This is a genomic window from Streptomyces sp. NPDC094034 (assembly GCF_040303865.1).
GTDB lineage: Bacteria > Actinomycetota > Actinomycetes > Streptomycetales > Streptomycetaceae > Streptomyces.
Map to the genome: position 1 here is coordinate 170,809 of NZ_JBEOUD010000003.1, position 57,671 is coordinate 228,479.

41 protein-coding genes (2 of these 41 only partly in view) are annotated in these 57,671 nt (G+C 70.1%); 9 read left to right on the forward strand and 32 right to left on the reverse strand.

Annotated features, from left to right (window positions below; all coding sequences use genetic code 11):
• Positions 1 to 2,378, forward strand: the 3' portion of a protein-coding gene (locus tag ABTZ59_RS04990) for a DNA gyrase/topoisomerase IV subunit A (protein WP_351390698.1). Its footprint begins 73 nt before the window's first position; 2,378 of the gene's 2,451 nt are visible here — the last part of the coding sequence; its start codon lies beyond the left edge, outside the window; it ends in the stop codon at positions 2,376 to 2,378.
• Between the two features lie 57 nt (positions 2,379 to 2,435).
• Here the strand turns inward: ABTZ59_RS04990 and ABTZ59_RS04995 are convergent, their stop codons facing one another.
• Positions 2,436 to 3,653, reverse strand: a complete 1,218-nt coding sequence (locus tag ABTZ59_RS04995; protein ID WP_351390701.1) for a CobW family GTP-binding protein — start codon at positions 3,651 to 3,653, stop codon at positions 2,436 to 2,438.
• Between the two features lie 36 nt (positions 3,654 to 3,689).
• Positions 3,690 to 4,928 carry a citrate synthase gene (locus ABTZ59_RS05000; protein WP_351390704.1) on the reverse strand — a complete coding sequence of 413 codons (1,239 nt, stop codon included), beginning with the start codon at positions 4,926 to 4,928 and terminating at the stop codon, positions 3,690 to 3,692.
• A gap of 86 nt (positions 4,929 to 5,014) precedes the next feature.
• Here ABTZ59_RS05000 and ABTZ59_RS05005 point away from each other — a divergent pair, with 86 nt between their 5' ends.
• On the forward strand, positions 5,015 to 6,238 hold the full coding sequence (locus ABTZ59_RS05005) for a citrate synthase (RefSeq protein WP_351390707.1): 1,224 nt from the start codon (positions 5,015 to 5,017) through the stop codon (positions 6,236 to 6,238).
• Between the two features lie 106 nt (positions 6,239 to 6,344).
• Here ABTZ59_RS05005 and ABTZ59_RS05010 read toward each other — a convergent pair whose 3' ends face one another.
• The 6 genes from ABTZ59_RS05010 to ABTZ59_RS05035 form a co-directional block, all read right to left on the reverse strand.
• Positions 6,345 to 7,949, reverse strand: coding sequence for a glycoside hydrolase family 13 protein (locus tag ABTZ59_RS05010; protein ID WP_351390710.1), 1,605 nt, complete (start codon positions 7,947 to 7,949; stop codon positions 6,345 to 6,347).
• A 39-nt stretch (positions 7,950 to 7,988) separates the two neighbouring features.
• On the reverse strand, positions 7,989 to 8,924 hold the full coding sequence (locus ABTZ59_RS05015; RefSeq protein ID WP_351390715.1) for a carbohydrate ABC transporter permease: 936 nt from the start codon (positions 8,922 to 8,924) through the stop codon (positions 7,989 to 7,991).
• Between the two features lie 16 nt (positions 8,925 to 8,940).
• Positions 8,941 to 9,897: a carbohydrate ABC transporter permease gene (locus ABTZ59_RS05020; RefSeq protein ID WP_351390718.1), complete on the reverse strand. Its 957-nt coding sequence runs from the start codon at positions 9,895 to 9,897 to the stop codon at positions 8,941 to 8,943.
• Positions 9,898 to 9,904: 7 nt separating this feature from the next.
• A complete protein-coding gene (locus tag ABTZ59_RS05025) occupies positions 9,905 to 11,254 on the reverse strand; it encodes an ABC transporter substrate-binding protein (protein ID WP_351390722.1) in 1,350 nt (449 codons plus the stop codon).
• 227 nt (positions 11,255 to 11,481) lie between these two features.
• The gene (locus ABTZ59_RS05030; RefSeq protein ID WP_351390725.1) at positions 11,482 to 12,492 is read right to left on the reverse strand and encodes a LacI family DNA-binding transcriptional regulator; all 1,011 of its coding nucleotides are present in this window, start codon (positions 12,490 to 12,492) and stop codon (positions 11,482 to 11,484) included.
• A gap of 139 nt (positions 12,493 to 12,631) precedes the next feature.
• Entirely contained in the window at positions 12,632 to 16,921 is a 4,290-nt protein-coding gene (locus tag ABTZ59_RS05035) for a galactose-binding domain-containing protein (protein WP_351390728.1), read from the reverse strand.
• A 320-nt stretch (positions 16,922 to 17,241) separates the two neighbouring features.
• Here ABTZ59_RS05035 and ABTZ59_RS05040 point away from each other — a divergent pair, with 320 nt between their 5' ends.
• Together ABTZ59_RS05040 and ABTZ59_RS05045 are read left to right on the forward strand one after the other, a co-directional pair.
• The gene (locus ABTZ59_RS05040; protein WP_351390730.1) at positions 17,242 to 18,951 is read left to right on the forward strand and encodes a sensor histidine kinase; all 1,710 of its coding nucleotides are present in this window, start codon (positions 17,242 to 17,244) and stop codon (positions 18,949 to 18,951) included.
• Entirely contained in the window at positions 18,948 to 19,625 is a 678-nt protein-coding gene (locus ABTZ59_RS05045; protein ID WP_351390733.1) for a DUF7342 family protein, read from the forward strand. Before ABTZ59_RS05040 ends, ABTZ59_RS05045 begins: the two co-directional genes overlap by 4 nt.
• A gap of 123 nt (positions 19,626 to 19,748) precedes the next feature.
• Here the strand turns inward: ABTZ59_RS05045 and ABTZ59_RS05050 are convergent, their stop codons facing one another.
• From ABTZ59_RS05050 to ABTZ59_RS05065, 4 genes are all read right to left on the reverse strand, one after another.
• The gene (locus ABTZ59_RS05050; RefSeq protein ID WP_503002076.1) at positions 19,749 to 20,417 is read right to left on the reverse strand and encodes a response regulator transcription factor; all 669 of its coding nucleotides are present in this window, start codon (positions 20,415 to 20,417) and stop codon (positions 19,749 to 19,751) included.
• Positions 20,414 to 21,598: a sensor histidine kinase gene (locus tag ABTZ59_RS05055; protein ID WP_351390736.1), complete on the reverse strand. Its 1,185-nt coding sequence runs from the start codon at positions 21,596 to 21,598 to the stop codon at positions 20,414 to 20,416. Before ABTZ59_RS05055 ends, ABTZ59_RS05050 begins: the two co-directional genes overlap by 4 nt.
• Positions 21,595 to 22,104: a DUF1453 domain-containing protein gene (locus tag ABTZ59_RS05060; protein WP_351390739.1), complete on the reverse strand. Its 510-nt coding sequence runs from the start codon at positions 22,102 to 22,104 to the stop codon at positions 21,595 to 21,597. Before ABTZ59_RS05060 ends, ABTZ59_RS05055 begins: the two co-directional genes overlap by 4 nt.
• 148 nt (positions 22,105 to 22,252) lie before the next feature.
• A complete protein-coding gene (locus ABTZ59_RS05065) occupies positions 22,253 to 24,379 on the reverse strand; it encodes a DNA gyrase/topoisomerase IV subunit B (RefSeq protein ID WP_351390744.1) in 2,127 nt (708 codons plus the stop codon).
• A 454-nt stretch (positions 24,380 to 24,833) separates the two neighbouring features.
• On the opposite strand from ABTZ59_RS05065, the gene ABTZ59_RS05070 reads away from it, so the two are divergent.
• Complete coding sequence (locus ABTZ59_RS05070; RefSeq protein WP_114662714.1) at positions 24,834 to 25,064, forward strand: DUF7455 domain-containing protein; 231 nt, start codon at positions 24,834 to 24,836, stop codon at positions 25,062 to 25,064.
• Positions 25,065 to 25,238: 174 nt separating this feature from the next.
• Here the strand turns inward: ABTZ59_RS05070 and ABTZ59_RS05075 are convergent, their stop codons facing one another.
• The 7 genes from ABTZ59_RS05075 to ABTZ59_RS05105 form a co-directional block, all read right to left on the reverse strand.
• Positions 25,239 to 26,087, reverse strand: coding sequence for a S1 family serine peptidase (locus ABTZ59_RS05075; RefSeq protein ID WP_351390748.1), 849 nt, complete (start codon positions 26,085 to 26,087; stop codon positions 25,239 to 25,241).
• Positions 26,088 to 26,236: 149 nt separating this feature from the next.
• Positions 26,237 to 27,787: an RNA polymerase sigma factor gene (locus tag ABTZ59_RS05080; RefSeq protein ID WP_351390754.1), complete on the reverse strand. Its 1,551-nt coding sequence runs from the start codon at positions 27,785 to 27,787 to the stop codon at positions 26,237 to 26,239.
• Positions 27,788 to 28,127: 340 nt separating this feature from the next.
• Positions 28,128 to 29,015: a FadR/GntR family transcriptional regulator gene (locus ABTZ59_RS05085; RefSeq protein WP_078490466.1), complete on the reverse strand. Its 888-nt coding sequence runs from the start codon at positions 29,013 to 29,015 to the stop codon at positions 28,128 to 28,130.
• Between the two features lie 160 nt (positions 29,016 to 29,175).
• The gene (locus ABTZ59_RS05090) at positions 29,176 to 31,020 is read right to left on the reverse strand and encodes an ABC transporter ATP-binding protein (RefSeq protein ID WP_351390759.1); all 1,845 of its coding nucleotides are present in this window, start codon (positions 31,018 to 31,020) and stop codon (positions 29,176 to 29,178) included.
• 128 nt (positions 31,021 to 31,148) lie between these two features.
• Complete coding sequence (locus tag ABTZ59_RS05095; protein ID WP_249953052.1) at positions 31,149 to 31,913, reverse strand: NUDIX hydrolase; 765 nt, start codon at positions 31,911 to 31,913, stop codon at positions 31,149 to 31,151.
• Between the two features lie 130 nt (positions 31,914 to 32,043).
• Complete coding sequence (locus ABTZ59_RS05100; RefSeq protein WP_351390762.1) at positions 32,044 to 34,104, reverse strand: glycogen debranching N-terminal domain-containing protein; 2,061 nt, start codon at positions 34,102 to 34,104, stop codon at positions 32,044 to 32,046.
• Between the two features lie 115 nt (positions 34,105 to 34,219).
• A complete protein-coding gene (locus tag ABTZ59_RS05105) occupies positions 34,220 to 35,512 on the reverse strand; it encodes a DUF4192 domain-containing protein (protein ID WP_351390765.1) in 1,293 nt (430 codons plus the stop codon).
• Between the two features lie 110 nt (positions 35,513 to 35,622).
• Here ABTZ59_RS05105 and ABTZ59_RS05110 point away from each other — a divergent pair, with 110 nt between their 5' ends.
• Both ABTZ59_RS05110 and ABTZ59_RS05115 read left to right on the forward strand, forming a co-directional pair.
• Positions 35,623 to 37,794 (forward strand): RecQ family ATP-dependent DNA helicase, encoded by a 2,172-nt coding sequence (locus tag ABTZ59_RS05110; RefSeq protein WP_351390768.1) that lies wholly within the window; start codon positions 35,623 to 35,625, stop codon positions 37,792 to 37,794.
• A gap of 216 nt (positions 37,795 to 38,010) precedes the next feature.
• Positions 38,011 to 38,640 (forward strand): hypothetical protein, encoded by a 630-nt coding sequence (locus tag ABTZ59_RS05115; RefSeq protein ID WP_351390771.1) that lies wholly within the window; start codon positions 38,011 to 38,013, stop codon positions 38,638 to 38,640.
• 95 nt (positions 38,641 to 38,735) lie between these two features.
• Here the strand turns inward: ABTZ59_RS05115 and ABTZ59_RS05120 are convergent, their stop codons facing one another.
• The 6 genes from ABTZ59_RS05120 to ABTZ59_RS05145 form a co-directional block, all read right to left on the reverse strand.
• Positions 38,736 to 39,374 carry a hypothetical protein gene (locus ABTZ59_RS05120; RefSeq protein ID WP_351390773.1) on the reverse strand — a complete coding sequence of 213 codons (639 nt, stop codon included), beginning with the start codon at positions 39,372 to 39,374 and terminating at the stop codon, positions 38,736 to 38,738.
• Between the two features lie 137 nt (positions 39,375 to 39,511).
• Positions 39,512 to 40,222 carry a ribonuclease HII gene (rnhB, locus tag ABTZ59_RS05125; RefSeq protein WP_351390776.1) on the reverse strand — a complete coding sequence of 237 codons (711 nt, stop codon included), beginning with the start codon at positions 40,220 to 40,222 and terminating at the stop codon, positions 39,512 to 39,514.
• A 173-nt stretch (positions 40,223 to 40,395) separates the two neighbouring features.
• Positions 40,396 to 42,096, reverse strand: coding sequence for a DUF4153 domain-containing protein (locus tag ABTZ59_RS05130; protein WP_351390780.1), 1,701 nt, complete (start codon positions 42,094 to 42,096; stop codon positions 40,396 to 40,398).
• A 213-nt stretch (positions 42,097 to 42,309) separates the two neighbouring features.
• Complete coding sequence (locus tag ABTZ59_RS05135) at positions 42,310 to 43,329, reverse strand: ADP-ribosylglycohydrolase family protein (protein WP_503002085.1); 1,020 nt, start codon at positions 43,327 to 43,329, stop codon at positions 42,310 to 42,312.
• A 12-nt stretch (positions 43,330 to 43,341) separates the two neighbouring features.
• Entirely contained in the window at positions 43,342 to 44,001 is a 660-nt protein-coding gene (locus ABTZ59_RS05140; RefSeq protein ID WP_351390785.1) for a histidine phosphatase family protein, read from the reverse strand.
• A gap of 102 nt (positions 44,002 to 44,103) precedes the next feature.
• On the reverse strand, positions 44,104 to 44,709 hold the full coding sequence (locus tag ABTZ59_RS05145) for a YdbC family protein (RefSeq protein ID WP_351390975.1): 606 nt from the start codon (positions 44,707 to 44,709) through the stop codon (positions 44,104 to 44,106).
• Between the two features lie 214 nt (positions 44,710 to 44,923).
• Between ABTZ59_RS05145 and ABTZ59_RS05150 the strand changes: the two genes are divergently transcribed.
• Positions 44,924 to 45,448, forward strand: coding sequence for a TerD family protein (locus ABTZ59_RS05150; protein ID WP_351390788.1), 525 nt, complete (start codon positions 44,924 to 44,926; stop codon positions 45,446 to 45,448).
• A 175-nt stretch (positions 45,449 to 45,623) separates the two neighbouring features.
• On the opposite strand, the gene ABTZ59_RS05155 is transcribed toward ABTZ59_RS05150, so the two are convergent.
• Complete coding sequence (locus tag ABTZ59_RS05155) at positions 45,624 to 48,533, reverse strand: vitamin B12-dependent ribonucleotide reductase (protein ID WP_351390791.1); 2,910 nt, start codon at positions 48,531 to 48,533, stop codon at positions 45,624 to 45,626.
• Positions 48,534 to 48,677: 144 nt separating this feature from the next.
• Positions 48,678 to 49,187 carry a transcriptional regulator NrdR gene (gene nrdR, locus ABTZ59_RS05160; RefSeq protein WP_351390795.1) on the reverse strand — a complete coding sequence of 170 codons (510 nt, stop codon included), beginning with the start codon at positions 49,185 to 49,187 and terminating at the stop codon, positions 48,678 to 48,680.
• A gap of 502 nt (positions 49,188 to 49,689) precedes the next feature.
• On the opposite strand from nrdR, the gene lexA reads away from it, so the two are divergent.
• Positions 49,690 to 50,475, forward strand: coding sequence for a transcriptional repressor LexA (lexA, locus tag ABTZ59_RS05165; RefSeq protein ID WP_030350125.1), 786 nt, complete (start codon positions 49,690 to 49,692; stop codon positions 50,473 to 50,475).
• 145 nt (positions 50,476 to 50,620) lie between these two features.
• Here the strand turns inward: lexA and ABTZ59_RS05170 are convergent, their stop codons facing one another.
• From ABTZ59_RS05170 to ABTZ59_RS05190, 5 genes are all read right to left on the reverse strand, one after another.
• Positions 50,621 to 52,591: an ATP-dependent DNA helicase gene (locus ABTZ59_RS05170; RefSeq protein ID WP_351390800.1), complete on the reverse strand. Its 1,971-nt coding sequence runs from the start codon at positions 52,589 to 52,591 to the stop codon at positions 50,621 to 50,623.
• Positions 52,592 to 52,629: 38 nt separating this feature from the next.
• Entirely contained in the window at positions 52,630 to 54,543 is a 1,914-nt protein-coding gene (locus ABTZ59_RS05175) for an IucA/IucC family protein (RefSeq protein WP_503002089.1), read from the reverse strand.
• 86 nt (positions 54,544 to 54,629) lie between these two features.
• Entirely contained in the window at positions 54,630 to 55,367 is a 738-nt protein-coding gene (locus ABTZ59_RS05180; RefSeq protein WP_351390803.1) for a GNAT family N-acetyltransferase, read from the reverse strand.
• 41 nt (positions 55,368 to 55,408) lie between these two features.
• Entirely contained in the window at positions 55,409 to 57,322 is a 1,914-nt protein-coding gene (locus tag ABTZ59_RS05185) for an IucA/IucC family protein (RefSeq protein ID WP_351390806.1), read from the reverse strand.
• A 38-nt stretch (positions 57,323 to 57,360) separates the two neighbouring features.
• Positions 57,361 to 57,671, reverse strand: partial view of a diaminobutyrate--2-oxoglutarate transaminase family protein gene (locus ABTZ59_RS05190; protein WP_351390809.1) — the end only. It continues 1,048 nt past the right edge of the window; only the last 311 of its 1,359 coding nucleotides appear in the window; its start codon lies beyond the right edge, outside the window; it ends in the stop codon at positions 57,361 to 57,363.

Here is a 57,671-nt window from a genome sequence, read left to right on the forward strand (position 1 = left end):
ATGAAATGCAGGGCTCCTTCCTTGAGTACGCCTATTCGGTGATCTACTCCCGGGCCCTGCCGGACGCCCGCGACGGTATGAAGCCCGTACACCGCCGCATCGTGTACCAGATGAACGAGATGGGCCTGCGCCCCGACCGCGGCTATGTGAAGTGCGCGCGCGTCGTGGGTGAGGTGATGGGCAAGCTCCATCCGCACGGAGACGCGTCGATCTATGACGCCATGGTCCGCATGGCACAGCCGTTCTCCATGCGGCTGCCGCTGGTGGACGGCCATGGCAACTTCGGTTCGCTCGGCAACGACGACCCGCCGGCCGCCATGCGTTACACCGAGTGCCGGATGGCCGACGCCACGTCACTGATGACGGAGTCGATCGACGAGGACACCGTCGATTTCGAGTCGAATTACGACGGCCAGGAGCAGGAACCGGTCACGCTTCCGGCCGCGTATCCGAATCTGCTGGTCAATGGCGCCTCCGGGATCGCGGTCGGGATGGCGACGAACATGCCGCCGCACAACCTGGGGGAGGTCGTGGCGGCCGCACGCCATCTGATCAGGCACCCGGGCGCCGACCTGGACACGCTGATGCGTTTCGTGCCGGGTCCCGATCTGCCCACCGGTGGCCGGATCGTCGGGCTGGCCGGCATCAAGGACGCCTACGAGAAGGGCCGGGGGACGTTCAAGATCCGGTCCACCGCGACGGTCGAGGATGTCTCCGCGCGCCGCAAGGGCCTGGTCGTCACGGAACTGCCGTTCGCGGTCGGTCCCGAGAAGGTGATCGCGAAGATCAAGGATCTGGTCTCGGCCAAGAAGCTCCAGGGCATCGCGGACGTCAAGGACCTCACGGACCGGGCGCACGGACTGCGTCTGGTCATCGAGGTCAAGAACGGTTTCGTGCCCGAGGCGGTGCTTGAGCAGCTCTACAGGCTCACGCCCATGGAGGAGACCTTCGGGATCAACAATGTGGCGCTGGTCGACGGCCAGCCGCTGACGCTGGGCCTGAAGGAACTGCTTGAGGTCTATCTGGACCACCGCTTCACGGTGGTGCGCAGGCGCAGCGAGTTCCGGCGGACGAAGCGGCGCGACCGGCTTCACCTGGTCGAGGGACTGCTCGTCGCGCTCATCGACATCGACGAGGTCATCCGGCTCATCCGGTCCAGCGACAATTCCGCGCAGGCCAAGGAGCGGCTGATCGAGCGCTTCTCGCTCAGCGACATCCAGACGCAGTACATCCTGGACACGCCGCTGCGCCGGCTCACCCGGTTCGACCGGATCGAGTTGGAGAGCGAGCGCGACCGGCTCAACGGCGAGATCGACGAGCTGACCGGAATCCTGGAGTCGGACGCCGAGCTGCGCAAGCTGGTCTCGTCCGAACTGGCCGCGGTGTCCAAGAAGTTCGGCACCCCGCGGCGCACGGTGCTGCTGGAGTCGGCGAGTTCGTCCGTCGCGTCGGTGCCGCTGGAGGTCGCGGACGACCCGTGCCGGGTGCTGCTCTCGTCCACCGGTCTGCTGGCCCGTACGGTCAATGGCGAGCCGTTGGAGGGCGGTGACGGCAAGCGCGTCAAGCACGATGTGATCGTCTCGGCCGTGCCCGCGACGGCGCGCGGCGACATCGGCGCGGTGACCTCCACCGGACGGCTGCTGCGGATCGCGGTGATCGACCTGCCCCAGCTGCCGGACACGGCCTCGGCGCCGAGTCTGTCCGGCGGGGCGCCCGTCTCGGAGTTCCTCTCACTGGAGGGTGACGAGGAGGTGGTCTGTCTGACCACGCTGGACGAGTCGTCCCCGGGGCTCGCGCTGGGCACGCTCCAGGGTGTGGTCAAGCGGGTGGTGCCCGACTATCCGTCCAACAAGGACGAGTTGGAGGTCATCAGCCTCAAGGAGGGCGACCGGATCGTCGGCGGCGCGGAGCTGCGGACCGGCGAGGAGGATCTGGTGTTCATCACCTCCGACGCCCAACTGCTGCGCTATCCGGCCTCGCAGGTACGGCCGCAGGGCCGGCCCGCGGGCGGTATGGCGGGCGTCAAGCTCGCCGAGGGCGCCTCGGTGATCTCCTTCACCGCGGTGGATCCGGCGGTGGACGGCGTGGTCTTCACGCTCACCGGCTCACACGGCACGCTGGACGATTCGGCGCGTACGGCCAAGCTCACCCCGTTCGACCAGTACCCGCGCAAGGGGCGGGCCACGGGCGGTGTGCGCTGTCACCGCTTCCTGAAGGGCGAGGACATGCTGGTTCTGGCCTGGGCGGGGGCGAGTCCGGCTCGGGCGGCCACGAAGACCGGGACTCCGGTGGAGCTGCCGGCGCCCGATCCGCGCCGGGACGGTTCGGGCACGCCGTTCACGAAGGCGGTCGAGACACTGGCCGGCCCCGCGCACTGACGGGCGGTCCGTTCACGGCACGTCCGGGTACGGGTATGGGTACGGGTCCGACTACGGCTACGAGTAGGGGTACGGGTCCAGATCCGGGTCCGGGTCCGGGCTTTCGGGCTCAGACCCGGTCCCGGACCCGGACCCGGGCTCGGCTTCAGACTCGGTCAGGTCGGGTACGTAGCGCAGGACGCCCCACATGCCGCTCCGGTCGACGGCGGAGGCGTCCCGCGGTTCCGTCTCCTGGCAGGCGTCCAGCTCCTTGAGCAGGGCCTCCCGGTCGATTCCCGAGCCGATCAGCACCAGTTGGGTGAGGCGTTCCTCGCCGCGGCCCCAGGGCGCCGGGTGGAAGCGCAGCGACCGGCCGACCGCGTGCAGGGCGTAGCGGTTGGCCGGGTCGGCCGACCCGAAGTCGACGAATCCCTTGATCCGGTAGAGCCCCGGGGGCCGGGAGTCGAGGAAGGCCATCAGCCGCCGCGGGTTCATGGGTGCCCCGGCGGTGAAGGACACGCTCTCGTAGGCCGCGTGGAGATGCCCGTCGTGGGACGGGTGATCGTCATGGGAGCCGTGCGTGTCCTCGCCGTGCGTGTCCTCGCCGTGCGTGTCGTCGCCGTGCGTGTCGTCGCCGTGCGTGTCCTCGTACAGGTCCTCGAAGGAGAGCTGACGCGCCTTCTCCTCCTCGTCGGGCCGGACCGCCGGGTCGAAGAGCAGTTCCGGGTCGATCCGCCCGTACGAGGCGGAGACCACCGGCGTCCCCGGCCCCAGTCGCTCCAGGGTGGCGAGGACGCGCCGCTGTTCCGTCTCCGCCACCCGGTCGGTCTTGTTGAGCACCACGAGATCGGCGATGGAGACATGCCGGTCGATCTCGGGATGGCGCGCCCGGGTGGCGTCGAACTCGGCGGCGTCGACGACCTGGACCAGTCCCCCGTACACGGCGTGCGGATGGTCGCCGGTGAGGATCATCCGGACGAGTTCCTGCGGTTCCGCCAGCCCGCTGGCCTCGATGACGACGATGTCGATCCGGGCGGACGGCCGGGTCAGCCGCTCCAGATAGCCGTCGAGTTCGCTCGCGTCCACGGCGCAGCACAGACAGCCGTTGCCGAGCGAGACCGTCGAGCCGACCTGTCCCGCGACCGTCATGGCGTCGATCTCGACGGCGCCGAAGTCATTGACGACCACCGCGATCCTGTTGCCGGCGCGGCGGCGCAGCAGATGGTTGAGCAAGGTCGTCTTGCCCGATCCCAGAAAGCCGGTGAGAACGACCACCGGGATCTGCTTCCTGCTCACGCGCGCGCCTCCGTGCCGGGTCGGGTTCCGTCCCGCTCAGCCGGCCGGCACCGGCTGGGGCGGGGGCGGTCCCACATAGCGGGCCGCCGGGCGAATGATCTTGGAGTCCGCCGCCTGCTCCAGGATATTGGCGCTCCAGCCGACCACCCGCGCGGCGGCGAAGGTCGGCGTGAACATCGCACGCGGCAGGCCGCACAGCTCCATGACCACACCCGCGTAGAACTCCACATTGGTGTGCAGCTCTCGGCCGGGCTTGAGTTCGGCGAGGATCGCCTCGACCCGTGACTCGACCTGGACGGCGAAGTCGGCCGACGGGCCGCCGAAGCTCTCGGCGATCTCGCGCAGCATGCGGGAGCGGGGGTCCTCGGTGCGGTAGACGGGGTGGCCGAAGCCCATGATCCGGCCCCCGGCGCCGACGCGTTCCCTGATCCAGGTGTCGATACGGTCCACGGTCCCGATGGCGTCGAGGGTGTCGAGTGCCCGGCTCGGCGCTCCGCCGTGCAGCGGCCCCGAGAGCGCCCCCACGGCGCCCACCAGAGCGGCGGCCAGATCGGCCCCTGTGGAGGCGATGACCCGGGCGGTGAAGGTGGAGGCGTTGAAACCGTGGTCGATGGTGGAGATCAGATAGCGCTCGATCGCCCGCGCCCGATCGGGGTTCGGTTCCGAACCGGTCAGCATGTAGAGGTAGTTGGCGGCGTGGGGCAGATCATCGCGTGGTTCGACCGGTTCCAGGCCCTGGCCGAGCCGGTAGAGGGCCGTCAGCATCGTCGGTACGGCGGCACAGGCCACGAGGGCGTCCGCACGGCGCGCGTCGGCGTCGATGTCGTACAGCGGGCGCATCCCGGCGCGTGCGCCGAAGAGCGAGAGGGCGGTGCGCAGCCCGGCGAGCGGTCCTGACCGGGCGGAGGCCCGGGCGATGACGGGCAGTGCCGCTTCGATGTCCTCGGGCAGCCGACGCAGACGGGCGGTCCGCTCGGTGAACTCCGCACGCCCGGCGGCGTCCGGCAGTTCGCCGTGGGACATCAGGTACCAGACGTCCTCGAAGCCCCGCTTGCGCGCCAGCTCGACGGCGGAGTACTGGCGGTAGTGGTAGAAGCCCTCGGCTCCTCTGACATCCCCGAGCGCGGTGTCGGTGACGACGACGCCGGCGAGTCCGCGCGGTACGGCGGCGGGTGCCGGAGCTTGGGCCGGGGTGAGGGCAGGCGTGGTGGCGGGGGTGGTGGTTCCCGTGGTCCCGGTGGTCCCGGTGGTCCCGGTGGTCCCGGTGGTCGGCATGGTTCCTCCTTGGGCTTGATTCGACTGTCCATGCTTTACTCAATCAGTGTCAATATTGATTGAATCAACACATGTACGGTGAGGACATGGACGACGAGGAACAGCGGCTGACCACCCGGGAAGCGGCCGAGCGGCTCGGGGTGAAGCCGGAGACGGTCTACGCGTATGTCAGTCGGGGCCAGCTCTCCAGCCGCCGTGACCCGGCGGGACGCGGCAGCACCTTCGACGCCAGAGAGGTCGACGCGCTCGTCCGCAAGGGCAGACGCGAGCCGTCGGCGGGCAGCGACGCCTTCCAGATCCGTACCGGCATCACGCTCATCGACACGGACCGCTACTACTTCCGGGGGGTGGACGCGACGGAGCTGGCGCGGCGCTTCCACTACGAGGAGATCGCCGACTGGCTCTGGACGGACACGATGCGGACGGGGGTACGGTTCACCGCCCCCGCCGAGGCCCTTGCCGCCGCCCGGCGCGCGGTCGGGGCCCTGCCCGCGCACAGCGGCCCGACGGACCGCCTGCGCGTGGCCGCCATCGCGGCCTCGATCGCCGATCCGCTGCGCTTCGACCTCTCGCGGGACGCGGTGCTGGCCACCGCCCGTACGCTCATCCCCACGCTCGTGGACGCGCTTCCCCCGGTCGGCCCGCCCCGGGACGGTGACGGTCTGCTGGCCCGTCGGCTGTGGTCGCGGCTGACCGCGCGCGAGCCGGGTGAAGCGGGTGTACGCGCCCTGGACATGGCGCTTTCGCTGCTCATCGACCATGATCTGGCGGCTTCCACGCTCGCCGTCCGGGTCGCCGCGTCCGCCCGCGCGCATCCGTATGCCGTGGTGTCGGCGGGTCTCGGCGCGCTGGAGGGACCGCTGCACGGCGCGGCCAGCGGCCTCGCCCACCGGATGCTGACCGACGTGCTGGAGCGGGGCAGCGCGGCGGCCGTGGTGGCGGACCATCTACGGGTCGGCCGCCGGGTGCCGGGGCTGGGCCACCGCCTCTATCCGGGGCGGGATCCGCGCGCCGAGGCGCTGTTCACCGTCGTGGCCGAACTGCCGGGCGCGGGCCCCGTGCTGGCGGCGGCGCGCGAGGTGGAGGCGACCACCGCCCGTCATGTCATTCCGCACGCCAATGTCGATCTGGCGCTGGCGGCGCTGTCGGTGAGCGCCGGGATGCCGGCCGAGGCGGGCGAGACGGTCTTCGCGGTGGCCCGTACGGCGGGGTGGATCGCGCACGCCATCGAGGAGTACGGCGAACGGCCGCTGCGGATGCGGCCGAGCGGCCGGTACGACGGCCCCCGTCCGCCCCGGGACCTGACCTGAGCGGGGCGGATCCGGGCCGGGCGGACGAGGGCCGTACGGCATGGCCGTCGCGGTTGCCCGGACGGGCAGGTCCGCGGTCCCGTCGCGGACCTGCCCGTCCGGTGGCTCAGCTCCGCAGCCAGGCCGCCGTGTCCCGCGGGAGGCGCCCGCCGTCCAGCGGGCCGCTGGTGAGCAGGACACGTGTGTGGGCGGGGAGTTCCGCCGGTTCCTCCGCGAGGTTGACGACACAGACCAGACCGTCGGTGCGGGCGAAGGACAGCACCCCGGCGTCGGCCTCCAGCCAGCTCATCGGCCCGTCCCCGAAGCCCGGTTCCGTACGGCGCAGCCGCAGAGCCTCGCGGTAGAGGGTGAGCATCGACGCCGGATCGGCCCCCTGGAGATCCGCGGCGTACGAGCCCCATGACTCCGGCTGCGGCAGCCATGGTTCGGTCTCCGAGCCGAACCCCGCGTAGGGCGCGTCCGCCGTCCAGGGCAGCGGTACCCGGCAGCCGTCGCGCCCCGGGTCCGTGCCGCCGGAGCGGAAGTGCATCGGGTCCTGGATCCGGTCGCGCGGGATCTCCACCTCGGGCAGCCCCAGTTCCTCGCCCTGGTAGAGATAGACGGCGCCGGGGAGCGCCAGCGAGAGCAGCGCGGCGGCGCGCGCCCTGCGGGTGCCGAGTTCGGTGTCCGTCGGGGTGCCGAAGGCCTTGGCCGCGAAGTCGAAGCCGCTGGACTCCCGTCCGTACCGGGTGACCGTGCGGGTCACATCGTGGTTGCAGAGCACCCAGGTGGCCGGGGCGCCGACGGGCGCGTGCTCGGCGACGGTCTCGTCGATCGCGGTCCGCAGCAGGTCCGCGTCCCAGGGGCAGGCCAGGAAGTTGAAGTTGAACGCCGTGTGCAGTTCGTCCGGGCGCAGATAGCGCACGAACCGCTCGGTGTCGGGCAGCCAGACCTCGCCGACGAAGACGGCGTCGTACTCATCGGCGATGGAGCGCCAGGAGCGGTAGATGTCGTGCAGTTCGTCGAGGTCGACATAGGGATGCGGGTCGCGGCCCGCGGTGAAGTCAGGCAGCGCCGGGTCCTTGGCGAGCAGCGCGGCCGAGTCGATCCGTACGCCGGCGACGCCCCGGTCGAACCAGAAGCGCAGCACGTCCTCGTGCTCCCGGCGCACCGCGGGATGGGCCCAGTTGAGGTCGGGCTGCTCGGAGGCGAAGAGATGCAGATACCACTCGCCGTCGTCCAGCCGGGTCCAGGGGGTGCCGCCGAATTCGGAGATCCAGTCGTTGGGCGGGATCTCACCGTTCGCGCCGCGCCCGGGTCTGAAGTGGAACAGCTCGCGCTCGGGGCTGCCGGAGCCGGCGGCCAGCGCGGCCTTGAACCAGGCGTGCTGGTCGGAGACATGGTTGGGGACGACGTCGATGATCGTACGGATCCCCAGTTCCCGGGCCTCGGCGATGAGCTTCTCGGCCTCGGCGAGGGTGCCGAAGGCGGGGTCGATGGAGCGGTAGTCCGCGACGTCGTAGCCACCGTCGGCGAGCGGGGAGAGGTACCAGGGGGTGAACCAGATGGCGTCCACCCCGAGTCGCACGAGATACGGCAGCCTCGCCCGTACGCCCGCGAGATCTCCGGTGCCGTCCGCGTCACCGTCGGCGAAGCTGCGTACGTAGATCTGGTAAATGGCGGCGTCGCGCCACCAATTCGTGTCGGCGGGCACCAGAGGGCTGCCTTCCATACGACTTCCTTTCACGATGTTGGGCCCTGGGGGTCCTGGTCAGCCCTTGGTGCTGCCGGTGCTGATACCGGCGATGATGTGGCGCTGGAACACCAGGAACATCAGGACCATCGGGATACTGGCGATCACCATGGCGGCGATGAGTACCGACAGCGGGATGTTCTGCGACAGCTGGACCAGCGCGACGCTGATGGGTTGTTTGTCGGTGTCCGAGAAGACCATCAGCGGCCAGAGGAAGTCCTGCCACACGGCGACCAGCGCGAAGATGGAGACCACGCCGAGCACCGGCCGTGACATGGGCAGCAGGATCGACCAGAGGGTACGGAGCTTTCCCGCACCGTCGATCTCCGCCGCCTCCAGCACGTCGCGCGGGATCTGGTCGAAGAAGCGCTTCAGCAGATAGAGGTTGAACGCGTTGGCCACAGCCGGCAGCCAGATCCCCAGCGGGTCGTTGAGCAGGCTGGTGTGGATCAGCGGCAGATCGGCGATGGTCAGGTACTTCGGTACGAGCAGCGCCTGGGCGGGGACCATCAGGGTGGCGAGGATGCCGCCCAGGATCACCTTCCCGAACGCCGGCTTCAGCTTGGACAGGGCGTAGGCCGCCGCCGTACAGAAGACGATCTGGAGGATCCAGGCTCCGGCGGCCTGGACCACGGTGTTCCACAGATGCGTGGGGAGCTGCATCATGTCCCAGGCATCGGTGTACGCGCTGAGATGCCAGGCGTCGGGGATCAGCGTCGGCGGCGTGCGCACCAGTTCGTCCGGCGACTTCATGGCCCCGGAGGCCATCCAGTACACCGGGAACAGGAAGGCCAGGACGAACGCGAGGACGACCCCGCAGAAGACGATCCAGTAGAGCGTCCTGCCGCGGGTGCTCGCGAGCGCGAGGGGCGAGACGAGGGTGCGTACGGCCGGGGTGCGTACAGCGGGGGTGCGTACAGCGGGGGTGCGTACGGCCGAGGTACGTCGGATCATGCGCCGCGCTCCTCTCTCAGTCGTCGGTGCGGGTGAGCCGCAGATAGAGGGCGGAGAAGAGGCTGAGCACGATCAGCAGCATCACGCTCAGGGCGCAGGCCCCGCCGAAGTCGTTGTAGAGAAAGGCGTACTTGTAGATGAGATAGAGGATCGTGACGGTGGAGTTCTCCGGCCCGCCGCCGGTGATCACAAAGGGCTCCGTGAACACCTGCATCGTCGCGATGATCTGGAGCAGCATCAGCATCAGGATGATGAAGCGGGTCTGCGGGACGGTCACATGGCGCACGCGCTGCCAGATGTTGGCGCCGTCCAGCTCGGCCGCCTCGTACAGCTCCCCCGGGATCCCCTGGAGCGCGGCGAGATAGATCAGGACCGTGCCGCCCATGTTCGCCCAGGTCGCGACGATGACGAGGGAGAGGAGCGCGGTGTCCGCGCCGTTGGTCCAGTTCGAGGTGGGCAGATGGAGAAAGCGCAGCGCCTCGTTGGCGAGACCCGCGCCCGGATCGTAGAACCACTTCCACAGCAGGGCGCTGACCACCGGCGGGATCATCACCGGGAGATAGACGACCACGCGGAAGAACGCCTTGGCGTGGCGCAGTTCATTGAGGACGAGCGCCATCACGAACGGGACCGCGAACCCGATCAGCAGGGCGAGCAGGGTGAAGGTGAGGGTGTTGCGCCAGGCCGCCCCGAACTCGGGGTCGTCGAAGACATGGGTGAAGTTGGCGGTCCCCACCCATTCCGGAGCCGACCCGGGGGTGTACTTCTGGAAGGCGATGATCACCGCGCGGATCGCCGGGTACCAGGAGAACAGCGCGAAGCAGACGAGGCCGCCGATCAGGAACGCGTAGGCGCGCGCCTGATGGGACAGCTTGCGGCGGAGGTGTCCCGCGGCGGCGCGGCCCGCCGGGCGCGGCCCCGGAGCGGCGGGCGGCGCGGCGGCGGACCGGTGGGGGGCCTGGGCAGTCTTCATCGACGCGTCAGCCTCGCGCCAGGATTCCGTCGATCTTGGACTGCGCGTCCTTGAGGAGACCGTCGATGTCGGCGTCCTTCTTGGTGAGGACCGAGGAGACCGCTCCGTCGAGGACCGAGTAGATCTGCTGGGCCTTCGGGGGCTCCAGCTTCGCGGTGAGCTGCTGGCTGCCGTCCAGGAACGCCTGGTAGTTCTCGACCGGGACGTTGGCGTACTGCTTCTTCAGCTCCTGGTCCTTGGCGTCCGTGGCGCCGCTCCACAGCCGGGGCTCGGGGAGTCCGACCGGGGCCTTCAGATCGGCCGCGCGCTTCCAGTTGTTGAGCCCGGTGCCGGGGGCGTTCGTCTGGAACTCCAGCCACTTCAGGCCGGCCCTGATCTGCTCGGGGGAGGCCTTCTTGTTGAACATGTAGCCGTCGCCGCCGATGAGCGTGCCCTTGCCGCCGGGCATCGGGGCGAGCGCGAGGTCCTCGTACTTGCCGCCCTTCTCCTTGACCAGGATCGGCACGTTGTCCGGCGCGGAGATGTACATACCGAGCTTGCCTGAGCCCATCATCTGCTGGACGTCGTTGAGGATCAGGAGCTGCTTGGTCCCCATGGAGTTGTCGGTCCAGCGCATGTCCTTGAGGTTCTGCAGGACGGCCTTGCCCTCGGGGGTGTCGACGCTCCCCTTCTTGCCGTCCGTCGTGACGACGTCGCCGCCCTGCGAGTAGATCTCGGCGGTGAAGTGCCAGCCGCCCTGGTTCTGCGCGCTGTAGTCGGCGTATCCCACATAGCCCTCGCCGAGCTCCGCGATCTTCTTGGCGGCGGCGCGGACCTCTTCCCAGCTGGCCGGCGGCTTGTTGGGGTCGAGACCGGCCTGCTGGAAGAGCTTCTTGTTGTAGAGGAGGCCCATCGAGTAGTTCGTGCGCGGGACGCCGTAGACCTTGCCGTCGACGGTGTAGACATCACGCAGCGACTGCTGGATGTCGCTGTACCCCTTCATCTCCTTGACGTACGAGGTGATGTCCGCCGCCTGGTTGATGTCCACGACGTGCTTGGCGTCCGTGAAGTACGTGTAGAAGACGTCCTCCATCTGACCGCCCGCGAGCTTCGCGTCGAAGGTCTTCGGGTCCTGGCAGGGGAAGGCGTCGCGCCCGACGACGTCGATGTCCGGGTTCGCCTTCTCGAACGTCTTGATGTCGTCCTCGAAGTTCTGCCGGTCGATCTTGGCGCTCTTCGGCGGCATGCAGTTCACGGTGATGCTCGTCTTGCCACTGGCGGTGTCCTCGCCGTCCGAGCCGCACGCGGCCAGACCAGTGAGGGCGAGCGCGGAGGCTATGGCTGCGGTGCAGGTGCGGCGGAACCCGGAACGTCTCATCGGTGGGACCCCTCTTGGGCAGGCGCGTGGGAAACCCACAGCTGCTCGCTGTGTGGCGGCGCTCACTCAACCACCAACTACGGATGTCCGCAATATGTCGCCCCGATTTCGCAAATACTTGACAGTTGGTGCGCATGTCCGGTCATCTGTATGCGGAAGGGCCCGGCAACACGGCGGGCCCCGCACGCCGTTCGCGTGCGGGGCCCGGATCCAGGCGTGTTCGCCGGTCAGCCGCGCGGGGCCTGCGCCGTGGAACCGCGTACCACCAGTTCCGGCTCGAACAGGAGCTCACCCGGCGGCACCGCGCCGCCCTGGATCTGGGCGCTCAGCATTTCCACGGCCGCCCGCCCCATGGCCTCGATGGGCTGCCGGACGGTGGTCAGCGGAGGCTCGGTGCAGTTCATGAAAGCGGAGTCGTCGAAGCCGACGACGGACACCTCGCGCGGTACGTCGAGACCGCGCCTGCGGGCGGCCCGTACCGCGCCCAGCGCCAGCGGGTCACTCGCGCAGATGATGCCCGTGACACCGCGGTCCAGCAGCCGCGACGCCGCCGCGTGCCCGCCCTCCAGCGAGAACATGGCCCGCTCGACGCACTCGTCGGGCAGCTTCACCCGGGCGGCCTTCGCCGCCGCCAGCGCCGCGGCGAGCTTGCGCCGGGAGGGCACATGGTCGGCCGGACCGAGTACGAGACCGATGCGCTCGTGGCCGAGCGAGGCGAGATGGCGATAGGCCTGCTCGACCGCCACCGCGTCGTCGCAGGAGATACAGGGGAAGTCGAGGTTCTCGATGGGCGCGTTGATCAGGACGACCGGGATCTTGCGCTCGGCGAGCAGCCGGTAGTGGTCGTGCGGGGCGTCGGCCTGCGCGAACAGCCCGCCGGCGAAGACCACCCCGGACACCTGCTGCTGAAGCAGCAGTTCCACATAGTCCGCCTCGGAGACGCCGCCCTTGGTCTGGGTGCAGAGCACCGGCGTCAGACCTTGCTGCGCCAGGGCTCCGCCGATCACTTCCGCGAACGCCGGGAAGATGGGGTTCTGCAACTCCGGAAGCACCAGACCGACGAGTCGGGCGCGCTCGCCGCGCAGCTGCGTCGGCCGCTCGTAACCCAGGACGTCCAGCGCGGTCAGCACCGACTGGCGCGTGGCCTCCGAGACCCCGGGCTTGCCATTGAGCACCCGGCTGACCGTGGCCTCACTGACCCCAACCTTCTTCGCCACCTGAGCAAGTCGTCGCGTCATACACGCAAGACTATCGCAAGGTATGCAAGCTACTTGCTTGAGAGCGTAATTCGAGCGTAAAGGGGCCGGTAAGCGAGGTGCCGACCGGAAGCGACCGGTCGGCACCACACTACGGCCCATCGGGGCCCCGAGACCCCTCCTACGGGTTGATATTGATCTTGAAGTTGGGCGTGGTGTTCTTCACGTCCACGGCGTTGTTGTTGAGCGTCAGACCGTTGAAGGTGACCTCACCGACGGCCGGACCCTGACCCGCCTCCGGCATCTCGTTGGCCCACAGTCCGAAGCCGGACTTGGCGTCGAACGCGTCACCGCTCTTGCGGGCCCCGGAGATCGAGATGTCGCTGAGGATGGTGTCCTTGATCGGGAACTGCGGCTGACCCCCCACATAGTTGGTCTGGAACATGATCCCGCTGTAGGTCGGATCGACGATGTCGACATTGTTGATCCGGATCCCCTGGAAGACCTTGGACGCCGAGAACAGCCAGATCCCCGGGAAGGTCTGCGCTCCCCAGAAGTGGCCGCCGGCCCGGACGATCGACACGTTCTCGATCGTCGTCGGATCGGTCCCGAAGCCGTTCATCGGATAGCCGAAGTCCAGCGAGCTGACCGTGATGCCCGAGTACACGAGCGTGTCCGCGATATGGATGTTGCGGAAGGTGTTGTTGTAGCCGCCGTACACGGCCACCCCCGCGGCCCGCCAGGTGAGGGTCGAGGTCAGGTTCTCGTAGAGGTTGTTCTTCATGTCCGCGCCCCCGGCGTCGATCGCCGAGAACAGCGCGAAGCTGTCGTCGCCCGTGGCCCGCGCGTCGTTGTTGACGACATGGTTGTCCGTGCTGCCGTTGGTCATGTTGATGCCATCGGCGAACATGTTGCGGATCCGGGAGTTCTTGATCGTGATGCTGTCCGTGTTGGCGCCCCAGTAGAGGCAGACCATGTGCTCGTTCCAGATGTTGTCGATCACGATGTCGGAGACATTCGAGAAGTCGAACACCTTGCCGGGACCGTCGATACGCGAGGTGTAGTTGCCGAAGTACGCGAAGCCGGTGAAGGACGAGCCCTTCGCCGCGGCTTCCGCGCGGAAGCCGACATCGGTGTTCGTCTGCGTCGCCGGGGCGTAGAACCGGGTGAACCAGGGGCCCGCGCCGACGACCTTCACCGGCTTCCCGTACACCTGGAACTTGCTGGACGTCTGGTAGTCACCGGGCGGCAGATAGACACCGACCAGCTTCCCCGTGGTGTCCATCCGGACCCGGTCCAGGGCGTTCTGCACGTCCTGGTGGGTGAATCCGGCCGGGACGGTGTACGTGGCCGGATCCGGGTTGGCGATCTGCGTGACCTGCTCCAGGTTGATGAAGTCGATCGCGTACGTGGTGGTGTTGGCCGCGTCCTTCTGGAGCCTGATCTTGCTGCCCGCCGGGACGGTCTTGCCCAGCATCAGGTTCGCCTCGTCGTAGATGTGCCGGGGGGCGCCGGAGCCCGGCGAGTTGCCGGGGCCGGCCTCCGCTCCGTACAGCCACGCGTACTTCGAGGTGAGGTCGATCGCCTTGAGGAACGTGCCGTCGACATAGACGTTCAGGGTGGAGTCGATGCCACCGCCCCCCGCCGAGTCCGGTATCGAGAACCGCGTGACCAGCGTGTTCGTGCTGGCCCTGGTGGTGAACTCGACATAGTTGCCGGTGTTGTTGAGCGTGACGGCCTTACGGCCCGACGCCTCGCCCGCCACATCACCGATGGTCCTGTTCGGGCCGACGACCTGGGCGCCGCCGCCCGTGGTGGCGTCCTCCGCCTCGTACATGTCGTACGGCATGTTGGCGCCGCGCCCGACGAACAGCGGCTGGGTGCTGGTGTTGTTCGCGCGCTTGACCGGCAGTTCGTTGGCGTCGTCGGCGAGTACCACCTTCACCGAGTACGAGCCGTTGGCCGCGGCCCAGGTGCCGAGGCCCACCGGCGCGGTGGTCGCCCCGGCCGCGATGGTGCCGTTGTACGCGCCCGTCAGGGTCTTGACCGTGGCGCCCTTGGAGTCGAGCAGGGAGAGCGTGATGCCATGGGCGCCGGCCGCGGAGGCCACCGTGCCCTGGTTCTTGATCGCCACCGAGAAGGTGACGGTGTCCCCGGCCGAGGGCGAGGACGGTGAGGTGGAGACGGTCGCGGCGACCAGGTCCGAGCTGGAGACCGGCCTCACCACCAGCGCGGTGGGGCTGGTGTAGGAGTTGTTGGTCTCGTTCTGCTCGATGACCGCGTTGGCCGGGTCGGCGACCGCGCCGAGCTGGTACGAACCGGCGTCACGCGGGCCGATGTTCGCCGTGACGGTGGCCGAGGCTCCGGCCGCCAGGGCGCCCACCGAAGCGCTGCCCGCCTTGCTCCCGCCGAGCTGGAAATCGACCGTGCTGGCCGGCGCGGCGACCGCTCCGGCGTTGCGTACGGTCGCCGACAGGGTGATCGGGTCGGACTCGACCGGCGCGGCGGGGGCCGCGCTGACCGCCGTGACCTGGAGGTCGGGGTTGGGCGCCGGGTCGCCGAGCACCTGGAACTCCGCCACCTGTCCCGCGCCCGCGCCGGTGTTGGAGGTGAACTTCAGCTGGACGTCGGCGACGCGCGCGCTGACCGGGATGGTCACCGCGTTGCCGGTCGCCGGGCTGAACGCGTAGTCCTTGGCGGCCACCAGGCTGGTGAGGCCCGACGCGCTCTGCTCACGCCCCAGTACCTGGATGTTCTGGGTCCGCGGTCCCCAGCTGCTGTCCGGATTGAGCTTGACGACCACGCTCTGGGTGTCGGCGTTGGCGCCCAGTTTCACGGTGAGCGTGTTGGGGTAGCTGCCGCCCGCCCCCTCCCAGTAGGTGGTGACGCTGTTGTCGTTGGCGTTCTCCGCGACGAAGGTGTGGATCACCGAGGACGCGCTGATGGGCTTGCCGACGGCGAGGTTCGACGCCGAGCCGCTGCTGCCGTTCCTGGTGACCGTGTTGCTGTTGCCGGACCGGTTGCCCGCCGCGTCCCTGGCCCGTACGTAGTACGAGACGGTCGTCCCCGCGGGCTGGGTGTCCGTGTACGTGGTGACATCGCCGGCCACGGTCTGGCGCAGCACGTTGTTGGCGTAGATCTCGTACCCCGTCACGCCCGTGTTGTCCGTCGAGGCGCCCCAGGTCAGCTTGACCTGACCGGAGGACGGCTCGGTGAAGGCGAGGTTGGCGGGGACGGTGGGCGCCTGGGTGTCACCGGTGTCGCCCTGGCGGGTGACGGTGTTGCTGTTGCCCGAGATATTTCCGGCCGCGTCCTTGGCCCGTACGTAGTACGCGACGGTCGTACCGGTGGGCTGGGTGTCGGTGAACGTCGTGACATCGCCGGCGACGCTGGTGCGCAGCTCGTTGTTGGCGTAGATGTCGTAGCCGGTCACGCCCGTGTTGTCGGTGGACGCCTTCCAGGTCAGCTTGATCTGACCGGTGGCCGGTTCGGTGTAGGCCAGCTCCGTGGGCGCGGTGGGCGCCTGCGTGTCACCGGTCTCGGGACCGTAGATCTCCAGCTCGGAGAGCTGACCGCCGGGCTGGACGGTATTGGCGGTGATCAGCACGCGGACATAGCGCGTGGTGACGGCGTCGAAGGGGATCGTCACCGCCTGGCCGCCCGCGGCGTTGAAGGTGTACGCCTTGGACGCCGTCAGATCCGAGAAGGTGGAGTTGTTCTCGCTCCCCTGGATCTTCAGCGTCTGGTCCCTGGCGCCCCAGCCGTCCGGCAGCTTCAGCACGACCTGGTTGACGCGGACCGAGGAGCCGAGATCGGCCTGGATCCACTGCGGGAAGGCGTTGTTCCTGCTCTCCCAGTAGCTGGCCTTGTTGCCGTCATTGGCGTTGCCCGGCGCGTAGACCTCGGTGAAGCTGCTCGCGGTGAGCGTCCTGCCGAGGGCGAGATTGACCGACGCGGCGGCGGCGGTGTGCACCTCAAGCTCGGAGAGCTGCGCCTTCTTCCCCGCCGTGTTGCCCGTGATGTTCGCCCGTACGAAGCGTGCCTTGGTGGCCGGGAAGGACACGGTGACCTTGTTGCCCGCCCCCTTGCTGAAGGTGTACGTGGCGGAGGACTTCAGCGTCGAGAAGCTCGTGCCGTCCGCGCTGCCCTGGAGGGAGAGCGTCTGCTTCCGGGACTCCCACCCCGCGGGGAGCTTCAGCACCACCTGGTCGACGCGCTTGCTCGACCCCAGGTCCGACTGCACCCACTGGGGGAACTTCTTGCCGTCGCCCTCCCAGTACGTGGACTGATCCCCGTCGGTCACGTTCCGGGCGGTCCCGTCGCCCGATGTCGTGCTCGCCGCCGCGGTCCGCCCCGCGGCGATATTGGGACCATCGGCCGCCGCAGCGGTCATCGACGGCCAGCCGATCATCAAAAGACTGGTGGCTATGGCGGCGGAGAGGACCCGCCATCTCCGGCGTAGCGATCTCATGGATCCCCGATCTTCGGCCTCGGCGCGGGGGCGACGAGGGCGCGGCTCTGGCTGCGTACCTGTAGGACAGGCGTTTCTGCACTGCTGAACAGAGTCTTTTGCGTTTAGCGGTCAGAGAGTTGCAGAGAAATGCGAGGTCGTCCACCGCCCGGACAGAACCAAATCCCCAGGTTCCTCAGCCGGGTTGGCCGCCAATGCGTCACCCACACCGGTTTCCAGGCGCTCAGCAGGTAACCGTAAGCACACCGCAAATCTTGCAAGCTATTTGCGTCAATGTGGAAGTTTCGGAAAGAGCGTCCGGCCCTCTACCGTTCGTCCATATGAACGCCGCACTGAGCACCGCGGGCAGACGACGGCGATTCGGCTGGCCACGCCGGGTCTTCTCGCAGGTGCTGTTGATGCAGCTCGCCATCGCCGCGGGCGTCACCGTGCTGGCCACGGGGCTCTTTCTCGCGCCCTTCAGCGCGGAACTGGACGACCAGGCGATGCGCCGCGCGCTGGCGATCGCCGAGACGACGGCCTCCACCGAGGTGGCCGCCGACCTCGTGGCCACCGACCCCACGGCCGGTGGCCCCGTACAGGCCGAGGCCGAGCGCATCAGACAGTCCACCGGCGCCGAATATGTGGTGGTCATGGACACACGCGGGGTGCGCTGGTCGCACACCGACCTCGACCAGATCGGCAGGGTGGTCTCCACCGATCCCAGCGACGCGCTCGCGGGCAAGGAGGTCATGGAGCTGGACAGCGGCACGCTCGGCCGGTCCGCGCGGGGCAAGGCGCCGCTGCGGGACGAGAGCGGGCGGATCGTCGGGGCCGTCTCGGTCGGAATCGCGTACGACAGCGTCCGCGACCGGTTCCTGGCCGCCATCCCCGGGCTGCTCGCGTACGCGGGCGGCGCGCTGGCCGCCGGGGCGCTCGCCGCCTATCTGATCTCCAGACGTCTCCAGCGGCAGACCCATGACCTGGCCTTCTCCGATATCTCGGCGCTGCTCACCGAGCGCGAGGCCATGCTGCACAGCCTGCGGGAAGGCGTGGTCGCGCTGGACGGGACCGGCAGGATCCGGCTGATCAACGACGAGGCGCAGCGGCTGCTGGGGCTCGGCCCCGACGCCATCGGACGGCCGCTGGAGGTTGTGCTCGGTGCGGGACGCACCACCGAGGTGCTGGCGGGGCGGGTGGTGGGCGAGGATCTGCTGGCCGTCCAGGGCAGCCGCGTTCTGGTCGCCAACCGGATGTCCACCGACGACGGAGGCGCCGTGGTGACCCTCCGCGACCGAACGGAGCTGGAGCGGCTCGGCCGGGAGCTGGACGCCACCAAGGGGCTGATCGACGCCCTGCGCGCCCAGGACCACGAACACGCGAACCGGATGCATACGCTGTTGGGGTTGCTGGAGCTGGAGATGCACGAGGAGGCGGTGGAGTTCGTCACCGAGGTCGTCGGAGTGCACCGGGCCACCGCCGAGCAGATCACCGAGCGGATCCACGATCCGCTGCCGGCCGCGCTGCTGGTCGGCAAGGCCACGGTCGCGGCGGAGCGTGGCGTCTCGCTGCGGCTCTCCCCCGGCACGCTGCTGCCGGACCGGCTGATCGATCCGCAGGGTCTCGTCACGGTCGTCGGCAACCTCGTCGACAACGCGCTCGACGCGGCGGCCGGCTCCGAGGACCCGCGGATCGAGGTGGAGCTGCGCGCCGAAGGCCGTACGGTCGTTCTCGTGATCTCCGACAGCGGCCCCGGTGTCTCGTCCGACCAGCGTGAACTGGTCTTCTCCGAGGGCTGGTCGACCAAGGAACCACCGGCTCACGGCAAACGCGGCCTCGGGCTCGCCCTGGTGCGCAGACTCGCCGAGCGGCAGGGCGGAAGCGCGCGGGTCGGCGCGGGGGCGCACGGCGGCGCTCAGTTCACGGTCGTCCTGCCGGAGGCGCTGACGGAGGCGGAACCCGGCGGGAGCATGGAGCGCGACGGGGCCACCGGCGGCGGGGAGTCACCCGGAGCGGCCCGCGAGCAGGCCACGGCAGGGGAGACGCGATGATCGACGTACTGGTCGTGGACGACGACGTCCGGGTCGCGCAGATCAATACGGCCTATGTGGCCAAGGTCGCGGGCTTCCGGGTGGTGGCCCAGGCCCACACCGCGGCCGAGGCGCTGGGCCGGATCGCCGAACACCCCGTCGATCTCATCCTGCTCGACCACTACCTCCCGGACGAGAACGGGCTCACCGTGGTGCGGGAGTTGCGGCGGCTCGGCCATCAGACCGACGTGATCATGGTGACGGCGGCGCGCGATGTCGCCACCGTCCAGTCCGCGATGCGCCACGGCGCGCTCCAGTACCTGGTCAAACCATTCAACTTCGCCGGGCTACGGGCCAAGCTGGAGGCGTACGCGACGCTGCGCCGCACCCTGGAGGGCGGCGGCGAGGCGGAACAGTCGGAGGTGGACCGGATGTTCGGGGCCCTCTCCGCCGCGAGCGCCCCCGCCCTCCCCAAGGGCCACTCCCCCACCACCGCCGAGGTGGTGCGCAAAGTGCTGATGGGCGCCGACGGACCGCTCTCCGCGCAGGAGATCGCGGAGCGCGCGGGGATGAGCCGGCAGACCGCGCAGCGCTATCTCAAGCTGCTGGAGCGGGCCGGGCGGGTACGGCTCACGCTGCGGTACGGGGAGACAGGGCGCCCGGAGCACCGCTACGCCTGGGCGTCGAGCGGCTGACGAGTCCGTTTCCCGGCCCGTGTCCCCGGCCTGAGCCGCCCGTACCGCACCAGTCGGCCGCGTGCGAGAAGAGTGGACGGAGCGGGGAGGTCCCGGACTCCTCTCCCCCGGGGCTTCACTCCATCAGGTGATGGTTGTCCCGGGTGGCGGGATGAGCCCGCGCTGATAGGCGTAGCGCACGGCCTGTGCGCGATCACGCACACCGGTCTTGGCGAAGAGGTTGTTGATATGGGTCTTCACCGTGGCCGTCCCGATATGCAGCCGCTGTGCGATCTCCTTGTTGGAGAGCCCCTCGGCGACCAGCGAGAGCACCTCCGCCTCGCGGGCGGTGAGCCCGTCGGGCAGCTCCGCCGGGGCGGGATCGGCGGGCGGGTCCGTGACCCGCTCCAGCAGTCGGCGCTGTACGGCGGGCGCCAGTCCGGCCTGTCCCGCCAGTACGTCGTCGACGGCCCGGACGATCTCCTCGCCCCCCGCGTCCTTGGTGAGATAGCCGCGGGCACCGGCCCGGAGCGCGGCGAAGAGCGAATCGTCGTCGGCATACGTCGTGAGCACCACGACCTGCGTGCCCGGGTGCTCCGCGCGGATACGGCGGGTGGCCTCCACGCCGTCGCAGCGCGGCATCCGCAGATCCATCAGGACCACATCGGGGGCGAGTTCGGCGACGAGCGCCACGGCCTCATCGCCGTCCCTCGCGGCGCCGACGACCTCGATGCCCGGCAGCAGCCCGAGCAGCATCACGATCCCCTCGCGCACCACGGCCTGGTCGTCGGCGACGATCAACCTCGCCGTCACGCGGGCACTCGCAAACGCACGGTGAAACCCTTCTCGCCCGGATCCTCCGGACCTCCCGGACCGGCCTCCAGAGTGCCGCCGAGCAGTTCGGCGCGCTCCCTCATCCCCAGCAGACCGTACCCGGAGCCCGAGGCGCCCAGTCCGGCCGGGGCCGCGCCGTTCCCGCCGGAGTCCCGTACATCCAGCGTCACCTCGTCCGCGCCGTATGTGAGCCGGATCAGCACGCGGGCGCCCGGGGCGTGTTTCCGTACGTTGGTCAGCGCCTCCTGCACGACCCGGCGCACCGTCTGGGACGCCTCGGCGGGCAGCGGCCGGGGCTCGCCCCCGATCTCGACCTCGGCGCCGTCCATCGCGGCCAGTTCACGCAGATAGTCGCCGAGGGGCGGCATGTCGCCGCGCAGCGCGGAGAGCGCCTGACGGGTCTCGGCGAGCCCTTCGCGCGCCATGGAGCGGGCGGCGACGACCCGTTCCAGGATCTGGTCGCGGAACGGGCTGTGCGGCTCGCGCTCGATCCGCAGCCGCGCCGCCTCCAGATGGACGAGCTGCGCCGAGAGGCTGTGCGCCAGGACGTCATGGATGTCCCGGGCGATCCTGGCGCGTTCCACGAGGGCGGCCGACTCCGCCTCGGCGGCGAGGGCGGCGCGTTCCTGGGCCAGCAGCCGCTGGGCGTTGCCGCGTGCCTCCGCGTCGAGCCGCAGTACATACCCGGCCAGGAGCAGCCCGGCGGTGGTGATCGTGGTGGTGAGCCAGCTGTCCTGGTTGTACGCCGCGAACCCGCCGAGGGCGAGGAGGGTGGTGGGCAGCGCGGCGACGAGCGGCAGCCGTTCCATCGCCACGACCGCGCAGCCGCACCAGAGAACGGTGGCCGGGATCTCGAACCCGCCGTGCCGCGCGACGACCGCCCCGCCCATCAGCACGACGAGCGTCCCGACCGACGGCCAGAGATCGTTGCGCAGCGTGGTGTGGTAGAAGGACCAGACGAGAAACCCGGTGAGCAGCACCCCGGCGACAGCCGCGACCGCCGCCCAGCCCGCCACATGACGCTGGCTGAAGGTGGACCACAGCAGGGTGCCGAGGGCCAGCAGGCGTACGCCGCGGCTCAGCCGTGTCCGGGCAACGCTGCGGCCCTCCCGGGAGAGCGCCTCCCGGGAGGGCCAGCTCCTCCAGGCCTGGGGGGTCACACACGGTCCTTCCACGCTGCGGCGGCTACGTCGTCACGGTACGACGGCCGGCCGGCGCGGGCCCACCACACCAGCAGCCCCCGGCGGACCAGCACCGAGGCGGCGAGCGCGAGCAGCAACGCTCCGCTGCCCTGGTGGACGCCGATCAGCGAGCCGACGCCCATGAGCCCCAGCCGCAGGGCGATTCCCGCGACCCAGACCCCGGCGGTCGCCCGCGTACCCTTCGACCACACCGAACCGTCCCGCTCGGTCCAGATCCGGCTGGTCCGGGCCCAGCCGTAGCCCATCAGCAGCCCCACGACCACCTCGGCGCCGAGCAGCAGCGCCGACAGCGACGGTTCCCGGGGGTCGAGGAGACCGGGCTCACGCAGCGCGACCACGACCAGGATGACGGGCAGCACCAGCGGGCGATGCCCGTCGACGGAGACCCGCTGGGGCTTGAGCTGGCGGGCGGCGATCAGGGCGACCACCACGACGGCCACCAGCACATTGAGGAGCGAGGACATCCGGGCCTCCGGGGACGAAGAAGTTCAACGACTTCGACGCTACGGAGAAACACCAGGTCACAGCATCGGCGCCCGGGTTGATCAGAGGTGGAGGCGCGGCCTCCACCCGTGGGTGGAGGCCATGGTCCCGGATGCCCCGGCCGCCGCCTCAGGCATCGATGCGCGAGCGGTCCAGCGTCGCCGCGGAGCTGGTGATGAACTCCTTGCGGGGAGCCACCTCATTGCCCATCAGCAGATCGAAGATCTGCTCGGACGACTCCAGGTCCCCGATGTTGATCCGCCGCAGGGTGCGGTGGCGGGGGTCCATCGTGGTCTCCGCCAGCTGATCGGCGTCCATCTCGCCAAGGCCCTTGTAGCGCTGGATGGAGTCCTTGAAGCGCACGTTCTTGCGCTGGAACTCCAGCAGCGTCTGCCGCAGCTCGTTGTCCGAGTACGTGTAGACATACTTGTCCTGGCCCTTCTTGGGCTGGACCAGCTCGATCCGGTGCAGCGGCGGCACGGCGGCGAAGACCCGGCCCGCCTCCACCATCGGCCGCATGTAGCGCTGGAAGAGCGTGAGCAGCAGACAGCGGATATGGGCGCCGTCGACATCGGCGTCGACCAGCAACACGATCTTGCCGTAACGGGCCGCGTCGATGTCGAAGGTCCGGCCCGAGCCCGCCCCTATGACCTGGATGATCGCCCCGCACTCGGCGTTCTTGAGCATGTCCGAGACGGATGACTTCTGGACATTGAGGATCTTGCCCCGGATCGGCAGCAGCGCCTGGAACTCGCTGTTCCTGGCCAGCTTGGCCGTACCGAGCGCGGAGTCGCCCTCCACGATGAACAGCTCGCTGCGGTCCACGTCGTCACTGCGGCAGTCGGCGAGCTTGGCCGGCAGCGAGGAGGACTCCAGCGCCGTCTTCCTGCGCTGCGCCTCCTTGTGCTGACGCGCCGCGATCCGCGTACGGGCGGCGGCGACGGCCTTCTCCAGCACGGCGCGGGCCTGCGCCTTGGCGTCGCGCTTCGTCGAGGTCAGGAACGCCTTGAGCTCCTTGGCGATGACATTGGCGACGATGCGGTTGGCCGCGGACGTACCGAGGACCTCCTTGGTCTGGCCCTCGAACTGCGGCTCGGCGAGCCGTACCGTGACCACGGCCGTCAGGCCCTCCAGGGCGTCGTCCTTGACGACGTCGTCCTCCGCGACGCGCAGCATCTTCGCCGAGCGCAGGGCCTCATTGACCGTTTTGGTCAGAGATCGCTCGAAACCGCTCACATGCGTGCCGCCCTTGGGGGTGGCGATGATGTTCACGAACGACTTGACGATCGTGTCGTATCCGGTGCCCCAGCGCAGGGCGACATCGACGCCCAGCTCGCGGGTGACCTCCGTGGGGGTCATGTGCCCGCGGTCGTCCAGGACCGGCACGGTCTCCTTGAAGGTGCCCTGTCCGGTCAGCCGCAGCACATCGCAGACGGCCTTGTCCTGCGCGAGATATTCACAGAACTCACTGATTCCGCCGTCGAACCGGAACGTCTCCTCGCTCGCGCCGCCGTCCTCGCTGTCGCCCAGACCCCGCTCGTCCCTGACGACGATGGTCAGTCCGGGGACCAGGAAGGCGGTCTGCCGGGCACGCTGGTGGAGCGTGTCCAGGGAGAGCTTGGCGTCCTTGAGGAAGATCTGCCGGTCGGCCCAGTAGCGCACGCGCGTGCCGGTACGGGTCTTGGGCACCCGCTTGCCCTTGCGGAGCCCGTTCGCGGGATCGAAGGGGCTGTCGGGGCCCTGCTCGGTGAACATTCCGGGGACACCGCGGCGGAAGCTGATCGAGTGCGTGGCGCTGTTGCGATCCACCTCGACGTCCAGCCGGGCGGAGAGGGCGTTGACGACGGAGGCACCGACCCCGTGCAGACCACCCGAGGCGGCGTACGAGCCGCCGCCGAACTTTCCGCCGGCGTGCAGCTTGGTCATCACGACCTCGATGCCGGAGAGACCGGTCTTGGGCTCGACATCGACGGGGATACCGCGGCCGTTGTCCTTGACCTCGACCGAGCCGTCCTCGTGGAGGATCACCTCGATGTGGTCGCAGTAGCCCCCCAGGGCCTCGTCGACCGAGTTGTCGATGATCTCCCAGAGGCAGTGCATCAGGCCGCGGCTGTCGGTCGAGCCGATATACATTCCGGGACGTTTGCGGACCGCTTCGAGCCCTTCAAGGACGAGCAGGTGCCGCGCGGTGTAGTTGGAGCCGTCACGGTCTGCTGTCAGCAGCGCAGTGGACGGCACGGACGTATCGGCGGTCACGCGGTTCGCTCCTCGCTGAATTTGAGATGGGCCCCTGTGGGGTAAAGGCCCGGCGTCTGTCACCGGTCAGAGGGTACAGAGGCCTGGTAGAGCCGTTGTCACGCCACCCTCGCGAATTCTCATGCTAGTCCAAGGTCGCATAGGTGTTCGATCCTTCGATGGAGTGAAGCACACATCACGTTCCCTTCCAGGCATGAACCATTTAGGCTCCGGGCACGTCCTCATCAACAACCGGCAAGCCGGCCGGCGAGGGCGATCACCCTGACAAGCAACGTCAAGCAAGCGAAACCCGTAGTGCGAAGCCCCGCGAGCAATACGGCCCATTCGCCGCCAATCGTCAGCAGTCAGCCACAACGGAAGAAATTTTCGAGGAAAAGCCGAGAGCGGGAACGTTTTCGGCCTGGTTGGATGTTGACCCTGGTACGACAGCTCGTCGAGCTAGAGAAGAGGCGACGTGACTACTGTTCTGACCCCCGCGAGCCCGCTGACCGCGGCTGATCGCTGCGACCGGTGCGGCGCCCAGGCCTATCTGCGCGTCCTCCTGTCCAGCGGTGGTGAACTGCTCTTCTGCGCCCATCACGGACGCAAGTTCGAGCCGGAACTCAAGAAGATCGCCGCGGAAATACAGGATGAGACCGACCGACTGACGGCCGTACCGGCCGGCGGCGGTGAAGAGGAACGCTGACACCTCGCATCCACGACGAGCCAAGGGCCGGTCCGAGCCGGCCGACGGGCGGCCACCCCCGTACCGGGGAGTGACCGCCCGTTCTGGTCGTCGTGGCCGTACCGTTCGACGTGAAGACCGCACGCCGGCGTGGGACCCCCGGACACCCCGCGTCAGCGTGGGACCCGACGCCGATCACCGCGAGGCCCGCGCTCCCACCGCGTCGGCGACGGCCCGCGCACCGGTGGTGATCCGGGTGTAGACACCTGGACTGTCGGCCCGCCCGCAGCCGCTCCCCCAGGAGACGAGCCCGATAAGCCGTCCCTGGGCCACCAGCGGCCCGCCGCTGTCCCCCTGGCACGCGTCATGCCCGCCCTGGGGATCGCCCGCACAGAGCATCGTGGAAGGCTCGTAACGGTCCCCTGAGCCGCCCGGGTACGCCCGCTCGCAGCTTGAGTCCGGCAGCACCTTCACACGCGCGGAGCGCAGCGCCTGCGCGTAGTCGGCGTCACCCGAGGTATCACCCCAGCCGTAGACCACCGCGTCGGTGCCCGGCGCCGCGGCGGTGTCCCCCGGCTCCGCCGGCCGGATCGCGTACTCCGCGGGCAGTGCGCGCGCGAGGGTCAGTACGGCGAGGTCCGACGCGTTGGTACGCGGCTCGTACGCCGGATCCACCTGGACGGACCGTACGGGGACCTCACGCCCGCCGGAGCCGCGCAGCCGTTCACGGCCCGCGATGACGCGGAGGTCCGGCACGTCCTTCGGGGCCGCCCCGAGGACGTCCCTGCCCACACAGTGGGCGGCGGTCAGCACTTTCGTCGGCGCCACCACCACACCTCCGCAGAACTGGCCCGCACGCGTACCCCCGAAACGGTCACGACTGGACAGGGCCACGACCCATGGACTGTCGGCGATCCGTACCTCCTGACCTCCGACGATCACCCGTTCGGCAGCGGCGGGGACAGCCGCGGCGAGTGGCAGCACCGCCCCGGTGGTGATCACGGCCAGTCCTCCGGTCAGCACTCGGGCAACGGAACGACGCATACAGTCTCCTGACTCTCCGGTGGACTCCGATCTACCCAGAGTCATCCCACCGGTCGAGTCTCGCACCCCCGCGCACGACGCGAAGGCCCGGATCCTCGGTGGCATCCGGGCCTTCACTTGTGCTTCGCGCGCCCCCTGGGGCTCAGCGACTAGTCCAGATAGTCGCGCAGAACCTGCGAACGCGAGGGGTGGCGCAGCTTCGACATCGTCTTGGACTCGATCTGACGGATGCGCTCGCGCGTCACGCCGTAGACCTTGCCGATCTCGTCCAGCGTCTTGGGCTGGCCGTCCGTGAGACCGAAGCGCATGGAGACCACGCCCGCCTCACGCTCGGAGAGCGTGTCGAGCACCGAGTGCAGCTGCTCCTGGAGGAGCGTGAAGCTCACGGCGTCGGCCGGGACGACCGCCTCGGAGTCCTCGATGAGGTCTCCGAACTCGCTGTCGCCGTCCTCGCCCAGCGGAGTGTGCAGCGAGATCGGCTCACGGCCGTACTTCTGGACCTCGATGACCTTCTCGGGGGTCATGTCGAGTTCCTTGGCCAGCTCCTCCGGGGTGGGCTCGCGGCCCAGGTCCTGGAGCATCTGGCGCTGCACCCGCGCGAGCTTGTTGATGACCTCGACCATGTGCACCGGGATACGGATGGTGCGGGCCTGGTCGGCCATGGCGCGGGTGATCGCCTGCCGGATCCACCAGGTGGCGTACGTGGAGAACTTGTAGCCCTTGGTGTAGTCGAACTTCTCGACCGCGCGGATCAGACCGAGGTTGCCCTCCTGGATCAGGTCCAGGAAGAGCATGCCGCGGCCGGTGTAGCGCTTGGCCAGCGAGACCACCAGTCGGAGGTTGGCCTCCAGCAGGTGGTTCTTGGCCCGGCGGCCGTCCTCGGCGATGATCTCCAGCTCGCGCTTGAGCTTCGGCGCGAGCTTGTCGGAGTTGGCCAGCTTGTCCTCGGCGAAGAGACCCGCCTCGATGCGCTTGGCCAGCTCGACCTCCTGCTCCGCGTTGAGGAGCGGGACCTTGCCGATCTGCTTCAGATAGTCCTTGACCGGGTCGGCGGTGGCACCGGCGACGGCGACCTGCTGGGCAGGCGCGTCGTCCTCGTCGTCGTCGGAGAGTACGAAGCCCTTGTTCTCGCCCTCGGTCTCCTCCTCCTCGCCCTTGCCCGCCTGCACCTCATCGGTGGGCTCTTCGCCCTCGGCGGCCTCGTCGGAGTCCTTCTTGCCGACGGCCTTCTTGGCCGTCGTCTTCTTCGCGGCGGTCTTCTTGACCGTGGCCTTCTTGGCCACGGTCTTCTTCGCGGCCGCCTTCTTGGCGGGGGCGCCGGCCTCGTCGGCCGTGGCTTCCACGATCTCTGCCGCCGGAGCCGAGGTGGCGGCCGCGACAGTCTTCGTCGTGGTCGTCTTGGCCGCGACGGTCTTGGTGGCGGTGCGCTTGACCGGGCTCTTCGCTGCGACGCTCTTGCGGGTGCGCTTCGGCGACTCCGCGGCACTGACCATCAGCGTCACACCCTCTTCCTCGAGGATCTGGTTGAGGCTGCGCAGAACATTCTTCCACTGGGTTGGCGGAATCTGGTCGGCCTCGAAGGCCCGACGCACGTCATCGCCGGCGATCTGCCCATCAGCCTTTCCCCGCTCGATGAGCGCCATCACAGACTCGGACTCGGCGATCTCCGGCGGGAGCGTACGGGATGTGCTGGCCGACACGAACAACCTCTCGGAACGATGGAAACGGCTTCCGGCCCCGCCCAGGATCGGACCGGAGCCGACGACCGTCGGCTGGGGATGTGCCGACGGCGCGGGCTTGGGCCTCAGGGGTGAATACAGCGCCACGCGTGGCGGACGTATTCCCTCCTCGGCTGTCACCTCTTAGGTCATCGCGCTGTCTCCAGGAGTGTTACGCCCATTCCACGTGGCCCGAGTCACACTCCATTTGCGACAAAATAACCAGAAGGCGGATTTAGGACCCCACAATCGCGTCGCCGGACCCCCGGGGTCCGGCGACACACGACGCGTACTTCCCCGTACGCCCGCCCCTCGGCGGCGCTCAGTGCTCGCGCGGCGCCGGAACGACTCGCTCCACTTCAGGCTGGACGGTGAGCAGTTGGCGCATGGCCGATTCGGCGGCGTGCGCGTCACCGGCGGCGAGGGCATCGACGATCCGCGCGTGATGGGAGAGCGACGCCTCGGTGGGCCGGTCACATCCGGTGACCGGGCCGCCGGAGACCTGGAGGGCCGCCGAGACGATCCCCGAGAGGTGCTCCAGCATGCGGTTGCCGGCGAGCTGGATCAGCAGCGAGTGATATTCGGCGTCCGCACGCGAAAAGGTGATCGAATCACCCTGCGCGAGGGCGTGGCTCATGATCCCCACCATGTCGCTGAGCCGCTGCTGGACATCCGCCCGGCCATGGCCGGCCGCCAGCCGCGCGGCGAGGGGCTCGATCGTCCAGCGCAGCTCACTCAGCTCGCGGCGCTGATCGTCGCGCTGCGGCCCGAAAGCCCGCCATTCGATGATGTCGGGGTCGAGCAGATTCCAGTCGCTCACCGGACGGACACGGGTACCGACATTGGGCCGGGCGCTCACCAGGCCCTTGGCCTCCAGCACGCGCAGCGACTCCCGCACCACGGTGCGGGAGACCTCGAAGCGCTGGCCGATCTCCTCGGGTACGAGCGGCCGGTCGGCGCCCAGATCACCGGAGACGATCATCTGGCCGAGCTGCTGGACGAGTTGGCCGTGCAGTCCGCGGCCTCGGCTGCTCGTCGTACGTCGTCCCACCCGGCCCAAGTCGGTGTCTGCGCCGTCCCAGACGGGGGCGGCGACGCGGTCGGCGCCGGGCGCCTCCGCGAAGGGGTAGCGGTCGAGTTCACCCGGCTCGGCGAGGCCGGACTCGACGGAACGGGCGGCGGTCATCATGGTGTGCGCAAGGGTACTCACGCATCCTTTGTCGGCGTTGCTCCCGCGACCCTTGAGGTCTTTGGTGAAAAGCACACGAAAGGGTGATCGGCGCCCGCCCTTCGATTGACGCCTTATCGGAAAGAAGTGGGCGTTATCAGGGGAGTTGCGAACACCGCGAAACGGTCCGGTCGTCGCGCGGTCACCAACGGGCCCTACGGCGAAGGCCGGTGAGCAGATATGCGCAGAGCAGGGCCGAGAGCGACAACATCAGGGCGGCGGCGACCGGTTGGGCGACGAGCCGGAACGTGGCCATCAGCCAGTGGTCGACCTGACGGGGCCAGTCCAGCCAGGCCAGCTCGCGCAACCGGCCCGGGAGTCCGACGACCGAACGCGCGGACGGACCGACCAGCGCCCGCTGGAGCAGCGGTACGACCAGGGTCGGTACGGCGACGACCGCGGCCGCCCCGGCGGCGGTGACCCGGAAGACCCCGGCCGCCAGCAGCCCCGCCCAGGCGCAGCCGACGGTCAGTCCGGCCCAACCGGCGCTCAGCGCGAACCAGTTGCCCGGCACGGGCACGGCATCTGCGCCGTACACCAGGCGCAGCACCCCGGCGTCTACGGCCACGGTCAGCGCCGCGAGCGCCAGCGACGCCGCGGCTGTCACGACGAGCTTGGCGACGAGCAGGCCGAGGCGGCGCGGGACGGTGCCCAGCGCACCGGCGAGCGCGGGGTAGCGGAACTCGTCGCCGAACGAATACGCGCCGAGCAGCCCGGCGCCGAGTGCCGCGGGCGGCAGGGGAAGGAGCGCGGGCCAGGCGCTGAGCAGACCGGGGAGCGGAGTCCTGCCGGTGCGGGCGAGCGGCACGGCGAGGGCCACGGACGCGACGAGGGCGGCGAGGGCGATCACCGCCGTGGTACGGATCCCGAACATACGGCGGAGTTCGTAGCGCAGCGGCCGGAGAGGACTGCGGGCCGGCCCCGGCGGCAGCGGCGCCGGGAGCGGACCGCGGTCGTGATCCGGAGCCTCGCCGTCCGTGTAGCCGCCGTCGAGGCCGTCGTCGTAGCCGTACGCGTCATCGGGATCGCGGGCGGGGTCGCAGGCGGGGGCAGGCGCGGGCACGGGCAGGAGTACCGGTACGGGAAGGGGCACGGAGACCGGCATGGGACCCGTGTCGCCGACCTCGTCGGCGAGCTGATGGACAAGGACGCCGTTACGGAAGGCGGTCTCACCGATCTCCGGGCAGCTGCTGCCGTAGACGGTGAGCAGACTTCCCACACCGGGCTCGGAGACCACCTCGACGGAGCGCCGGCCCGCGCGGGCCTCACGGCTGAGCGCGTCGGCGAGACGTGCGGCGTGCGGGGTCCTGACGGCGACGCGGGGACGCAGCCGGGTTCGGGCGAAGGAGGCCGCGTCCTGGTCGGCGACGAGCCGGCCCTCGTCGATCGTGACGACATGATCCGCGGTGCGCGCGGCCTCTTTGGCGTCCTGCGTGGTGTAGAGGACGGTGCCTCCGTGGTCCGCGTGCGCGCGCAGCAGTCCGAACAGCCAGCCGCTCTCGCGGGCTGACAGATCGACGGACGGCGCGTCGAGCAGCAGGGTGTGCGGGTCCCCCAACAGCGCGGAGGCGAGCCCGAGTCTGCGGTCCATGCCGAGTGAGAGCGAGCCGAGCCGTTCGTCGCGCAGAGCGCCGAGGCCGACGACATCGATGAGTTCGTCGACGCGCGAGGCGGGCACTCCCGCGGCGGCGCAGAGCATCCGGAGCTGGCCCTTGACGGAACGTGCGGGATGGCCGGGCACATCGCCGAGCAGCACCCCGATCTCGCGTGCGGGATGGGCGATTCGATGGAGGGGGCGACCGCGGAAGTAGGTGACGCCGCGGCCTGGTTCGAGTTCGAGCATCAGCCGGAGCGTGGTGGTCTTACCCGCGCCGGGGGCGCCGAGAAGCGCCGTGACAGAGCCGGGCCGCGCCTCGAAGGTCAGATCGTCCACGGCGGGCGGGAATTCTCGACGGGGGTTGCTGGTCAGTCCGATGGCCTGGAGCATCGCTTCTCTCGCGGGGAGGTGAGACCGCTCGGCGGCAGGGTGGTTACCGCAGCAAGATAACGCGACATGTCCGACTTGCGGCGCAGGGTGGCGCCCCCGGGTGTCAGACGTCCGGCACGTGGCCCCCGTCAGACCTCGGGGCGCAGCATCGGCGGGTTGAGTACGGTCGCCCCACCGGCCCGGAACAACTGGGCGGGCCTGCCTCCCTGCCGGGTCGTGGTGCCGCCCGACGGGACGAGGAATCCCGGGGTGCCCGTCACCTTCCGGTGGAAGTTGCGTGGATCGAGCGCAACGCCCCACACCGCCTCGTACACCCGGCGCAGCTCCCCGACGGTGAACTCGGACGGGCAGAACGCGGTGGCGAGCGAGGAATACTCGATCTTGGAGCGGGCCCGCTCCACCCCGTCCGCGAGGATCCGGGCATGGTCGAAGGCGAGTTGGGCGGGCTGTTCGTCCTCGCGGGCGAAACCGCCCTCCTGGTTGAGCAGCGCGTCCACCGGGGCCCAGCGGGCGCTGTTGGCGTCACCTCCGGCACGGGGCGCGGGAAGGTCGGGCGAGAGCGCCAGATGGGCCACGCTGACGACCCGCATCCGGGGATCGCGCCCGGGATCCCCGTAGGTGGCGAGCTGTTCGAGATGGGCCGCGTTGCCGGGCGCCGGGGAGACCGGGTCGTGCGCGCAGAGGCCCGTCTCCTCGGTGAGTTCACGCGCGGCTGCGCCGGCGAGGTCCTCATCGGCCCGGACGAAACCGCCGGGCAGCGCCCACCGGCCCTGGAACGGTGGCTCTCCGCGCCGCACCACCAGCGCGCAGAGCGCGTGACGGCGCACGGTGAGCACGACCAGGTCGACGGTGACAGCGAACGCGGGGAAGGCCGACGGGTCGTAGGGCGACATGCCGCGATCTTAGTCGTCTTCCTGACGATAAACACTCCTTCCGTCGTGCGCGCTCCCTACTTCTTCGCCATCTTCACGATCTCCGCGTTCCCAGCCGGCCCGGCCCGCCCGCCGGCCCGCCCACCAAGGCTCAGACCCCCAGTTGAAGGCCGGGGGCCGCCTCCTCGACCATGCCGAGCCCGAGCGCGCTGATCCGTAAGGAGAAGGGCTCCCCCGCCACCCGCAGCCCGGTGAGCTGTACCGCCCCGAGCGGGGCGCCGCGGACCGGGCGCAGCGCGACGCTACCGGCGGGCGCGTCCGGGCGGATGCCGGCGAGCGCGGTGAGCAGATGGATCCCGGCGGCCGCGGCCACGGCCGCCGGACGGCACGCCGCGGGGTGCGGTACGGGAGCACCGCCCGCGGTGCGCCGCTCCCCCGCGTACATCTCGGGCAGCCGGTGACCGAACGCCTCCGCCGCGTCCAGCAGGCCCCCGAGCAGGGACCCTGCCTCCTCGTCGTATCCGGCCGCGATCAGGCCCCCGATCGCGACGGCCGTCTCATGGACCCGTACCGCCCCGGCGCGGTGGCCGAAGGGGTTGTGTCCGGGCTCCTTGGCGCCAAGGCCGCGCAGCCCCCACCCCGAGTCGAGGTCCGCTCCTGCGACCATGGCGACCAGCCGCTCGGTCTCCGACGCGTCCAGCAGCCCCGGTGCCTGCTTCCCGCCGCCGAGCAGCCCCGTGTCCAGGAGATGGGCGGCGCTGGCGCTGGCATGGGGAAGCAGTCGGCCGTCGGCGCACCGCGCCGCGGCCGGGCGCCCGCCGTGGGAGTCGTCTGCCCAGAACGTCTGCCGGAATCGCAGCCGCAGCGCGCTCGCCCACTCCCGCCAGCCGTCGGCCCCCGGCCGACCGCAGGACTCCAGCAGATCCGCACCGAGCAGCGCGGCCCGGTGCGCGTGGGCCTGGGTCTCGACGCGCCGGGGCCCGGTGGGGCCCGGCTCCCCCAGCAGCCCGTCGGCACCGAGGGCGGTGCGCAGCCAGTGCAGACAGCGCTCCGCCGTGGGAAGCAGCTCGGCGAGGTCACCCTCGGGAAGCCCCCAACGGCGTGCTTCGGCGAGGACCACGGGAAAGGCGAGGGTCGCCTCAACTCCCGTACAGCTCGGCGGCAGATGAGGCCCGGCGTCCCGCAGGGGGCCGGGGATACGCCCGAACTCGCGTCCAGGGCCGCGGAACTGGGTCCGGGCGAGCGTACGCATCGTGCCGACGGCGAGCCGGGTGCCGAGCGGGAGAGCCATCCGTACCGCCCAGAGCGCTTCCGCGGCCGGTGGCCCACAGCGCCAGGGCACGCCCGCGGCGGGGTGGACATCCATGGAACCGCCCGGCCCGCGCAGCAGAAGCGCCTTGAGATCACCGAGGCTCGCGGCGAACAGCGGGCGCACCCGGGGGTCGTCACCCTCGGCGCTCGCTTCCGGCAGGGGATTGCCGGCGGTGCGGCCGGTCGGCCGCGCCACCCGGTCGGCGCGGATCCGCAGCTCGATGGTGCGGGAGGTCCCGGGTGCCAGCTCCATGTCCCAGCGGAGCAGTCCGGCAGAGGCCAAGGCGTCCTGCGGTGCCGGATCGGCGGAGACGACGGCATGTCCGCGGTCGGCCGCGGCCCAGCGCAGACCCGCGGCGTGGACGCTCGCCGGGAGTTCGGGGCCGCCGCGGCCGACCGCGATCGCGGCCAGCTCCGCCAGATCCGTCCCCAAAATGATCTCCACCGGGAACCGGCGGACTCCGCCGGCCGAGCTGTGCAGTGTGATGCGTTCGGTGCCGTCGGCGTCCCGCAGCCGTTCGACACTGATCTCCGGATCGGGTCCGGCGTCCGCCGGGGTACGGACCACCGCGCCGAACCGCGCCCGGTCCGCCTCGACCAGCCTGCCCTGTAAAGGGAGAGGCTCCCGTCCGGCGACGCGTAACAGACAGCGGGAGAGGAGCCGACGGCCCGACTGGTAGAAGCCCTCCAGCCCTTGACCGGTGAGCTGGCCGTGCTCGGCCGAGACGGCGAGACAGGGCAGGGCGACGCACAGGAGGGCGCGGTGTACGTCGGGCAGTTCGCCGTGCGGGAGAGTCCCGCTCCGTACGGTCCTGGCCGGTGCGGCACGGGACTGTGCGGCATGCGACGGGTCGCCGTTCGAGCGGCCAGGGGTGTGTGGGGGAAGGGCGGTGAGGGCCATGGGGAGTCTGCTCTGCCTTCTGTGCGCTCGGGAGAGCCGCGCTGTGTACGGCGACGCGGCTCGTACGACTTCGCCACAGAGGTGAACGGCTGCCCGGGTGACCGGGTCACGGCTCTCATCGGCCGCTCCTGGTCCCGCGTCGGCCGCCGCGCCCTGTACTTCGCCGGTGCGCGGCCCGCGCACCGGACGCGGGACCCTTGGGCGGGAGGCTCTTGCTGGGGCCGGGCCTGCGCACCGGACGGAGCTTGGGCCGCCCGCTCGTCTTGTGCGCGCCCCCGAGCGCCCGTGCACCGCGCTCCTCACGCAGACAGCGGCGCAGCGTCTCGGGGTCCAGCCCTTCGTTGCACGCCTGGTGGAGCAATCGCGCGAAGACATACTGGGAATCGAGTCGCAACGCGAGTCCCAGGGCGACCCGCGCGCCGGGCTCGTCGCCGGTGGACCAGGCGACCCAGCCGGCCAGGGTCAGCGGGGCGGTCGCGTGCTCGGCGTACGGACCGACACAGCGCCGGGACAACGCGCGCCAGAGCCGCAGCGCCGGCGCGGCCTCGGGTCCCTCCATCCACTCCGCGGCGCGGTCGCGGGTCTCCCTGTCCTGGAGTCCGAGGATGACGGTGGCCGCCTCCTCGTGGGTGATGAGCCGGTCGTCCTCGGCGTCCGTGGCGGCCGGTCCCCCGCTCGGCGCGTCTTTCAGCCGTCCGATCAGAGTCCGCGCCAGCCGCAGTGTCTCCTCGCCGACCAGCTCCCGGCTTCCGCCGCCCAGGATTCGGGGCACGAGCGCCGCGCCCGCGTCGTCCAGCGCCCGCTCCTGTTGCTCGGCGGCCGGCGTACGCCAGGGCTCCAGTCGGGCTTCCATCTCCCGCAGCGATCCCCGCACCTGGACTCCGGCGTACGCGGCGGCCGCGGCCATCACCGACGTACCGGGCAGGGCCAGCCCGGTCCCCTCGGGCGGACAGCAGCGGACATCGGGGCAGCAGTAGGACCAGAAACGTCCGTCGGAGATACAGAGCGCCTCGTGCACGGGAACGTCGAGGCTTCCGCACGCGGTGCGCAGCCGCTGTGCGAGGGGGCGCAGCCGCTCCATCACCTGTCGGCCCGTCTCCCCCGCCACCGGGTCCTGGCAGAGGAAGACGACGATTCCCTCGGGCCGGCCGCCGCGCCGCTCGCTGCCCTCGATCAAGCACTCGGCGAGCTGATCGGCCACCGGTGGCCATTCCTTCGGCGAGCGCGGGATGCCGAGCCTGAGCCGTCCGCCGAAGCGTCCCCGCTCGCCCTGGAGCGCGACCATGACAATGGAATCGGTGGGGTGGAATCCGAGCAAGTACGGGAGAGCGTCGGCGAGTTCCGCGGGACTGCGCAGGGTGATCTGCTGCTCGTCGGCGGATGCGGTCGGTTCGTGGTGCGTGTTCATGGCTCGACGGTCCCGCGCCGGGCCGGATCCCGCGACCCCTGTGGATAACTTTATCCACAGGCTGGGCGGCGCATTCGCGGTTTGTCGGAGCCATCGGGTTGCATGGGGGCATGACCAACGCAGACCGGACGACTCTCCGGGCCTCGGCCGACTCCGTACTCGCCCGCCTCGTCGGTGACACCACCGGCACCGCCCGGCTGCGCGAGGACCAGTGGCGGGCCATCGAGGCGCTCGTCGCCGACAAGCGCAGGGCGCTGGTCGTCCAGCGCACGGGCTGGGGCAAGTCGGCGGTGTATTTCGTCGCGACCTCCCTGCTGCGCGAGCTCGGCGCGGGCCCGACCGTGATCGTCTCGCCGCTGCTCGCGCTGATGCGCAATCAGGTGGAGGCGGCGGCGCGGGCCGGTATCCGGGCCAGGACGATCAACTCGTCCAACGCGGAGGAGTGGGAGACGATTCAGGACGAAGTCGCCGCGGGCGATGTCGATGTCCTGCTGGTCAGTCCGGAGCGGCTGAACAATCCGGACTTCCGCGACCAGGTGCTGCCCCGGCTGTCGGCGGCCACGGGCCTGCTGGTGGTCGACGAGGCACACTGCATCTCCGACTGGGGCCATGACTTCCGGCCCGACTACCGGCGATTGCGCACGATGCTCGCCGAGCTGCCGGCGGGGGTTCCGGTCCTCGCCACGACCGCTACGGCCAACGCCCGGGTGAGCGCGGATGTGGCCGAGCAGTTGGGGACGGGGGCGGGGACGGACGCGCTGGTGCTGCGCGGGCCGCTGGACCGGGAGAGTCTCAGCCTCCATGTCCTCAAGCTGCCGGACGCGGCGCACCGGCTGGCCTGGCTCGCCGACCATCTGGGCGAGTTGCCCGGCTCCGGGATCATCTACACGCTGACGGTCGCCGCTGCCGAGGAGGTCACGGCATATCTGCGGCAGTGCGGGCATACGGTCGCCTCGTACACCGGCCGCACGGAGAACGCCGACCGGCAGCAGGCCGAGGACGATCTGCTGGCGAACAGGGTCAAGGCGCTGGTCGCCACATCCGCGCTGGGCATGGGGTTCGACAAGCCGGACCTCGGATTCGTGGTGCATCTCGGTTCGCCCTCCTCTCCCATCGCCTACTACCAGCAGGTGGGGCGCGCGGGCCGTGGGGTGGAGCATGCCGAGGTGCTGCTGCTGCCCGGCCGGGAGGACGAGGCGATCTGGAAGTACTTCGCCTCGGTCGCCTTTCCGCCCGAGGAGCTGGTCAGGCGCACGCTCGATGTGCTGGGCCGGGCGGACCGGCCGCTGTCGCTGCCGGCCCTTGAGCCGCTGGTCGAGCTGCGGCGTACGCGGCTGGAGACGATGCTCAAGGTCCTTGATGTGGACGGGGCGGTGCACCGGGTGAAGGGCGGCTGGACCTCCACCGGCCGCCCATGGGTGTACGACACCGAGCGGTACGCCTGGGTGGCGCGCCAGCGGGAGGCCGAGCAGCGGGCGATGCGCGACTACGCGTCGGCGACCACGTGCCGGATGGAGTTCCTGCGGCGCCAGTTGGACGATGGGGAGGCGGTCCCCTGCGGGCGGTGCGACAACTGCGCGGGGGCGCGCTTCGAGGACAAGGTGACCGCCGCCGCACTCGACGCGGCGCGCGGCGAGCTGGGCAGGCCGGGCGTGGAGGTCGAACCCAGGAAGATGTGGCCGACCGGGCTCACCGCCGTCGGTGTCGATCTCAAGGGCCGTATCCCGCGGGGCGAGCAGTACTTCCCGGGCCGGGCGCTGGGACGACTGTCGGACATCGGCTGGGGCAACCGGCTGCGGCCGATGCTCTCGGCACAGGCACACGACGGGCCCGTACCGGACGATGTGGTGACCGCCGTGGTGAGTGTGCTCGCCGACTGGGCGAGGGGGCCCGGTGGTTGGGCCTCCGGCGAACCCGAGGCGCCACCCCGGCCGGTCGGGGTGGTCACCGTGGCCTCGCACAGCAGACCCCGGCTCGTGGGTTCGCTCGGCAGCCGGATCTCGGAGGTCGGCAGGATGCCGCTGCTCGGTACGGTCGCGTACGCGCCCGGGGCGGGCGACTCGCGGATCTCGCGCACCAACAGCGCGCAGCGCGTTCGGGCGCTGCACGAGACGCTGACCGTGCCGGCCGAGCTGGCAGAGGCGTTGGTCTCCGCGGGCGGCCCGGTGCTGCTCGTCGACGACCTCTCGGACAGTGGCTGGACGCTCGCGGTGGCGGCGCGGCTGCTGCGCAGAGCCGGTGCTGAAGGGGTGTTTCCGCTGGTCCTGGCCGTTCAGACGTGACATGGAGCTGTACCAGTGGCGAGTTCAGGCGGGGATATGGCAGGCATATACCCGCATTGCGGACGACGGCGTCAATTGCTCGTTGCCGCACGCCGATACGCCAGCGAGAATTGGAACCGTCCCCGCACGGCCCCACCCGGCCCATAAAGGCCGTGCCGCGGCGTCGCCCCCGTCCGACCCAGCCCGCACTGTGGGCGCGTATGCGAAGGGAGGAACGTGACCTTCGGATTCGCTCCGTCCGCAGCCACTTCGGTCAGTACACCCGCCGACTCCGCCAGCCGCCTCGCCAGAATGCTCCAACCCGCCGAATGGGCGGAAGCCGGTATACCGCTGCTGCGCAACCCCCGTGAGGTGGTCAGCGGTCTGCACAGCAGGCACCGGCCGACCCCGTCGACCGCCGTCGTGGCCGTACTGGATCACGAGGAACGGCTCGCCGCCAGCGCCTCGTTCGCACCGCGAGCGGCGCCGGTCGACGGCTGGGAGTTCCGTAACGCGCTGTTGGCGCATCTGCGCCGCGTCATCCCGCACGACCTGCGCCGTCGTACGCCGGTGCGCACCGCCGTCCTGCTCTACTGCCGTGAGGGCGACGAACGGTGGACGGAGGAGGACGGGGCCTGGATGTGGGGGTTGCGGGACGCCTGCACCCTCCATGGACTGCGCTGCGGCGCGTACATCACGCTGACCCGCGGCGGCTGGCAGGTGCTGGGCGAGGACCGCGGTGGCCGACGGCCCAACTCCGAGTCCCCACCCACCGCTCTGGCCGAGACACTGACCGATCCGGAAGCGCCGCCCATACACGGAGGCGGCGGGGCGATGGAGGCACTGCACCGCACGGCTGCCCGTTGAGCAGCCGGGCGGCCGCCGCTCGCCCGGCACGTCACAGCGGCCCGGCCGCCCCCCGAACGGGCAGCCGGGTCAGGCCGGACCGGTGGTCGTACGGCTCAGACGCCCGCGCCGAGCACGGTGTTGATCCGCTTCGAGTCACCGCACACCACGAGCAGCGCGGCGGCTCGCTCCCTGGCCAGGGGAAGCACCCGAGCGACGGCGTCGTCACCGCCCCCGTTGACGGCGACGACCACGACAGGCCGCGACTGAGCACGGGCCGCCGCGCCGCCGTCCGCGAAGAAGACGTCCTCGCGGGCGTCGTGCTGAGCCCAGTAGGCGGCTTCGCCGAACGACAGCTCGTGGGTGGCCCACGGGTGCTGTTCCCCGGTGGTGAGCACCAGGATGTCGCCCGGCGCCCGCCCCGAGTCGAGCAGCAGATCGACCGCCTCTTCGGCGGCATCGAGCGCACCGCGGACCGGAGCCGGAATCAGCTGGATCTGGGGGACGGAAGGAGTGGTGGCGCCGGAAGCCTGGGGCTGCCCGGCGGAGTTGTGCGAGCGCTGCGCCGGCGGCGCGGGCCTCGCGGGGCCGGGGCCCGGACGTCCGGGCCGCGGCGTCGCCGCGGAGCGCGGCCCGGGGACGGGACGCGGACCGGGTACAGGACGAGGGGTCGGCGCCGTACGGCCGTTGGCCGGAGTTGCGCTGGCACCCTGGGCTCTCTCGTGAATCTGAGGCTCCTGAGGGATGAGAGGCATGACTGGATGTCTATCAAACACCGGTGCGAAAAGCATCGGCAGGTGGGGATATTTGTACCCATGTCTGCGGGCGCGAGCCACACAGACCCAAGGTTCACCGGAAGTTCCGGAAGTGGGACCTTCCAGAAATCGGCAGTTCAGAAGTCGAAGCCGAGCTGGCCCCCGCTTTCCATAGCCGCGGCCTCCACGGAGACCCGGGCCTTCTTGAGATGCCGCCACTGGGGCAGCGCGTCAAGATACGCCCACGAGAGCCGGTGGTGCGGTGTGGGCCCCCACTCCTTCAGTGCCGCCTTGTGCACCGGTGAGGGGTAGCCCGCGTTGGCGCCGAACGCGTAGGGAACGTACTCCTCGGCCGACGCGCCGAGTTCGGCCATGATGGCGTCCCTGCGCACCTTGGCGAGTACCGAGGCGGCAGCCACCGAGACACAGGACTGGTCGCCCTTGATGACCGTACGCACCAGCCAGGTTCCTCCGAGGTAGTCGTGCTTGCCATCGAGGATCACCGCGTCGGGCCGTACCGGCAGCGCTTCCAGGGCGCGTACGGCGGCGAGCCTGAGCGCCGCGGTCATTCCGAGGGCGTCGATCTCCTCCGGGGAGGCGTGCCCCAGCGCGTGCGAGGTGACCCAACCCTTCAGCTCATCGGCCAGCTCCGTACGGCGCTTGGGGGTGATCAGCTTGGAGTCGGTGAGACCGGCCGGAGGTCTGCGCAACCCCGTGACAGCCGCGCATACCGTGACCGGACCGGCCCACGCTCCGCGCCCGACCTCGTCGACGCCGGCGATGATCCTGGCTTCGGTGGTGGCGCGCAGCGAGCGCTCAACGGTGTGCGTGGGTGGTTCGTACGGCATGGCACCAGCAAGGTTACGCCGCGCGGACGCCGCGCGACAGACCGGGTACCGGCCGTGGTGTCCGCCCGTTGCATCGGGACGCCGGGTACGGGAAATCCAGCCGGATAAAGGACGCCCGGTACAGGTCGCCGGGTACGGGACGTTCGCAGGGGGCGTCCCGTACCCACGGACGTTCAGGGCCTGTCGAGTTGGCGCCCCAGCCCATAGCAGGTGGAGGACGCGTCGACCCCCAGCGTCGCCACGATCTCGCGAGCCCTGCGCTCCGACCAGCTCGTCGCGTACCAGGGCTCCGACGCGTCCCCCAGATTCCGGGCGATACCCGCCAGGGCACACGAACGCAGCGGCTCGGGCAGCCGGTCCAGCGCAGGCGCGGCATCGGCCGAGAGTTCCTGGAAGTACTGGATGTCGATCTTGTGCGAACGCTCGTACCGCTGCACGTTCCGCTCCGCGACGAGCGCGTCCGGCGAGATCAGACCGTAGGCCAGCACGGCGGCACCCGCACTCGCGGCGACGGCGCGCGGCAGCCACCGTCCGCCGACAGCCCCGGCCACCAGGATCAGGACGATCACCACACCGAGCCACAGCTCCATGGCCGCCACCGAGACACGCAGCCGGGTGAGCCCGTAGGCGTCGACATACAGATCCATCCGGCGCAGCGCCGCGGCGACCACCACGAGGGTCAGCACACACAGGACGCCGAGCACGGCCCGGACCAGGGTGGCGTCACCGGCTCCGTCACGCGGGGCCCATCGGCGGGCGAGCCCGATCACCAGGAGGACGAGCAGGGTGGCCCAGAGCAACTGCCAGAAGCCTTGGCGCGCGTACTCCGCGTAGGTCAGACCGGTCTCCCGCAGGACCTTGTCGTATCCGCCGAAGAGCACGGCGAGCTGGATGGCGATGAAGGCCGCGAAGAGCAGATTGAGCACGATGAGCGGAAGCGCCCATTCCATCCGGCCACGAGCCCGCCCGGGGGTTACGGTGATCCGGTCCCAGCGCAGCGGCGCGGCAGCGGTGTGGGCGGCGCCGAGCGCGCCGACGAGCCCGATCGCGAACAGCACGAATCGCCAGGGCCCGTCGCCGACCGAGACGTCGGGGCTCAACTGGCCGAGCAGATCGGCGAACGCCGCGTCGGCGTTCGCGAAGAGGGTGCCGAACACGATCAGCAGTACGGCCGCGACCGCCACGGCGCGGACGACCGGCATCACGCGTCCGCGCGCCCCTCCGGCGCGTGCCCGCAGGCCGCGCCACCCCCAGAGCGTGCCGGGTCCGAGGGAACCGAGCAGGCCCAGCGGGCCGAACACGACCCCCGGCCAGGTACGGCAGCCATGCAGGGCGAGCGAGCCGAGCGCCAGCGCGGAGACGATCGCGAGGAAGGTCGGCAGCCCGGCGTCCCGCAGCACGGGGACGGCGAGCAGCGCGATGCCGCCGAAAGCCCAGGCCAGTGTCCAGACGCGCGGCCGACGACCGGCGGTCTCCGCCGCGAAGTAGGCGGCGAGCGCCGCGGGCACCGCCACGATCAGCAGATTCAGGCCGAGTCCGTCACCCAGCAGCAGGGCGCTGAGCAGGGCGGACGCCAGGACCGACCAGAGCGTGGCGACACGGATCGGGGCAGCGGTGCGCGGCTGGATCTCGGTGAGCCAGCGGGGTGGCTCGCTACGCTGCGGCTGCCACTGCTGCCAGTCGGGCGGGGCCGGTGCGCCCTGACGTTGCTTGGTGAGTACGGGTCCTGCGGAGGACCGACGGGCGGGGTCTCCCGGACCCCGCGCGTCGACCCGCCCTTGGCTGTCGCCCCGTCCCTGGCTGCCGGCCCGCTCTCGCTCCTGCCCCTGCCCCTGTTCTCCGTCGGATCTCTGCGTTTTGCCCGAATCTGTCACGGGACCCCCTCCCGGCCGGGTCCCTCGCGGCAGTGGAGCGGCGCGTACGGCCCGGCGTCTCGTCGGCGCACGCCCCTCGAAGATCACCGGGGCGGCGTGGCGGACAGAGTAACCGCGCGCTCCCGCCCCTCCCCGTTTCCGGGGGCAGGTGTGGCAGGACCGTGACAACCACAGCCATGACAACCACAGTCGTGACGACTACAGCCGTGACGACTACGGCGGCGACGGCGACGGCGACGACAGCCAGCCCGGCAGCGCTTCCGTCCGCTCCAGCCAACGCGCCGGTGGCGACCCGGTACTCGCCGCGGAGATCACTCCCCCCGCGATGGCACACGTCGTGTCCACATCGCCGCCCACCTGGGCCGTGGTCCAGAACCCCGCTTCGAAATCACCGAGAGCCCGCGCCGCCGACCAGAGGGCGAACGGGACCGTGTCGTGCGCGCTGGTCCGCCGCCCGCAGCCGAGAACCGCGGCCACTGTGCCCGCGTCGTCGTAATCCAGCATGTCCCGCGCCCGGCGCAGCCCCGCCCCGACCGCGCTGCGCGGCACCAGCGCCACCACTCCGTCGAGCAGCGCCGCCGGCGCCGGCGGTCCCGAAGGATCGGCGGCGAGAGCCGCTGCCGCCGCCACCGCCATGGCGCCCACCACGGCCTCGCGATGCTGGTGTGTGGTGTACGCGGAGATCTCGGCCTGATGCGTGGCCTGCTCCGGATCGCCCGCGTACCAGGCACCGAGCGGCGCGATCCGCATGGCGGCCCCATTGCCCCACGAGCCCTGCCCGTTGAACAGCGCTGCGGCCAGTTCACGCCAGTCGCCGCCCTCCCGGATCAACCGGAGCATGCGGTTCACGGCCGGGCCGTAGCCGCGGTCGAAGTCATGGTGCTCGGCGAAGGACCGGGCCAGTGCGTCCTGGTCGATACGGTGATGCGCGGCCAGTACGGCCAGTACCGACGCGGCCATCTCGGTGTCGTCGGTCCACTGCCAGAGCCCCGGCGGCAGCTCGCGCCGTTTCAGCAGTGGATAGTTCGAGGGGACGAAGAACTGGGAGCCCAGAGCGTCTCCCACGGCCAGTCCGCGCAGACTCGCCAGGGCCCGTGCGTAGCGCGGATCGGTGGACCGGCCGGGGGTGGATCCGTTGGCTTGGGCTCCAGTGGGCGCGGGTTCAGCGGGTGTGGAAGCAGAAGGTGTGGACTCAGAGGGTGTGGAATCAGAGGGTACGGAATCAGCGGTCATCGCATGGTCATTCTATCCAGTTCGCCCGTAGGGCTCAGGAGTGCGCCAGCGCTCGAACGGCCGGTCCAGCGTGTACCTGCCGTCCGCACCGAGCAGCAGTGTTCTGGTCTCCCCGTTGCCCGGGTTCGACAGGGATTCGAACTCCGCCACCGACCAGTGGAACCACCGCATACAGAACAACCGCATGGTCAGCCCATGGGTGACCAGCAGGACATTCTCCGGCGAGTCGGGCGTCTCGAAGCTCCGGTGCAGGGACTCCAGGAACGCGCCGACCCGATCGTAGACATCGGCGCCCGACTCGCCCTGTGCGAACCGGTAGAAGAAGTGCCCGTACGCGTCCCGGTAGGCCTTCTGCTGCCGTACGTCCTCGCGGTCCTGCCAGTTCCCCCAGTCCTGCTCACGCAGCCGGGGCTCCTCCCGTATCCGCACCAGCTCCGGGTCGAGGCCGAACGCCGCGAACGTCTCGTGAGTGCGGCGATAGGGCGAGACGAAGACGCTGACCGGCTCCCGGCCGAACAGCTCACGCAGCCGAACGCCGGTCTCCAGGGCCTGCCGCCGCCCCTTCTCGGTGAGCTTCAGGGCATGGTCGGGCTCGCGTTCGTACACCGTGTCGTCATCGTTGCCCACCGACTCGCCGTGCCGGACGAGGACGATGCGCCGTGGTCGTGCCATGCCAAGACCCTAGTGCCCCTCCCGGTGCCCCTCCGGGTGACCCTCCCGACAGGCCGTGCCGGGCTGCGGAGGCCATGCGGGGCCGGCCAGGGTCAGACCGTCTCAGACCGTCCACGTCGATTCGAGGTCGACGACATCTCCCGCCAGCGCCGCCACATCCGCGGCCGTCTGCGCGCGCAGCGTCAGCCGCTCCACGCGTTCGACCCGGTACTTTCCGTGCTCGGCCGCCGACTGCCACATGGACAGCACGATGAACTCCTGGCCGGGCGCCTCCCCGAACAGCCCCCGCACCATCCCGGGCGACCCCGCCATCGCGGGGTTCCAGACCTTCTCCTGCATCAGCGCGAAATGCTCGACCCGGTCCTCGTGCACCTTGCAGTGCGCGACCCGCACCACATCGGCGTCGGTGAAACGCGGCTCGAAACCGGTTTTCACGTCGAAGCGGTGGTCGAAGAGTTTGACCTGGATGTCACGGTGGGTCCCCACCTGTGCGGCGGCGAGCCGGTCATGTGAGCGCGCCATGAACGAGTCGTAGAACGCGCGGCTCTCCCAGAACGAGAAGACGTGCGCGACGCCCGGCCTCGCTCTGCTCCATCCTCCGCTTTGTCCCCTGAACCCCGGCTCACCGAGCAACCCCGCCCATTTCCGCTGCCCGCGCTCGAAACCTCGACGGTCGGTCACGGTGCAGCGAATCCACTTGACCAGCACCGCGCCATCGTACGGCGCGGAACGTGGCATCGGTCACGCCTGTCGTGGACGTGGGTGAGACGTGAAAGAGACGCGCAACGGACGGCGAACGAGACGAGTATCGGCCAACGTGGCGTCAACTGGACTGATCGCGAGGCGGATTGTCGGTGCCCGGGACTAGCCTTGGGTCCAAGGCTCGGAGATCCGGCCCGGGTTCGGAAGAGGGGGAAGACTGGTGAGCAGCCTCAACAGAGGGGTGGAGAAGATCGAGGTCACGCTCAAATGGGACCCCAGTCCGCTGGGCGCGCCTCCACACGATCTCGACCTGGTCGCCGCGACGTACACGTCCGGCACCCCGAGCGGCGCCCCCGCCTATCTCGTGCACTTCGACAGCCGTTCACCGGACGGCACGATCACGCTGAGCCGGCAGAGCCGGACGGGCCAGGGCTTTGGCTCCGACGAGGAGATGACGCTGGAGCTGGTGCGGCTGGCACCGTCCTTCACCCGCGTGGTGGTGGGCGTGGTCATTCAGCAGCGCGACGGGCGGCGGACGTTCGGGGACATAGTCAATGCCTCGGCCCGCGTCCGCGAGGGATACACGGAGCTGGCGTCCCATGGCTTCGCCGGGGTGGCGGGTTCCACGGCCGCGACGTTCGCGGAGTTCACCCGGGACTCCTCGGGTGCCTGGCACTTCGAATCGGCGGTCCGCGGATTCGACACCGACCTCCAGTCCTTCGGCGGCCTGATGGGCGGCGCCTGACGGACGGCGCCTGATGGGCGGCGCCTGACCGACGGCATGGGTAGCGTCTGATCCATGCCCCGAGGGCTGCGTTCGGCCTACGGCCGACCGGACAGGACCGAGGGGCGGCGGCCACTCGGGCCGCCGCCCCTCGGGGGGTGTCAGGTCGGGGGGTTATCGCGCTACGCGCCAGGCCTCAGCTGCAACCGCTGGTGGAGCCGCATCCCTCGCAGATGTAGCACGACCCGGCCCGCTGCATCTTCGTACCGCAGGAGAAGCAGAGCGGTGCGTCGGCGCTGATGCCGAGCTGCATCTCCACCAGTTCGGCCGAGGTGTGCGCCTCCTTGGGCGCCGGTACCACGGCCGCCGCCGGCGCGGCGGGGGTCGGGGTCACCGCCTTCAGCGTCTCTTGCCGGCGCGGGGCCGACTGGACCAGGCTCTCGATGTCGATACCGTCATCGTCCATCGACGGCTCGTACGAACCGGTGTCCAGGTGGCGCTGGCGCTCCTCGGCGGAGTGGATGCCGAGGGCCGAGCGGGTCTCGAACGGAAGGAAGTCCAGCGCGAGACGGCGGAAGATGTAGTCGACGATCGACTGCGCCATCCGTACGTCCGGGTCGTCCGTCATACCGGCCGGCTCGAAGCGCATGTTGGTGAACTTCGATACGTACGTCTCCAGCGGGACGCCGTACTGAAGACCGACCGAGACCGCGATCGAGAAGGCGTCCATCATGCCGGCGAGGGTCGAGCCCTGCTTGGACATCTTGAGGAAGACCTCGCCGAGACCGTCGTCGGGGTAGGAGTTGGCGGTCATATAGCCCTCGGCGCCGCCCACCGTGAAGGAGGTGGTCAGACCGGGACGGCCCTTCGGGAGACGCTTACGGACCGGGCGGTACTCAATGACCTTCTCCACCGCCTGGCGGATGGTCTCCTCGGCCTGATCCGCGACCTTCTCCGCGACCTTCTCGTCCTTCTTCTTCGCGGAGAGCGGCTGACCGACCTTGCAGTTGTCGCGGTAGATGGCGAGCGCCTTGACGCCCATCTTCCACGCCTCGAAGTAGACCTCTTCGACGTCCTCGACGGTGGCGGTCTCCGGCAGGTTCACCGTCTTCGACAGCGCGCCGCTGATCCACGGCTGGATCGCCGCCATCATGCGGACATGGCCCATGGCGGAGATGGAGCGCTCGCCCATCGCGCAGTCGAAGACCTCGTAGTGCTCGGTCTTCAGGCTCGGCGCGTTGATCACATTGCCGTGCTCGGCGATGTGGGCGACGATCGCCTCGATCTGCTCCTCCTGGTAGCCCAGCCGGCGCAGGGCCTGCGGGACGGTGCCGTTGACGATCTGCATCGAGCCGCCGCCGACCAGCTTCTTGAACTTGACCAGCGCGAGGTCGGGCTCCAGACCGGTGGTGTCGCAGGACATCGCGAGACCGATGGTGCCGGTGGGCGCGATGACCGAGGCCTGCGCGTTGCGGAAGCCGTTCTTCTCACCCAGCCGGAGAACGTCCTGCCAGGCCTCCGTGGCCGCGGCCCAGACCGGGGTGTCCAGGTCGTCGACCCGGGGCGCGGTGGCGTTGGCGTCGGAGTGCTGCTTCATGACGCGCTTGTGCGGCGCGGCGTTGCGGGCGTAGCCGTCGTACGGGCCGACGACCGCGGCCAGCTCCGCGGAGCGGCGGTACGAGGTGCCGGTCATCAGCGAGGTGATGGCCCCGGCGAGCGAACGACCGCCGTCGGAGTCGTACGCGTGACCCGTCGCCATCAGCAGGGCGCCGAGGTTGGCGTAACCGATGCCGAGCTGACGGAAGGCGCGGGTGTTCTCACCGATCTTCTGCGTCGGGAAGTCCGCGAAGCAGATGGAGATGTCCATCGCGGTGATGACCAGCTCGACGACCTTGGCGAAGCGCTCGGACTCGAAGGACTGGTTGCCCTTGCCGTCGTCCTTGAGGAACTTCATCAGATTCAGCGAGGCCAGGTTGCACGAGGTGTTGTCCAGGTGCATGTACTCACTGCACGGGTTCGAGCCGTTGATCCGGCCGGACTCGGGGCAGGTGTGCCAGCGGTTGATGGTGTCGTCGTACTGGATGCCCGGGTCGGCACAGGCCCACGCCGCCTCCGCCATCTTGCGGAAGAGGGACTTCGCCTCGACCTCTTCGATGACCTCGCCGGTCATCCGGGCGCGCAGACCGAACTTGCCGCCCGCCTCGACGGCCTTCATGAACTCGTCGTTCACTCGGACCGAGTTGTTGGCGTTCTGGTACTGGACGGACGTGATGTCGTCGCCGCCCAGGTCCATGTCGAAGCCCGCGTCACGCAGGGCGCGGATCTTCTCCTCCTCCTTGACCTTGGTCTGGATGAAGTCCTCGATGTCGGGGTGGTCGACATCGAGGATGACCATCTTCGCCGCGCGGCGGGTGGCGCCACCGGACTTGATCGTTCCGGCGGAGGCATCGGCACCGCGCATGAAGGAGACCGGGCCCGAGGCATTGCCCCCGGAGGAGAGGAGTTCCTTGGAGGAACGGATCCGGGAGAGGTTCAGACCGGCGCCCGAGCCTCCCTTGAAGATCATCCCCTCTTCCTTGTACCAGTCGAGGATCGAGTCCATGGAGTCGTCGACGGAGAGGATGAAGCAGGCCGAGACCTGCTGCGGCTGGGGCGTGCCGACGTTGAACCACACCGGCGAGTTGAAGCTGAAGACCTGGTGCAGGAGGGCGTACGCCAGCTCGTGCTCGAAGATCTCGGCGTCCGCGGGCGAGGCGAAGTACTGGTACTCCTCACCGGCCTTGCGGTACGTCTTCACGATCCGGTCGATGAGCTGCTTGAGACCGGTCTCGCGCTGCGGGGTGCCGACGGCCCCGCGGAAGTACTTGCTGGTGACGATGTTGACCGCGTTCAGAGACCAGAAGTCGGGGAACTCGACGCCACGCTGCTCGAAATTGACCGAGCCGTCGCGCCAATTGGTCATGACGACGTCACGGCGCTCCCAGACCACCTCGTCGTACGGGTGCACGCCGGGGCTCGTATGAATGCGCTCGATACGCAGACCCTTGCCGCCCTTGGTCCCCTTGGCCCGGGAACCTCGTGCCGAGCCGCTCGCCGTCTCTGTCATGCCGCCTCCCATATACGTACAAAAACGCGCTGAAGTGCCATGTTCTTCCCGTGGCACGGCGTGTGTGTCTGATGCCTCGGGTGCGCACAGGGCACCCGTGACAGGTCTTTGCCACCGCGGAGCGGCCAGGATCGGGCCGGCCGGTCAGTCCGCGGCGGTGGCGGGCACGGGGACGTGACCGGCCCCGTCGACGCCGGTTTCCTCTGAAGGGGGCCGCTCGCGCAGTTCCGCGATGGCGGCCTCGAAGTCTTCGAGCGAGTTGAACGCCCGGTACACGGATGCGAAGCGCAGGTACGCGACGAGGTCGAGCTCCTGCAGTGGGCCGAGTATGGCCAGCCCCACATCGTGGGTGGTCAGCTCGGCGCTCCCGGTGGCGCGTACCGCTTCCTCGACCCGCTGGCCGAGCTGCGCGAGGGCGTCCTCGGTGACCGGCCGTCCCTGGCACGCCTTGCGCACGCCGGAGATGACCTTGGTACGGCTGAAGGGTTCGGTCACGCCGCTGCGCTTGATCACCATCAGTGAGGCGGTCTCCACCGTGGTGAAACGGCGGGAGCAGTCGGGGCACTGACGGCGGCGGCGGATCGACGTCCCGTCGTCGGTGGTGCGACTGTCGACGACACGGCTGTCGGGGTGCCTGCAGAAGGGACAGTGCATGGTTCCCTACCCTCCTTCACAGCGCGACTGAATAGCCTCGGCGGGGCCCGGAAACGAGCCCTTCGAAGCACCCCCAGCATAGGCGATGGCCTCACCCCCGGAAGCGGGGGGACCACAACTTCTGGGTGGCTGCGACAATCCAACCACTAGATCTGGGGTTTGACTGCATCCTAAGCCCCAGCGCGTGTCGCGTGTCGAGGCGGGTGCCGGGGCAACCGCCCGGGGCCTCGCGGACCGGCCACGAGAGTACGGGAAGGGCGCGGCGCGCGGCCTTCCGGGCCGCCCGGTGGAACACTGGTCCCCGCCACACGGAGCAGCGGCCGGGAGCCGGAGGGTACGGTGGCGAGCGGCCCCGTACCGCGGCCGTGGAGCCTGCCCATACACCCAGTCACATGCTCAAGGCGGACTCTCCGCAGTTTTTCACTCGAACGTGTGTTTGGCGCAACCTTTCGAAAGCTACTACCGTTGTCCAGCTAGGGAGAACATTTCGAGAGGGGCCGACGTGACCACCACCGCAGACAGCGCCACCATCACTGCCCAGGACCGCTCCCAGAGCCGACTCGAGCCGGTGCATGCCATGAATGACGTACTCACGAACCCGGAGGGCGCCAAGCCCACGCGTTCGTTGCCCGGTCGGCCTCCAGGAATCAGGGCGGACAGCTCCGGACTCACGGACCGGCAGCGAAGGGTCATCGAGGTCATCCGTGACTCCGTGCAGCGGCGCGGATACCCGCCATCCATGCGGGAGATCGGCCAGGCCGTGGGCCTCTCCAGCACCTCGTCGGTCGCCCATCAGCTGATGGCCCTGGAGCGCAAGGGCTTCCTGCGCCGTGACCCGCACCGGCCGAGGGCGTACGAGGTACGCGGTTCGGACCAGCCGAGCACCCAGCAGACGGACACGACCGGCAAGCCCGCCGCCTCGTATGTCCCGCTGGTCGGCCGGATCGCGGCCGGCGGGCCGATCCTCGCGGAGGAGTCCGTCGAGGATGTCTTCCCGCTCCCCCGCCAGCTGGTGGGTGACGGAGAGCTGTTCGTGCTGAAGGTCGTCGGTGACTCGATGATCGAGGCCGCGATCTGCGACGGCGACTGGGTGACGGTCCGCCGCCAGCCGGTCGCGGAGAACGGCGACATCGTCGCCGCGATGCTGGACGGCGAGGCGACGGTCAAGCGCTTCCGGCGGGAGGACGGCCATGTCTGGCTGCTCCCGCACAACGCGGCGTACCAACCCATCCCCGGTGACGAGGCGACGATCCTCGGCAAGGTGGTGGCGGTCCTGCGCCGGGTGTGAGTACTCCACCGGCTCCGACCGGGCCCCGGAACCCCTGCGCCGGTTCCGGGGCCCTGCTTTATGCCTGATTCCATGGCCTGTGCCTGCCCCCACGGCCTGCCGGCCTGCTTCAAGGGGTCTGCCTCCCACCACCCCGGAACAGCCCTCAGCGTCCGTCGGCCCGCGCGACCGCGTCGATCGACGCGAGGGAGCGCCGTACCTGATTACGGTCCGTCGTGTACCAGAAGTCGGGCAGTGACGCACGGAGAAAACCGCCGTACCGCGCGTTGGCCAGCCTGGGGTCCAGTACGGCCACGACGCCGCGGTCTCCGCTCGCCCGCACCAGGCGGCCGGCGCCCTGGGCCATCAGCAGCGCGGCATGCGTCGCCGCCACGGCCATGAACCCATTGCCGCCGGCCTCCTCGACCGCCTTCTGCCGCGCGCTCATCAGCGGATCGTCGGGACGGGGGAAGGGAATCCGGTCCATCACCACGAGCTGGGAGCTCGGGCCCGGCACATCGACGCCCTGCCACAGGGAGAGCGTGCCGAACAGACAGGTCTTCGGATCGGCGGCGAACGCCTTGATCAGCTCGCCGAGCGTCTCCTCGCCCTGGAGCAGGATCGGGGTGTCGAGCCTGCCCCGCAGCTCCTCGGCGGCCGCCTGGGCGGCCCGCATGGAGGAGAAGAGCCCGAGCGTACGGCCGCCCGCCGCCTCCACCAGCTCCGCCAGCTCATCCATCATGTCGCCGCGCGAGCCCTCCCGGCCCGGCGTGGCCAGATGGCGCGCGACATAGAGGATGCCCTGCTTGCGGTAGTCGAAGGGCGAGCCGACGTCGATGCCCTTCCACCGCGCGACCTCGTCGCCTTCGGTGCCCTCCGGCGCCAGGCCCAGCGAGGCACCCACGCCGTTGAAGTCGCCGCCGAGCTTCAGCGTCGCGGAAGTGAGCACGACCGAGCGGTCGGTGAACAGCTTCTCCCGCAGCAGTCCCGACACGGAGAGCGGGGCGACGCGGAGGGACGCGCCGAACCGGTCGTGCCGTTCGTACCAGACGACATCCCACTCGGAACCGTTGGCGATCCGCTCGGCCACGCTGTGGACGGACTCGACGGAGGCGAGCGCCTGCTTCCGTACGACATCCTCGTCCTGCACGGACTTGTCGCGGGTCGACCCGAGCGCCGAGATGACCGTACGGGCCGCGTCGCGCAGCGACATCAAGGCATAGCCGAGGTCCTCGGGGATCTCTTCGAGCCGCCCGGGGAGGGCCAGCTCCATCAGCCGCTCGAAGGTCTCGGCCGCCGTCTGGAGGGCGTCCGCCGCCTTCTCGTTCACCAGCTTCGCCGAGCGGCGCACGGCCCGGTGGACCTGCCCCGGGGTCAGCTCGCCTGTGGCGACTCCGGTGACCCGGGAAACCAGCTCATGGGCCTCGTCGACGATCAGCACCTCGTGCTGCGGAAGCACCGGGGCGCCCTCGATCGCGTCGATCGCCAGGAGCGCGTGGTTGGTGACGACCACCTCGGCGAGCTTGGCGCGCTCACGGGCCATCTCGGCGAAACACTCCGCGCCATAGGCGCATTTCGTCGCCCCCAGGCACTCCCGCGACGAGACGGAGACCTGGGACCAGGCGCGGTCGGAGACGCCGGGCGTCAGATCGTCGCGGTCGCCCGTCTCCGTATCGTCCGCCCAGTCCCGCATCCGCAGCAGGTCCTGGCCCAGCTTGCTGGTGGGCGCGGCCGCCTCGAACTGGTCGAAGAGGCCGTCCTCCTCGTCCTGCGGCATCCCTTCGTGCAACCGGTGCAGACAGAGATAGTTGGAGCGGCCCTTGAGCATGGCGAACTCGGGCCGCCGCCGCAGCAGGGGATGCAGCGCGTCGACCGTGCGCGGCAGGTCTCGCTCCACGAGCTGGCGCTGCAACGCCAGGGTGGCCGTGGCCACCACGACCCGCTCTCCATGGGCCAGGGCCGGCACCAGATAGCCCAGTGATTTACCGGTACCGGTGCCGGCCTGGACGAGCAGATGGGACGTGGTGTCGATGGCTTCGGCGACGGCCTCGGCCATGGTGACCTGGCCTGGCCGTTCCACGCCGCCGACGGAGCTGACGGCGGCGTGGAGGAGCTCGGGGAGTGATGGCTTCGTCATAGCCCGACCACCCTACGGGGCGCCGCTGACAGCGGAGGTCACTCGCCCGGCCGCCGGACGGCGAGCGGGTTGGGTACCGTACCGTGCACGGCGGCGTGCGGCCGGTGGGAGCGGTCCCGGTAGCCGTCGAGATGCAGCCGGTTCCGGTTGAGGCAGAGACGCTCGATACGGGGCGTGAGCAGGTCGAATATCTCGAACCGCTCCTTCAACTCCGGGAACCGGCCCTGGTAGCGCAGGATCTCGGCCCGTACGAGGGTCCAGAACTCGTCCTCGGACACGCCCAGTTGGTCCTGGCACAGCGGCGCGAGATAGCGGAACACGCCGACGAAGAGCCCTGAATGGATGAACTGGGTGAGAAAGGACGGCTCTTCCGTCAGAAGGACGCTCTTCACGTCCTCGGGCATCGACTCGTGCTCGGGCAACGGCCGCGCGCTGATGTTCACATCGTCCACGAAGTCCTTGATCGCGAGCCGTACCGGCACGTCCTGGGCGTCGAAGACCACGATGGCGTTCTCGCCGTGCGGAGAGAAGACCGTTCCATAGCGGTAGAGGAAGTGCAGCAGCGGCGGAAGCAGCGCGGCGAAGAGCCGCTGGAGCCAGTCGGCGGGCGTGAGTCCCGAACGGGCGACGAGTTCGGCGGTGAACGCCCGGCCGTGCGGATCCGTATGGATGAGCGAGGCGAGCGTACGGGCGCGCTCACCGGCTGTCAGGCGGGCCTGGAGGGGCTCGCGCCAGATCGCGCCGAGCAGTTCCTTGTACTGGTACGGAACTTCGGGGAGATGGTCGTAGAGGGGGTGTTCCACCGTTACGGAGGCGACTTCACCGAGCAGGATGACCCCGCAGTCGTCGCGGAGGAAGGCGTCCGCGTCGCGCACCCCGTGCATCCACGCGGTGACGGCGGGGGCGGCGAGTGTGCGCTCCGTGGGAAGACCGCGCCAGACAAGGGTGTTGAGGATGGAGAGCGGCAGTTTGACGGTGTGCCGCTCGGGCCGGCCGAGATTGAGGAAGGTACGGATGGACTGTTGCGGCAGCCGGAGATCTCCGTCGGTGGGGAGCGGGACGATCGCCCCCTCGGCTATGGCGGGGGCGTAGAGCTGGAGCAGCACCTCGTCCCACTGCCAGGGGTGCACGGGAAGGTAGAGATAGCCGGCCGGGTCGAGCCCCCGGTCGCGGAGCAGGGAGTCGAAGCGCTCGCGGACGGTGTCGTCGAGTTCGCCGGCGTAGAGCAGATCGGGCGTTCCCAGCGAGCCGACTCCCCGGTAGGTGGCGAGTGAGGTGCTGGCCGCGATCCAGGGAAGCTCGGTCGGTGTGCGGGCCTCGGGCGCCCACCGGTCGGCGTCGGTGGCGGAGAAGCCGCCCCGGCCCTTGTTGAGGACGATCCAGGGGTGGCCGGTCTGGTGTCCTTCGAGTTCCGCGTAGCCGAGGTCGGCGAGGCGTCCGGCGCTGAGGGCGGTGTGCTCAAGCTTGGCGTCGGCCGCGATGGTGGTGGTGAGTTCACGTACGAGATGGCCGAGGGTCGGGCCGTCGAGCGCGAGCAGCCGACGGGACAGCAGCAGAAAGCGCAGGGGATCGGTGAAGGGCCGGCCGTCGCAGGCGAGGGAGCCGGGATCGACGCGCCAACTGCCGTAGGCACCACGCCTCGCGCGGAAGGTGAGCGTCTCCCCCTCGTCGAGCGCGAGGACATACGGGAGACCACCCGTGGCGGTGTCCCGGCCGTCGGCGGCCTGGTCGGCCGACGGGACGGGCGCCGGCTCGATGATCTCCTCGTACGCGAATTCACCGAGCAGCTTGGCGAGAAGTCGGGCCGCGGCCCTCTCCCAGGTCGGGGCGTTCAGCTCGGGTGGCGAGAACAGCGCGGCCGGCTCGGTGGAACCGGTGGGACCGATGGAGTCGCCGGGGGATATGGGGCCGGTGGGGCCGGCGGAGTCATGGGTCGCAGGGGACGTCGGCACGTGGACTCCTCAGGGAGGGAACCGATGGGAACGAGCGGATCGAGCGGTGGTGGGCATCGCGCGGGGTGGCCAGGGGAGCCGATCGTTCACAGCAGGTCGCGCAGGGCGCGTTCGCGGACCATGAGAGCGGCTCGTTTGCCGGGCAGGTCGACTTCCGCGGAGAACCGGAATCCGGCGCTGAGGAAGGCGGCGACGGAGGGCGTGTTACGGAGGTCGGGCTCGGCGATGACGCGCCCGCAGCGCGGACGGTGGTCGAGGACGAGATCGGCGACGGCTCTGAGGAGGGTCGTGCCGACTCCGCGCCCACGGTTGGCCACGCCGCCCACCAGGAGATGGATCCCGGTGTCGTGCGGGCGAGCGGGGTAGTGCCGCGCGAGTGGGTCGAGGTCCGCGCGGTAGATCTCCCAGTAGCTCATCGGGACTCCGTCGAGCACGCCGAGACAGGGGGCGCTGCGGCCGTCGCCTTCGAGCTGGGGGCGCAGATGGTCGGCGGTGACCTCGTCAGGGCCCGCCAGCTCCCAGAAGGCGGCGACGGCAGGATCGTTCATCCAGCGGCTGATCAGCGCCAGATCGCGGGCGACGCGTACCGGCACGAGCTGGAAGACACCCGCGGATGTGGTGGCGGGTCCCCAACCGGCGGGGGCGTCGAGCAGATCACCGGCCGGGAGGTCGTCGTGCGAGGGGGTCAGGGCCACCGGATCGCCCTCCCCGAACAGTGCGACCAGCTCATCGGACAACCGCATGTCGACGGTGTCGTCGGGGCCCCCGCCGGTACGCGGGGTGGGGCCGGCATCGGTGTCGGTGCCGGCATCGGTGGGAGGCACAGTGGCGCTCTCCTCTCGGCGGTGCGGACGATTCGGGTCCTTCAACGGCGAACGGGGTTGGCGATGGTGACGTAGACGGACTGCGTGTCGACCGGCCCGACGAGTTCGTCCAGGCCGTGCAGCCGGGTGAGCAGATTGGCCTTGCAGCGGAGGGTGGGGGCCTCCAGCAGGAGCTCGGACAGCGGTGAGCCGAAGTGCGCCGCTCCGGCGAGGAACTGGCGGAAGGCGGCGATCAGGACCCTTTCGTCGGCGAGGCCCTGGGCACCGAACGCCCCGATCAGCCCGAGGACGTTGTTGATGCCGAGGTAGTAGGCGAAGCGTTCGTCGGTGACCTCGTCGGAGACGAAGGTGTCGCTGACGGCGCCGATACCGGGCAGCCGCTGCTCCAGCGAGGCGCGGTGGGATTCGCGGAAGTAGTAGCCCTGGTTGTCGCGGTAGCGACCGCCGACGGGCCAGCCGGCGGCGTCGAGGAGTACCAACGTGTTCTGCTGATGCGCCTCCAGGGCGATGCCCGCCGTACCGTCCAGCCAGAGCACCGGGCGTACGACCTGGTCCAGATAGCGCAGGAACCACTCGGCGGCCACGGCCCCGCCGGGGCGGCCGGTGCGGTCGGCGAGCGTGGAGATGAGCTCGGCCAGCCGTGACCTCATGGCGGTGCGGCCGGGAACGGGGCGCACGGCGGTGAGTCCGGCGATGCAGACGGCGTCGTCCCCGGCGGTGAACGGGTTGTGGCGCACCATCACATCGAGTCCGGTCACGGCTTCGCCGTCCTCGGTGTCGACGGCGAGCCAGGCGGGGTCGCGGACGATGTCGAAGCCGGGGTGGGCGGCCTGCCACTCCTTGGTGAGTCCGCCGCGCAGCAGCCGCTGGACCTCGACGCCGCGGTGCAGCTCCTTGCGGAGGTTCTCGCGGCGGGAGTTGGTGATGCGGACCCCGAGGGAGAGCTTGAGCATGGCGGGGGCGCCCGGCCGGTAGACCGTACGGATCGAGGACGTGGGGTGCCAGGGGGCGCCATGGGGGCCCAGGTCATGGAGGAGACCGGCGTCGAGGAGGCGGGCCACGGCGGGGCGGTGCCTCACCTCACGTGCCTGCCAGGGGTGGAGTGGCAGGGCGACGGCGTTCTCGGGAAGGGGGACGTCACCGAGGAGACGTGCCGTGAGCACCTCCGCGGGCAGGACACGGCCCTGCTCGGTCCAGGCGGAGTCGCCGGCGAGTACGGACCGGTCGACGGCCATCCAGTGCAGCGGGAACGAGCCGCGCGACTCCGGTGAGTAGAGCCGGGCTTCTGCCTCGGAGAGCCCTTCCCGGCTCTTGGGCGTGGGGTGCAGCGGATGGCCGAGGAGAAGCGACTGCTCGGCGGTGAGGAACAGGTCGGCGTCGGGGGCGGTTTCGGGGCGGCGTCGGCGCTCGGCGAGGAAGTCGGCCGTGTGGAGAAGGGAGTTGGCGACCCTGCCGACCAGTTCCCCGCCCTGGTAGCGGCCCGACTCGCGGCCGAGGAGAGCGGCGACGGTGACGGCCTCGGCGGCCGGGGCGTCCTGGGGGGCGCTCTCCAGGAACGGCATCCCGAAGCGGTGCCAGCCCGTCACCGACCAGTACCGGACGGGGACGAGGAGCGCGGTGCCACTGGCGTGGAGGGGGATCCGTAGGACCTGTCCCTCGGGGCGGGGCAGATCGTTCTCCCTGACCCAGCAGCGCAGCAGGTTCTCGACGGCCGCCGCGTCGGCCGCCTTCAGCGGGTCGGGGTGGTCGAGCTGATCGGCCGCGGGGACACCGGCGAACACATCGGCACCGGTGGCGGGTTGGCCCTCGAAGCCGCCCGTCGGCTGCCGTGGCACCGTCGTCGGCTCGGCGGTACCGGCGGCGTGGGACACGTCCTTCCCCCGGTCATGTCCTCCGGGGTGGGCGGTGGGGCGGCCGGTGGCCTCGGGCACATCAGGTGCGGGGGTGGAGTTCACGGCGGGGGCTTCCTTGTGAGGGTGTCCTGGGGGTGGTTCTAGGGGCTGGTTTCTCTCCGGCGGAGCGCGGCGCGCTCGGCGGCCGCCAGGGCGTCGGCGAAGCGGTCGAGGACCGCGACGGCCTGCTCGTCGGTGAGTGTGAGCGGCGGAAGGAGCCGTACGACGGAGGCCCGGCGGCCGCCAAGTTCCACAATGAGACCGCGGCTCAGACACTCCCGCTGGACGGCTGTGGCGAGGGCCGGATCCGGCGAAGCCGGATCGCCGGCTTCCGGCGCGACGAGTTCCACACCGATCATGAGACCACGGCCCCGCACGTCTCCGATACAGGAATGGTTGGCGGCGAGCCCTT

Excerpts from the sequence above, each read along its gene's own strand:
- ABTZ59_RS05100 (WP_351390762.1), bottom strand. The coding sequence starts at position 34,104 with ATGGCCCTCACCGCCCTTCCCCCACACACCCCTGGCCGCTCGAACGGC.
- ABTZ59_RS05060 (WP_351390739.1), bottom strand. The coding sequence starts at position 22,104 with ATGTCCTCGCTCCTCAATGTGCTGGTGGCCGTCGTGGTGGTCGCCCTG.
- ABTZ59_RS05035 (WP_351390728.1), bottom strand. The coding sequence starts at position 16,921 with ATGAGATCGCTACGCCGGAGATGGCGGGTCCTCTCCGCCGCCATAGCC.
- ABTZ59_RS05135 (WP_503002085.1), bottom strand. The coding sequence starts at position 43,329 with ATGACCGCTGATTCCGTACCCTCTGATTCCACACCCTCTGAGTCCACA.
- ABTZ59_RS05170 (WP_351390800.1), bottom strand. The coding sequence starts at position 52,591 with ATGACGAAGCCATCACTCCCCGAGCTCCTCCACGCCGCCGTCAGCTCC.
- ABTZ59_RS05110 (WP_351390768.1), top strand. The coding sequence starts at position 35,623 with ATGACCAACGCAGACCGGACGACTCTCCGGGCCTCGGCCGACTCCGTA.
- ABTZ59_RS05120 (WP_351390773.1), bottom strand. The coding sequence starts at position 39,374 with ATGCCTCTCATCCCTCAGGAGCCTCAGATTCACGAGAGAGCCCAGGGT.
- ABTZ59_RS05000 (WP_351390704.1), bottom strand. The coding sequence starts at position 4,928 with ATGCCGACCACCGGGACCACCGGGACCACCGGGACCACCGGGACCACG.
- ABTZ59_RS05030 (WP_351390725.1), bottom strand. The coding sequence starts at position 12,492 with ATGACGCGACGACTTGCTCAGGTGGCGAAGAAGGTTGGGGTCAGTGAG.
- ABTZ59_RS05140 (WP_351390785.1), bottom strand. The coding sequence starts at position 44,001 with ATGGCACGACCACGGCGCATCGTCCTCGTCCGGCACGGCGAGTCGGTG.
- ABTZ59_RS05010 (WP_351390710.1), bottom strand. The coding sequence starts at position 7,949 with ATGGAAGGCAGCCCTCTGGTGCCCGCCGACACGAATTGGTGGCGCGAC.
- ABTZ59_RS05015 (WP_351390715.1), bottom strand. The coding sequence starts at position 8,924 with ATGATCCGACGTACCTCGGCCGTACGCACCCCCGCTGTACGCACCCCC.
- nrdR (WP_351390795.1), bottom strand. The coding sequence starts at position 49,187 with ATGCACTGTCCCTTCTGCAGGCACCCCGACAGCCGTGTCGTCGACAGT.
- rnhB (WP_351390776.1), bottom strand. The coding sequence starts at position 40,222 with ATGCCGTACGAACCACCCACGCACACCGTTGAGCGCTCGCTGCGCGCC.
- ABTZ59_RS05005 (WP_351390707.1), top strand. The coding sequence starts at position 5,015 with ATGGACGACGAGGAACAGCGGCTGACCACCCGGGAAGCGGCCGAGCGG.
- ABTZ59_RS05090 (WP_351390759.1), bottom strand. The coding sequence starts at position 31,020 with ATGCTCCAGGCCATCGGACTGACCAGCAACCCCCGTCGAGAATTCCCG.
- ABTZ59_RS05095 (WP_249953052.1), bottom strand. The coding sequence starts at position 31,913 with ATGTCGCCCTACGACCCGTCGGCCTTCCCCGCGTTCGCTGTCACCGTC.
- ABTZ59_RS05025 (WP_351390722.1), bottom strand. The coding sequence starts at position 11,254 with ATGAGACGTTCCGGGTTCCGCCGCACCTGCACCGCAGCCATAGCCTCC.
- ABTZ59_RS05105 (WP_351390765.1), bottom strand. The coding sequence starts at position 35,512 with ATGAACACGCACCACGAACCGACCGCATCCGCCGACGAGCAGCAGATC.
- ABTZ59_RS05040 (WP_351390730.1), top strand. The coding sequence starts at position 17,242 with ATGAACGCCGCACTGAGCACCGCGGGCAGACGACGGCGATTCGGCTGG.
- ABTZ59_RS05045 (WP_351390733.1), top strand. The coding sequence starts at position 18,948 with ATGATCGACGTACTGGTCGTGGACGACGACGTCCGGGTCGCGCAGATC.
- ABTZ59_RS05155 (WP_351390791.1), bottom strand. The coding sequence starts at position 48,533 with ATGACAGAGACGGCGAGCGGCTCGGCACGAGGTTCCCGGGCCAAGGGG.
- ABTZ59_RS05075 (WP_351390748.1), bottom strand. The coding sequence starts at position 26,087 with ATGCGTCGTTCCGTTGCCCGAGTGCTGACCGGAGGACTGGCCGTGATC.
- ABTZ59_RS05020 (WP_351390718.1), bottom strand. The coding sequence starts at position 9,897 with ATGAAGACTGCCCAGGCCCCCCACCGGTCCGCCGCCGCGCCGCCCGCC.